This is a genomic window from Rhodoferax sp. (assembly GCF_028714215.1).
Classification (GTDB): domain Bacteria; phylum Pseudomonadota; class Gammaproteobacteria; order Burkholderiales; family Burkholderiaceae_C; genus Rhodoferax.
This window is the reverse complement of the sequence record NZ_JAQTMS010000012.1, coordinates 56,619-99,006: the sequence shown is the minus strand read 5'-3', so window position 1 is coordinate 99,006 and position 42,388 is coordinate 56,619. Positions and strand designations below refer to the sequence as shown.

Annotated in this window: 33 protein-coding genes (1 of these 33 running past the window's edge); 17 read left to right on the top strand and 16 right to left on the bottom strand. The window is 59.0% G+C overall.

Annotation, left to right across the window (positions count from 1 at the left end):
• Positions 1–149: 149 nt before the first annotated feature.
• From PHS32_RS08170 to PHS32_RS08160, 3 genes are read right to left on the bottom strand one after another with little or no spacing between them, the layout of a single operon-like run.
• Positions 150–1,073: an MBL fold metallo-hydrolase gene (locus tag PHS32_RS08170; protein WP_301078425.1), complete on the bottom strand. Its 924-nt coding sequence runs from the start codon at positions 1,071–1,073 to the stop codon at positions 150–152.
• A 20-nt stretch (positions 1,074–1,093) separates the two neighbouring features.
• Complete coding sequence (locus PHS32_RS08165) at positions 1,094–2,779, bottom strand: AMP-binding protein (RefSeq protein WP_301078424.1); 1,686 nt, start codon at positions 2,777–2,779, stop codon at positions 1,094–1,096.
• A gap of 45 nt (positions 2,780–2,824) precedes the next feature.
• Positions 2,825–3,562, bottom strand: coding sequence for a hypothetical protein (locus tag PHS32_RS08160; protein ID WP_301078423.1), 738 nt, complete (start codon positions 3,560–3,562; stop codon positions 2,825–2,827).
• Positions 3,563–3,637: 75 nt separating this feature from the next.
• On the opposite strand from PHS32_RS08160, the gene PHS32_RS08155 reads away from it, so the two are divergent.
• On the top strand, positions 3,638–4,876 hold the full coding sequence (locus tag PHS32_RS08155; protein WP_301078422.1) for a multidrug effflux MFS transporter: 1,239 nt from the start codon (positions 3,638–3,640) through the stop codon (positions 4,874–4,876).
• A 354-nt stretch (positions 4,877–5,230) separates the two neighbouring features.
• Here PHS32_RS08155 and PHS32_RS08150 read toward each other — a convergent pair whose 3' ends face one another.
• From PHS32_RS08150 to PHS32_RS08110, 9 genes are all read right to left on the bottom strand, one after another.
• Entirely contained in the window at positions 5,231–7,228 is a 1,998-nt protein-coding gene (locus PHS32_RS08150; RefSeq protein ID WP_301078421.1) for a GtrA family protein, read from the bottom strand.
• Positions 7,225–8,181, bottom strand: coding sequence for a glycosyltransferase family 2 protein (locus PHS32_RS08145; protein WP_301078420.1), 957 nt, complete (start codon positions 8,179–8,181; stop codon positions 7,225–7,227). The genes PHS32_RS08150 and PHS32_RS08145 overlap by 4 nt, the downstream gene beginning before the upstream one ends.
• A gap of 195 nt (positions 8,182–8,376) precedes the next feature.
• Positions 8,377–9,489 (bottom strand): glycosyl transferase, encoded by a 1,113-nt coding sequence (locus PHS32_RS08140; protein ID WP_301078419.1) that lies wholly within the window; start codon positions 9,487–9,489, stop codon positions 8,377–8,379.
• Positions 9,489–10,589: a UDP-N-acetylglucosamine 2-epimerase (non-hydrolyzing) gene (wecB, locus tag PHS32_RS08135; RefSeq protein WP_301078418.1), complete on the bottom strand. Its 1,101-nt coding sequence runs from the start codon at positions 10,587–10,589 to the stop codon at positions 9,489–9,491. Before wecB ends, PHS32_RS08140 begins: the two co-directional genes overlap by 1 nt.
• Before the next feature lie 167 nt (positions 10,590–10,756).
• Positions 10,757–14,809, bottom strand: a complete 4,053-nt coding sequence (locus PHS32_RS08130) for a glycosyltransferase (protein ID WP_301078417.1) — start codon at positions 14,807–14,809, stop codon at positions 10,757–10,759.
• Positions 14,806–16,227 (bottom strand): ABC transporter ATP-binding protein, encoded by a 1,422-nt coding sequence (locus PHS32_RS08125; RefSeq protein ID WP_301078416.1) that lies wholly within the window; start codon positions 16,225–16,227, stop codon positions 14,806–14,808. The genes PHS32_RS08130 and PHS32_RS08125 overlap by 4 nt, the downstream gene beginning before the upstream one ends.
• A complete protein-coding gene (locus PHS32_RS08120) occupies positions 16,190–17,008 on the bottom strand; it encodes an ABC transporter permease (protein ID WP_301078415.1) in 819 nt (272 codons plus the stop codon). Before PHS32_RS08120 ends, PHS32_RS08125 begins: the two co-directional genes overlap by 38 nt.
• On the bottom strand, positions 17,001–18,680 hold the full coding sequence (locus tag PHS32_RS08115; protein WP_301078414.1) for a GspE/PulE family protein: 1,680 nt from the start codon (positions 18,678–18,680) through the stop codon (positions 17,001–17,003). Before PHS32_RS08115 ends, PHS32_RS08120 begins: the two co-directional genes overlap by 8 nt.
• Positions 18,681–19,288: 608 nt before the next feature.
• Positions 19,289–20,953, bottom strand: coding sequence for a hypothetical protein (locus PHS32_RS08110; RefSeq protein WP_301078413.1), 1,665 nt, complete (start codon positions 20,951–20,953; stop codon positions 19,289–19,291).
• Positions 20,954–21,209: 256 nt separating this feature from the next.
• Between PHS32_RS08110 and PHS32_RS08105 the strand changes: the two genes are divergently transcribed.
• From PHS32_RS08105 to PHS32_RS08045, 13 genes are all read left to right on the top strand, one after another.
• Positions 21,210–22,430 carry a type II secretion system F family protein gene (locus PHS32_RS08105; RefSeq protein ID WP_301078412.1) on the top strand — a complete coding sequence of 407 codons (1,221 nt, stop codon included), beginning with the start codon at positions 21,210–21,212 and terminating at the stop codon, positions 22,428–22,430.
• A 24-nt stretch (positions 22,431–22,454) separates the two neighbouring features.
• Positions 22,455–22,916, top strand: a complete 462-nt coding sequence (gspG, locus tag PHS32_RS08100) for a type II secretion system major pseudopilin GspG (protein ID WP_301078411.1) — start codon at positions 22,455–22,457, stop codon at positions 22,914–22,916.
• Between the two features lie 11 nt (positions 22,917–22,927).
• Positions 22,928–23,365 (top strand): prepilin-type N-terminal cleavage/methylation domain-containing protein, encoded by a 438-nt coding sequence (locus PHS32_RS08095; RefSeq protein ID WP_301078410.1) that lies wholly within the window; start codon positions 22,928–22,930, stop codon positions 23,363–23,365.
• Entirely contained in the window at positions 23,298–23,816 is a 519-nt protein-coding gene (locus tag PHS32_RS08090) for a prepilin-type N-terminal cleavage/methylation domain-containing protein (protein WP_301078409.1), read from the top strand. The genes PHS32_RS08095 and PHS32_RS08090 overlap by 68 nt, the downstream gene beginning before the upstream one ends.
• Positions 23,813–24,499, top strand: coding sequence for a prepilin-type N-terminal cleavage/methylation domain-containing protein (locus PHS32_RS08085; protein WP_301078408.1), 687 nt, complete (start codon positions 23,813–23,815; stop codon positions 24,497–24,499). The genes PHS32_RS08090 and PHS32_RS08085 overlap by 4 nt, the downstream gene beginning before the upstream one ends.
• On the top strand, positions 24,496–25,569 hold the full coding sequence (locus tag PHS32_RS08080; protein ID WP_301078407.1) for a type II secretion system protein GspK: 1,074 nt from the start codon (positions 24,496–24,498) through the stop codon (positions 25,567–25,569). The genes PHS32_RS08085 and PHS32_RS08080 overlap by 4 nt, the downstream gene beginning before the upstream one ends.
• Positions 25,532–26,635 (top strand): hypothetical protein, encoded by a 1,104-nt coding sequence (locus tag PHS32_RS08075; protein ID WP_301078406.1) that lies wholly within the window; start codon positions 25,532–25,534, stop codon positions 26,633–26,635. The genes PHS32_RS08080 and PHS32_RS08075 overlap by 38 nt, the downstream gene beginning before the upstream one ends.
• Positions 26,632–27,225: a hypothetical protein gene (locus PHS32_RS08070; RefSeq protein ID WP_301078405.1), complete on the top strand. Its 594-nt coding sequence runs from the start codon at positions 26,632–26,634 to the stop codon at positions 27,223–27,225. Before PHS32_RS08075 ends, PHS32_RS08070 begins: the two co-directional genes overlap by 4 nt.
• Before the next feature lies 1 nt (position 27,226).
• Entirely contained in the window at positions 27,227–27,757 is a 531-nt protein-coding gene (locus PHS32_RS08065) for a hypothetical protein (RefSeq protein WP_301078404.1), read from the top strand.
• A gap of 34 nt (positions 27,758–27,791) precedes the next feature.
• Positions 27,792–30,146 (top strand): secretin N-terminal domain-containing protein, encoded by a 2,355-nt coding sequence (locus PHS32_RS08060; protein WP_301078403.1) that lies wholly within the window; start codon positions 27,792–27,794, stop codon positions 30,144–30,146.
• A 177-nt stretch (positions 30,147–30,323) separates the two neighbouring features.
• Positions 30,324–31,076 (top strand): translesion DNA synthesis-associated protein ImuA, encoded by a 753-nt coding sequence (gene imuA, locus PHS32_RS08055; RefSeq protein WP_301078402.1) that lies wholly within the window; start codon positions 30,324–30,326, stop codon positions 31,074–31,076.
• The gene (locus tag PHS32_RS08050; RefSeq protein ID WP_301078401.1) at positions 31,045–32,358 is read left to right on the top strand and encodes a DNA polymerase Y family protein; all 1,314 of its coding nucleotides are present in this window, start codon (positions 31,045–31,047) and stop codon (positions 32,356–32,358) included. The genes imuA and PHS32_RS08050 overlap by 32 nt, the downstream gene beginning before the upstream one ends.
• A complete protein-coding gene (locus tag PHS32_RS08045) occupies positions 32,342–35,485 on the top strand; it encodes an error-prone DNA polymerase (protein ID WP_301078400.1) in 3,144 nt (1,047 codons plus the stop codon). Before PHS32_RS08050 ends, PHS32_RS08045 begins: the two co-directional genes overlap by 17 nt.
• A 16-nt stretch (positions 35,486–35,501) precedes the next feature.
• On the opposite strand, the gene PHS32_RS08040 is transcribed toward PHS32_RS08045, so the two are convergent.
• From PHS32_RS08040 to PHS32_RS08025, 4 genes are all read right to left on the bottom strand, one after another.
• Positions 35,502–35,963 (bottom strand): CBS domain-containing protein, encoded by a 462-nt coding sequence (locus PHS32_RS08040; protein ID WP_301078399.1) that lies wholly within the window; start codon positions 35,961–35,963, stop codon positions 35,502–35,504.
• A gap of 104 nt (positions 35,964–36,067) precedes the next feature.
• A complete protein-coding gene (locus PHS32_RS08035; protein ID WP_301078398.1) occupies positions 36,068–36,445 on the bottom strand; it encodes an HPF/RaiA family ribosome-associated protein in 378 nt (125 codons plus the stop codon).
• Between the two features lie 173 nt (positions 36,446–36,618).
• A complete protein-coding gene (locus tag PHS32_RS08030; RefSeq protein ID WP_301078397.1) occupies positions 36,619–36,843 on the bottom strand; it encodes a helix-turn-helix transcriptional regulator in 225 nt (74 codons plus the stop codon).
• A gap of 17 nt (positions 36,844–36,860) precedes the next feature.
• Entirely contained in the window at positions 36,861–37,421 is a 561-nt protein-coding gene (locus tag PHS32_RS08025) for a DUF2975 domain-containing protein (RefSeq protein ID WP_301078396.1), read from the bottom strand.
• Between the two features lie 119 nt (positions 37,422–37,540).
• On the opposite strand from PHS32_RS08025, the gene PHS32_RS08020 reads away from it, so the two are divergent.
• The 3 genes from PHS32_RS08020 to PHS32_RS08010 all read left to right on the top strand — a co-directional run.
• The gene (locus PHS32_RS08020) at positions 37,541–38,119 is read left to right on the top strand and encodes a hypothetical protein (protein ID WP_301078395.1); all 579 of its coding nucleotides are present in this window, start codon (positions 37,541–37,543) and stop codon (positions 38,117–38,119) included.
• A gap of 211 nt (positions 38,120–38,330) precedes the next feature.
• Entirely contained in the window at positions 38,331–42,086 is a 3,756-nt protein-coding gene (locus tag PHS32_RS08015; protein ID WP_301078394.1) for an EAL domain-containing protein, read from the top strand.
• Between the two features lie 83 nt (positions 42,087–42,169).
• On the top strand, positions 42,170–42,388 hold the 5' end (the start) of the coding sequence (locus PHS32_RS08010; RefSeq protein WP_301078393.1) for a sialidase family protein. The gene runs 945 nt beyond the window's last position; 219 of the gene's 1,164 nt are visible here — the first part of the coding sequence; its start codon is at positions 42,170–42,172; the stop codon falls past the right edge of the window.

The window sequence follows — 42,388 nt, the reverse complement described above, 5'->3', positions numbered from 1 at the left end:
CCTTCCCATCCCGAACAGGACAGTGAAACGCTTCTGCGCCGATGATAGTGCGGATTCCCGTGTGAAAGTAGGACATCGTCAGGCTATTAAACCGAAACGCCCAGTCGTAATGATTGGGCGTTTTTTTTGCCTAAAAACTTCTCTCCGTTTTAGGTGTTCCTGACGGTTAACCCGTCGCGTGATGCGGCGCCGGATTTGACCAATTCCAGTGTCAACTGATCGATCCATTGAGGAAAATCAATGTTGAAAACGTGCTGGGCGTGAAGGAGCCTGAAATAGGGCGATGAAAGGGCCCAGGCAGTAAATAGGGGCAGTTCAATAGCCTGAGCTTCAAGCAGCTTAAACTTCAATAGCACTTTGCTCGCATATTTAACATGTCTTGCCGGGTCAGCGACAAAGCCGTCCAAACGTCTACGTGCTGCCGTGATGGCGGTTTTGATGTTCGAAAATGCTGGACCATGACCCGGAATCACTATCTTTGGTGAAAGTGATTCAATCAAGTCAATCGTTTGTCCTACCTCGTCAAATGCATCTGACCCCTCCAGCTCGGGGAACACAACACCGAAACCACTTTCCCATAAAGCATCTGCAGATAGCAAGACACGGGAGCTGGGTTCAAACAGGATGACCGAATGTGGGTCATGGCCAGGTGCGGCGTGAATCTGCCAACTCAGGTCGCCGAGCTTGATCTCAGTTCCTGGCTCCATCACTGAATTGAATTGAAACTGTGGGCAACTTTGCCCGGTTGGGGTGTAAGTAAGGGCTTGCGGGTCCCAACTGCGTACGTGCTCTGACAACCCAGGGGGTATCAGAGTTGTCAGCTCTGGGTAGTGGTCTTGCAGCGCAGCGTTACCACCACAATGATCGCTATGTAAGTGGGTATTTACCAACAGGTTGAGTTGCCGTCCGGCAAGTACTGTTTCGACTAGCGAAATGGTTTGCTTAGCATGCGAAACATAACCGCTGTCAACGAGCGCGCATGAGTCGCGGCCACAGACCAAAATGTTATTCGACGAGAGCCAACCGCGCTCCAAAAGGATGATCCCACCCGGAAGGGTTGGTCGACTAGACATGTGAATTCACAGGCGCAAGGCTATTTCCCAACGCGCAGTTCGCGCCGCAGAACCTTGCCGACGTTGGATTTTGGCAGTTCATCGCGAAACTCAATATATTTCGGTCGCTTGTACCCCGTCAGGTTGTGCTGACAGTACCGGGCGACGTCTTCCTCAGATAAGTGTGGGTTGTCTTTGATCACAAAGACCTTGATGGCTTCGCCCTGTTTCTCATCAGGCACACCGATGACGGCACATTCCACCACGCCATCACACAGTGAAATGATGTTTTCCAACTCGCTTGGAAAAACATTGAAGCCGCTGACCAGAATCATGTCCTTCTTTCGATCGACAATCTTTGTGTAGCCGCGCTCATCCATGATGCCAATGTCTCCCGTGCGCATGAAGCCATCGGGTGTAAATGCATGTTTATTCTCTTCCGGTTGCTTGTAGTAACCCGTCATCACGTTCGGACCTCGAATGCAGATTTCACCGGATTCGCCTTGCGCCAGTGAATTACCTTCGTCATCCTTGATCGCAATGTCGATGCTTGGAAGCGGCAAGCCAATAGTTCCGGAAAATTCCTTCGACAGAACCGGGTTGTTAGTCCCTATTGCGCAGGTTTCGCTCATGCCCCAGCCCTCCACCATTGGGCAGCCGGTAGTTTCCAACCAGTGCTTGGCCGTGCCGGCAGAGGCCGCCATGCCGCCGGCCTGGGACACACAGAGACTGGAAAAATCAACCGACTTGAATTGGGGGTGCTGCAATAATGCGTTGAACAGCGTGTTCACTGCGGGCAGTAAATGAAATGGACGCCGCTTCAACGTGGCGACAAAAGCAGAAAAATCCCGAGGATTGGGAATTAGCGTCAGATGCGAGCCCCAGCGGATCGCCAGAAGAGACAAAGTGAGCGCAAATATGTGATACAGCGGAAGCGCGGCGATGCTATTGCTTTTCCTGATGTCGCCCATGCGTGCAAGCGCGGGTGTAAACCATGCCTCCGCCTGCAAAATGGCTGCAACGATATTACGGTGTGTAAGCACAGCACCTTTGCTCAGCCCGGTCGTGCCACCGGTGTATTGCAAAAATGCAACGGAATCCAGTGTGCTGGCAGCCGACTTGAATGGCATCGACGAACCCTGCGCAATGACCTGCCGGAAAGAAGTTGCGGTTTGCATATCTGACAATATCAGTTTGTAGGCAGGCACCATCTTGGCAAGGTGTCTGACTGCAAACGTGATCCAGCGACCGTACCAAAACCCAAGCAAATCGCCCATCGACGCCACTACAACATGCTTGATCTGCGTGTTCTCAATCACCTCTGCCAGTGTTGCGGCAAAATTTTCAAGAACCACAATGGCGGTTGCGCCGGAGTCCTTGAGTTGGTGCTCCAGTTCGCGGGCAGTGTACAGCGGGTTGACATTGACGCAGGTGAAGCCGGCACGCAAAACGCCTGCCATGGTCACGGGGAACTGGGGAATGTTGGGCAGCATGATCGCCACCCGCGCACCTGGCTCCAATCCTTTACTTTGAAGCCATGCCCCCAGCGCCGCGGAAAGACGGTCAAGCTGCGCATAGCTCATCCAGCTTTCCATACAAACTGAAAAAGGACTGCTTGCATTCTTCTGGAAAGACTCTTCCAGCATGTGGGTTAACGATCGATATTGATCCGGGTTAATGTCATGCGCAACGCCCGCGGGGTAGCTCTTGAGCCAGATTTTTTCCATAGCAATTCCTTTGCGCAGATTTTGAGTCCAGACCAGCTTTTGAGGCTACCGGGGTTGCCCCAGTATCCGGGAGATTTCCGTCTCGCAGGTGACAGTGTCGGCATCAAAAAGCCGGTCAATCAGATCGGTTTCGCGCGTCATGACGGTGGCAAGAAAATGGCGTGCTCCATCGCCTTTGCGACCCATGGCAGCAAAGGTGTCAAAGCCCGCCTCAAGAAACCGCTGCAAAGAACCCATTCCGGCCAGATTTGCCGGTCCACGCATCATCTTCAGCAGCATGCGAAGGCCGTGTGTTCGGGTTAGACGGTCCAGTTCATGACCGATGTTCAACACGGTGCTTAGCTGGGTGTTTCGATCGGAGCGCCGATCGACGGCCCGCCAGGCACGTACGTAGCGCGTTACCTCGGGTGTGTTGTCGTTGCTGATCCAGCTTTGGGCCATTGCCAGGTCCAGATCCTCGGTCAGGCGATGCAATTGCGCCAGCGATACGGCAGTTTCCACCACCTGCTGCGGGAAGAGGCGCTCCAGCGCGGCAGCAATGCGTGCAAATTGAGCATCACGTTCTGCATAGTTCCTCTCACTATAGAGCTCCTCCAAAAAAAATTGAGCGGCAGGCTGGTATTGATCCGAGTGCAGCAGATCGAAGTAGGTGCCTGCAAATCGTCGAGCCTGAAAATTTTTGATGTCGCTAATGGCACGCGCCAGCGCCGGCTTGTCGGCGGCGGTTTGTCGGATCAGCGTTACATGCGTGACCGCGTCGCGAATGATCTGTGTGGCTTCCATATAAACGCCGAGTCTATCTGGGTTATTTGTTTAACATTAGGCTGCCCTGCCCTCGATTTACGCTACCCTTAAGGCATGAATCCGGATGCACAAAAACTCTGGCGCGCACCGCGCTGGGCGCTGGCAGTCTTACTGGCCGTACTGGGCATGCTAGGCCCGTTTTCCATTGACACTTATCTACCTGCTTTTGCGGGTATCGCTGACTCATTGGCAGCGACACCGGTGCAGATGCAGCAGACACTGTCGGCCTATCTGTTTGGTTTTGCTTTCATGAGCCTGTTTCATGGTGCAATCTCTGACAGTCTGGGGCGCCGACCGGTGGTGCTGTGGGGTTTGGCAGCCTTCACGCTGGCGTCGATCGGCTGTGCGGCGTCGCAGAACATTGGTCAGTTGGTATTCTTTCGCGCCATGCAGGGTTTGTCCACTGGCGCGGGTATTGTGGTGGCGCGAGCAGTGGTGCGTGACATGTTTGCGCCGACCCAGGCGCAGAAAGTGATGAGCCAGATCACCATCTATTTTGGTGTTGCTCCGGCTGTAGCCCCCATCATTGGCGGCTGGCTGTTCGTACACTTCAACTGGCATAGCATTTTTTGGTTTTTGACGGCGTTGGGCGTCACCCTCTGGGTGGCCAATTACAAACTGCTGCCTGAGACACTGCACCTCACGCATCGACAGCCGTTCAACGCGCGCAACCTGATGCAGGGCTATTGGCAGCTGGGGTCGGACCCGCGCTTTTTATTGTTGGCGCTGGCCAGCGGGGTGCCATTCAATGGCATGTTCCTTTATGTTTTATCGGCACCAGCTTTTCTGGGTCAACATCTCGGTCTGGCTCCAACCCAGTTTTTCTGGTTTTTTGTGCTCTCGATCGGTGGCATCATGGCCGGCGCCTGGGTCAGTGGTCGGGTGGCTGGTAGGCTGGCACCCAAGCAGCAAATCAAGTATGGATTCTTAATCATGCTGCTGATTGCGATGACCAATCTGGGAGCCAATCTATTGTTCAAGGCCGATGTTTCATGGGCCCTTATTCCGATTGCCATTTTTTCCTTTGGGTGGGCCATGATGGTGCCGGTAGTGACGCTGTTGGTGCTCGATCTTCACCCTGCGCGCCGTGGCATGGCGTCTTCCTTGCAAGCCTTCATCGCCTCAACGGCCAATGGTTTTGTGGCCGGTATCATTGCGCCACTGGTTATGCACTCAACGGTTGCCATGGCAGCGGTTTCGCTGGCCATGATGTGTGTTGGACTGCTCGCCTGGATTTACCTGCGTCGGCGCTGGCCGGACATCGGGCAATACGTTGTCCATCCGTCCCCATGATGGATGGTGCCGGGCTGTCGATTCCTTCCGAACGAGCGGGATTGGCTACTGGAACTTCAGTACCCAACCCCCGATGTGATGACCATCAGGATTGGTTCCCAAGTCAACAATAGTGCGGCTGTCGTCAGATATTCCGGTCGTGCGAGTTAGGAGCCAGCCTCAATCGCAGTTTTGTAACCAAGCAGCGGTCAGCAGATTCTGTTTACCGCCGCTGGAATGCAGTTGCTCAGGAACCAGCCTCCATGAAACCTGGGGCGATTCAACCAAGGAACACTCGCCCTTAGGGGGAGTGTCGTTCACAGTCGAATGGGAGCGGCTCAGCTGGCAACCCTTGTGTAGACCGGAGGGATGCTTTCAAGGGCTTGCCTGGATAACTCTGAAGGCAGGTCGCTGGTCGCGCTGAAGGTAGCTGATGATTCCGGAGATCTGGAAGCCGTTTTCCCGCAGGATTTTTTCGTACCTGGCGTCATCGTCTGCGCTCCAGTAGGCGACACGGATTTCGTGCTTTTGCTGGGCGTGCTTTTGCAGGGTGGCAGATGAAATATCCACCTCATAGAGCCGGAGGTTGGCAGTGAGGAAGCTGAACGGCATGAAGAATCCCCACTCAGGGAAGACGTAGACGATCTTCATTGACGACGTACGCGCATCTTCGGCCATTCGGTTGATGGCATTGGACATCTTGCCGACGCCACCGGTCTGCTCGAGCCGGTGGAAGAAGTCGCTTTGCTGATGTAGGTTGGCCACGGCCATTGCGGCGGTCAGAGCCAGAACGCCATGACCCAGATAGGAGGGACACAGCCAGGATGCTGGTTTTTGCAGCAAGGATTGCAACGTGAGTGCGGCCATGATGTACAAGAGGGGCAGCAACACGGCAAAATGATGTATCCAGATGCGATTGCCCAACAGCAATGAAATGCCGAAATAACAAACAGGCAACCAGACCAATTGCCCAGGCGTGAGTATGCTCAAGCTGTTCGGGCTGGTCGCCTTGGCCGGATCCGGCCGCGATTTGAATCTCCAGGCGGCAACCCACAGCAGACAGGCAGCCAATGCCCAAACCTTGATCTGCGGCCATAGGGCGCCGGGTGATTCGCTGAAGATCATCAGTTCATTGCCCGTGTTTTGCAGGGCGTAGCGGGCATTGCGAAACGAGTTGGAAAGACTCTCCCAGACTGTCAGCTTGGACGACAGTGGGGCAAGGTCGGCGATGGTCTTGGTCAGCCACTGCCACGTGGGTTCAAGGCCGCCCAGAGCGACCATCAGCGACAAATAGCCAGCCACATAGGGCAGCATGCCGATTGCAAAACCCAGCAGCCAGATGGCAACGGTGCGCCAACTGCGGGTGTTGCGCAACCCGCAAGCCAGCACCACGGGAAGGAAGAACAGATACACAAAGTACGCATACACCGCCAGGCCGAAGAACACGCCGGATGCCATCGCGCGCCGCTGCAACGGCGCTGCATTGGGCTTGGGCAGGGCGCAGTAGACCGCACACAAGAGCCAGGCTGTGCCGGCCAGGACGATGTAGAACTGGGTCCGGAACGAGGCAACGAAGGCAACGTCCGTGGCCAGGCCCGCTGCCGCCAGCAAGCCTGGCAGGCGCAAGCCCGTCGCCCGCTTTGTGACGGCATACACCATCCCGACGGTGACCGCGCCAAACAGCGCCTGGGCGATGCGCAGCGCCACAAGGTTCAGGCCAAGGGCGACAAACAGGAGCAAACTGACGTAGAGGTTCTGCACTCCGTGGTACAGATTGCCCAACAAAGGAACGAAGGCGGTGGGCAGCATGGACACGGGGTTGTGCAATGCAGGATTCAGGGCGCGGGCAGCCAGGTATTCCGGGTTGACCGCGTCCATGTACAGGCCAGGCAGGTCGACGTCGTGCAGGATGCCGACCCAGAAGATCAGTTGCAGTAGCGTGAGTGCGAGCAGATCAAGCCAGTCCAGACGCCAGCGCTCAGCCTGCATCGGTGGGCTATAGACCCACCATTTGGCACCGGCAAAATTGGCCACCATACCGATCAGGGAGCCCGCTGCGACGCCCACGACCGGCAACAACGGGTGATAGGGCAACAGCACCATGATCATCGCGTAGGTGCAGAGGTTGAGCAGTCCTCCCAGCGTCATCGCGGCCAGGTAGGCCATGCCCTCGCGGGCAAGCGATGTCTGTTGAGCTGCATCGAAAGTGAAACGCCGGTTCAGCAGCCATGTAACAGCCACCGCGGACAAGAAGGAAAAAATGCGTCCCGAGCCGAAGCCTAGTCCGCATGCCATCAAGGCATAGAGGACGCCGCTGTCCACTAGAAAACCGACTCCGCCGACCACACCGAAGCGCAGCAATTGCGGGGTCATGATTTGGGTTGGAGTGCGTGACTCGCCGCAGGAATGCTGAGATAGGCGAAGCGCTTGGCCTCGATTCGACCGAGCGTCACGGTGTCCAGAACCAGGCCGCAAGTGAGCGACAGGAACCCCAACAATACCAGGGCCGAGCACAGGATGGCGGTCGGCATGCGCGGTACCAGGCCGGTTTCCAGGAAGGTGCTTATGATTGGGATGGCAAGACCCAGCGCGATCAGTTGGCACAGCACAAAACCGATCGAGAAGAAGGCCAAAGGTTTCTCGATCTTGAAAAGTTTCACGATGGCGAGCAAGATTCGCAGCCCGTCGCGGTAGGTGTTGAGCTTGCTGATCGAGCCTTCGGGCCGTGCACCGTAAGCCGTGTTGACTTCGGCGATGGGCATGCGCAGTTCCAGCGCATGGATGGCCAGTTCAGTCTCGGTTTCAAAGCCGCGGGCATGCGCGGGAAACGACTTGACATAACGGCGCGAGAAAACACGGTAGCCAGAAAGCATGTCCTGAAACGCCCGGCCAAAGATCATGGCGACAAAACCTGTCAGCATCCTGTTACCCCAGCGATGGCCCGGCCGGTAGGCGGCAACAGCGTCGGTTACCCGGCTACCGACGACCATGTCCAGGTCACCTTCGATCAGGGTCCGAATCAGTTGCGGGGCTGCAGCGGCGTCATAGGTGGCATCACCGTCCACCATCACGTAGATGTCGGCGTCAATGTCGGCAAACATGCGACGCACCACGTTGCCCTTGCCTTGCAGGTTGACTTGCCAAACTTTTGCACCCGACTCACGCGCCACTTCAACGGTTCGATCTGAAGAATTGTTGTCGAAGACGCAGCACGCGATGTCCGGCAAGGTAGCCTGAAAATCCATGATCACTTTGCGGATCGTTTGCGCTTCGTTATAGCAAGGGACGATCAGCGCGATCCGAAACTTGGTTAGATCAATGGACATATTCGCAGGGAACATGATGAAGGCATGATTTCAACGTGAAAAGTCTCAGTGTAGTCGGTATATTTCACACGTCACCACTGTATACGGCCCGATTGGCGGTGATTTTTGCGCTGAATGGGGTTGACCTAGGGTTTGTTGTTTCATCGGCCTGTAACGCTTGAGCCCCTTGGGGCGTGGACCTTAATCGTCAAATCCCTAAGGCAAAATACCACTGGAGTCAAAGCGCACGTCCCAGGAATTCTTCGTTCGAAAATCCTCCACTTCACTGGCGCTGTAGCGGTGATTGATCGCAGAGTTGGTCAGGTTGGCAAGGTCAGAGAACTCGTCGGCGAGAAAGACACCTGGTTCATCGCCTCTTAGCGCCATTTCACCGAATTGAGTAGAGATAACGGGCAACCCCAATGCACGGTACTCGTAGTATTTGATGGGGTCGACAGACGCTGTTAGCGACGTCCGACAAAAAGGAATAAGGCCCATTGAGAATTCCTGCATTAGTCGCATGGCGTTCGGGTGTGGGCAAGCAGGAAGCAGCTCCACATTGGGCGGCAGCGACTTTGGTGGGGTTTTATAGACCGGCCCGATCAGGCGAACAAGTGTCGACGGACTTGCGGTCGCCAGTGCAGTCACGAATTCCCAATCGAACCAATGCCCGATGGTGCCGACGTAGCCGATAACGCCCGGTCCCGACCTGCCCAAATTGCCAGGAGGTGGAAGGGAATCGGTTGAGCAGGCGTTCAACACGCTAAAAAGCTTTTCTTTATGGACGCGAAAGCGGGCCAACAATGCCGTCGACGATGCCGATATCTTGGTGGCGCGTGCTGCTACCTCCTGCTCTCGGCGCTCCATGGCTCTGCGCGACAACCCATCGTAAAACGCCGGGAAATCATCCATGGCGTCATACAGTGAGGGCACATCCGGATTACGAGCCATGATCTGGAGGGCCAGCTCAGAAGGTTTGCCAATCCCAAGCAGGCAATCCCCTGCCGAAAGGAAACGATCCATGTTTGCCATTGAGTGGCGCCATAGCAAGCGGTTAAGCTTCGCGCCAATGGCCAGCGGCTCGATAGGTACTGTGCGTGGTTTGATGACGGTAAGCCATGCAGGGGGGTGCAGATCGGCTGCCAGACCTGGTTCGCGTTGCGTGTGGCTGGCTCTCCGCCTGAAGTCTGACAGCCTCGGAAATCGTGTTGGATAAGGATCAAACCAGAGCACGTCCCCGCGAAATCTAGTGTGAAACCACTCGACGAACCTGTGGGGACGCTGCGCAAAGCTGGCCCAAGGAATCGGCGACAGGTATATCAGTTTCATCAGCCAAAGTGTTCCCGAAGTACGCGGACGATTCGCTCCGACGCTCGGCCGTCTCCGTAGGGTGAAACTCCGCGGGCCATGGCGCGGTAGGCTGCTGCATCGTCCAGCAGACGTTGCGTTTCCGCCAAAATTCTCTCGAAGTTGGCACCCACCAGTTTTACGACACCTTGGTCGACTGCCTCTGGCCTCTCAGTTTCGTCCCGCAATACTAGCACGGGCTTGCCCAGCGCCGGTGCCTCTTCTTGCACACCACCTGAATCGCTAATGATGAGGTAGGAGCGCTTCATGGCAGTGACAAAGGGGGCGTACTCGAGCGGTGCACAAAGGTGAATATTTGGGAACGGCCCGAGCAGCTCATACGCTACATCCTTCACATTTGGATTCGGATGCACCGGGTAGAGGAACTGAACATTGGGGTTGCGCTCTGCCAGTGCCTGCAACGCGCGGCAGATGTTGCGGAACGGCGTGCCGAAGTTTTCCCGTCGGTGAGAGGTAACCAGAATGAGGCGTTTGTCCGAATCTAGGTCAATTCCCAGCGCGCAATCCTTGGCCGCAGTCATCAAGAGCGCATCAATGACAGTGTTGCCAGTGACAGTAATGTTGGAGTCAGAAATTCCCTCACGAAGCAGGTTCTCCCGTGAACTCTCAGTGGGTGCGAAATGCCAGCGTGCCAACCGACCTGCGATGACGCGATTCGCTTCTTCTGGGAATGGACTTTGCAGATCGCCGGTGCGTAAGCCAGCTTCGATGTGGCCAAAGGGGATGTGGTGATAAAAACAGGCCAGTGCTGCCGCCATGACTGTCGTTGTGTCACCTTGGGCAAGGACAATGTCCGGTTTCTCTGCCTCTAGCACAAGGTCAAGTTCGAGCAAAAGCCTAGCTGTGAGTGTCGTTAGAGCTTGATTGGGCCGCATGATATTCAGATCGATGTCTGGCTCAATGTCGAAAAAGTCGAGCACTTGGTCAAGCATGTGGCGATGTTGCGCAGTAGCCAGTAAGCGCACATTGGCCCAGGGTTCAGCCTTGAGCGCCAGTATCACGGGAGCCATCTTGATTGCTTCAGGTCTTGTTCCGACCACACACAGAATCTTCTTTTTCATGTCATTCAATCTGACTAACGTGCTGGAAGTCGCGCGCATTGAACTCGGCGGTCAGCGCCCATGTGTGCCGGTGCCATCCATCGATTTGTCAGTGGATGACCCGCTGGCATATTCACGAGGTAGGTCGAGTCAGGGTCGAGGAAGTAAGTCATGTGATGTCACGCGGGTTATCTATACGCATGAGGTTCCCACTTACCCCACTTTGACTCGTACAAGGCCTTGTTCTTTGCCATCAGATCCTGGCGCGCCTTTGACGGTAACTTGTCAAAAGAAGCCGAAAGATGGTGATGCACGAAGACGTCCTCGACGCACACTACCCGCAACCCCGCCTTTCTGATGCGCATGCAGTAATCGTCATCCTCAAAGAATCCCAAGCCATATACCTCATCCAGATTTCCCACCTTCTCAAACGTGCTGCGAGTCAGCATGACACAGAAGAATGCCGCCGCCTTCAGGTCCAGTAGTTGCCCAATATGACGCGTCGTGTACTGAAAGGCTTGCTGTGCCATTTCTGCCATGTCTGCGTATTCGATGTCAATGCGGGCTTCATTCCCAATGTTGTTTGTGACAGGTCCTGCCAAACCTACATCGGGGTGTTGTTGCAAGAAGCGTTTCAGCGTACTTGCCCAACCAGAAGTGGTGTAGGTATCGTTATTCAACAGGCAAAGATAATCCCCAGTGCTGAGACTCAGGCCCTGGTTATTCGCTGCCGCAAACCCCCTGTTTTCTGCATTCAAGATGAGCCTGCGCCAACGCCCTTGTGCTTGCCACTCCTGTAGCATGGCCGGTGTGCCGTCGCCTGATGCGTTGTCGACAACAATTATTTCAAGGGCCTCTAGCGGTGAATTCGACTCAAGACTGGCCAGGCAGGCACGTGTCAAGTCGATGTTGTTATACGTCACGACGACGACGCTGATTTGCGGTTTGCGCTCCAACGCAGGCGGCTCGAAGATGCCGAGCAATTGCTCGACGCGACAGTCCCATGTATTGGACAGGGCAAAGTCCTGTCGCGCGCGGATTTTGATCGGATCGATAGTGGCATTCAGCGCAGCGCTGACTGCGGCCACAAAGGCCTCAGAGGTGGCTGCTACCTGTGCGACCTGGGTAAAAGCCAGTGTTTCCGGCAACTCTATGCAAACGACCTCCAGCCCCATACTGAGGTACTCATAGACCTTGACCGGGTTGGTGGCGAGGGTCAGCGGCATGACCTTGAAGGGCAGTAACGCGACGTCAAAGGAATGCGCATAGTAGGGCAACTGCGCATAAGAAATCTCTCCGACCCATTCGATGTTGGGTACATCCGCCAGTTGACTCTGTGCTTCAGTGGTGTCTGCACCAATCATGAGAATGACCGCGTCAGGGTTCGCCAGCGCCACGCAGCGCAGCAGCGTCAAATCCAGCCACGGCGCGATCGCCCCGTAATAGCCGATGATCTTGCGCCCGCGTGGATCGGCGTAAACAATCGCCGGTTTGATCGCAAAGTGATCGTACTCGCAGCCATTACGTACAAGGTGGGTTGGGCGCCGGTACTTGGCAACTTCATCCAGTAACCACTGGGAGGTCACAGTCACGTCATCGCAGCGCCGGATCAGCAACTGCTCCGCGTCCACCATGGTGGGCGCGGTGTTGTCAAAGCCGGCATGGTGGTCCATGCAATCGTAGGCGCAACGGCTGTTTGGAATCACAGTCGCGACTTCGGTCCAGAAGGGGTGTTGCACTACCTGAATGGTGTTTGCCGTTTGTATGTGGCGCATTAACGCTCCAACGCTCAGTCTGAGATCGACTAGCATTTCCGCGCTTGGCAACTGGCTGTAGATTGAAATTGGTTTTCTGACCCGCAGGAATACCTGCAACAAACGCCCCGAAGCATCAAGCGGTTCCAAGTCAAAGCTAGGCTCTTCACCCTTGCGCAACTCCGATGAAATATAAAATACACGCCGCCCGTGCTCGGTAAGGCCTTTAGCTAGGTGCTGCGGCCGCTGGTAACGCAAATGCCAGTCAATGACCCCCCAGAAAAAATAATCGGGTAGCCCTTCGGTGGGGTGGGCTACGAACCAGCCTTGTTCATTAGACGTGTTTGTTACGGCAGGTGCCTGGGACGGCGCAGCCGAGCGTGAATGGGTGCCCAGCCACGACACCGTCGTATTGCGCAATGCATGGCGAACCGACACTGGCACCGGCATTTTGTGAAATACAGCTCTAGCGATCTGCCGCAGCCGCGCCTTGTCTTGTGGCAACCAGCCGTGACGCAGCACGCGCATGATCAGGCGCATGGGTTTGGTTATGCGCCACGAAAGACTACTGCGCATCTGCGCCAGCACGCGGTTCATCTCTATCCGGCGGGCATATTCCGTCTGGGCTTCCTGAGTTTGGGCCTGGACTTGCGCCAAAGCCGCGTCGAGTTCCACCTTCATGCGGTCGGTTGCCAGCTGGGCTTTCGCAGCCTCATCGTGCCGCACCGATTCGATTTGGCGCAGGGCCTCTATCTGGACCGCGTGAGCCCTCTGGTGCGCCTCTTGTACTGCCAGTAGGGCAGCCTGTTGTGCTTCAAAACTGCGCTCATGTGCTTGTGCCACTGCGCGCTCTGCTTCAACGCGGGCTGACGCTTCTCGCTGTTTGGCGTCACCCAAGGCAGCCTCCAGTAGCACCATGTTCTGCTGCCAGAGAGCCCTTTGCTCGGCACTTTCACGGCGAACCAGAGCTACCTCTAGATTCGATCGCCGGAGCTCGGCACTGGCACTGATTACATTGGCGATGGAGTCAGCCAGCAAGGCTGTTTGATCTGCTTGAACCCTCAGTTCGGTCACTCCAGCCCTCGACCAAATATTTGTCGGAGGCAAATGTTCCGTTGCAGTTACCGCGCCCAGCGCCGCCACCAGATAGCCTTCCGTGGGGGAAGGCAGTATCGAACTGCGCTGTGCTTGCAAAATCAGGGCCCGCAACTCGTCGGACAAGCCTTCTAGTCCTTCCACGAACGACTGACTCCAGCGCCGACCTAGGAATGATTGACCCAGATAACACAGCCCAGCTGCTTCAAATATGGCCTGCATGTCCACTAGCGGCACTTCTTTGCCATACGGCCATTGGCCGCTGGATGCCTTCTGCATACGCCAGACCCAGTACCAGTAGCAGGCTCGGTTGGGAATCAGAACCATCACGTAGCGCTTCGAGCGGCTCGCCATACCTTTGAGAAAGCGCACCTGCTCGTCGAAGCTGTAATGCTCAAGCACGCCCGCATTGAATACCAAGTCATATTCTGCTGGGCCAACTGCAAAGGCATCGGCTTCGATGGTGCGAACCCTCTCTCCGTGTTGTGCAAACAGACGGCGCGCGTAGTCCAGCGCGTTCGGTGAAAAATCCAACAAACTCACTTCATACCCGCCGCGCTGCGCCAGCGTCAGGCTCTGTGCACCTCCGCCGCAACCTGCTTCAAGGACTTTGCTTCCTCTGTCCAAGAGGGGTGTCAAGATGTCCAGTAACTCCTCGTTGAAAGCGGTCACCACATCATCCCGACTGATGTCGATCAACGGCATGTCAGCGTAGATCGCGTCCCACTTCGCCTTTTCCTGTGCCGTCGCAGACAGCGCTTGGCGCTGGCTTCGGTACGCCTTGGATCCGTAGACCATGAGCAATTGCTCGCCCGCTGGCCAGATTGTCGGGTCAATCGGAACCAGCTTCCAATAAAGCCGCACAAATTCGCCTACCGCTTCAGGCAGAGTGTGTTCGTCCCAACTGCGCCTATGAGTTTCTGACAAAGGTGTTTCGCGGTAAGGCACCAGCACCACATAAACGTCTCTAACGTGTTGCAGGTGTTCTGCAACCACGCTTCTGGGATCGTCAAAGTGTTCCAGGCAGTTGCTGCACAGCAGGGCATCGAACTTGTCCGACTCGGCAACCAGCTCATCCCAAACTGAGCCAAAGCGCAGGGCCGGGTAGAGCACGCGGGCCGCCAGGATGGCCGTTTGCGCCGCATCCAGGCCACAGACCTCGGCTCTCGGGAACGCCTGCGCCAGCAGGGCCACGCCATCACCCATGGCGCAACCCCAATCGCACATCGTGCGTCCGACTTGTGCCAGCCAGTAGGACTCTTCCACGGCGAGCCCGTCGACGGCCGCTTGGCTGAAGGCACGTGTTTGCGCCCGCCCGCCATGCGCTTCCCACTCGCTCTTGAAGTAGTACTCCCACCAAAGCGGCGAATTGACCTGCGGCTGATCCGTCATCTCATACCCTGTTCTGTGTATTGCTTCCGAACCAGTGATTTGCCATCCACCTCGGCAGGTATCACCATCAGGCCCATGTAAGCTGATTCATGCTGCACTTCTACAAACTGTGCGCCCTCAATGAAGTCATAGTAGTGTGGCGTCGTTTGCTGGCGGTCTTCCAGCGCTGTGACCAGTGTGTATTTTCCCGCATTCAACGGGTTGGCAAAGCTGAAAGTCACGATTTCTTCTTGCCCCACCAACAGCCCTGAAAACCGCCAACCCCGATCCCAGGAGCTCAGCACCAAGAGATCATGACCGCGCACGTCCTTGATCGCCAGTGCTACCGACAGCGTCTCCAGTGGCACCGGCCGTGTCAGTCGAAAACGCACGCTGATGGCAACCGTCTCACAGCCCTGCCATGTTTGAATGGGAAACCCCGCGCTGCCACGGATCAAACAACCAGTCAGCGCGCCAGACATTGAGCCCCAGCGACTCAGCGGTGGCAAGTTGGGCTGCCACGCAGTCACCGGTACCTGATCGAAATCCGGATGGGGGGATGCTGCGTCTGGTGGGCCATCGCCAAGCAAAGCTGGCACCGCACTTGATCTTTCGGCGCTTGATTCTTCACCGGAAAACAAGTGCTGCGTGTAGGCCGAAGTGACCTGGTTCACGTCGCCCTGCATCATCACCGCGCCCTCGTGGAGCCACACCGCCGAATCACAGATCTGGCGCACCATCGCGACGTCGTGGGTCACCAGCACAATCGCAACACCGCCGGCCTTGAGCTGTCTGATCGCATTCAGGCACTTGGCCTGAAAGCGCGCGTCACCAACTGCCAGCGCTTCATCAACGACCAACAGGTCGGGCTTGGTATGAATGACAACGGCAAACGCCAATCGGACAAACATGCCGCTGGAATAAGTCTTGACAGGCTGGTCAATGTAGTGACCGATCTCAGCGAAGGCGCAAATGCTGTCAAACGCCAGTTCAATCTCGCGTCGTGTCATGCCCAGCAAGCTGCCGTTCAGAAAAACGTTGTCGCGTCCTGTGAACTCTGGATTGAAGCCGCTGCCCAGCTCCAGTAACGCGGCAATCTTTCCCTCCACACGGACTTGGCCCGAACTGGGAGTCAAGGTGCCGCACAGGATCTGTAGCAGGGTGGACTTGCCTGAGCCATTGCGTCCCACCAAGCCCAGTGTGTGCGCTGGTGGCAGCTCCAGACTGACGTTCCTGAGCGCAACAAACTGCTCACCTTTGCTGGCGCGGTTCAGAATCAAATCCCAAAAGCGCCAGCCGGGGTGGACCGCGGTGGAATAGGTCTTCGATAGGTTTTGCACCCGTACCCGGGGTCGGTGCGTGTCCGATTCAATAGAATGCATGATCGCCGCCACAAGCCGTTCAGAGCACGTCTGCGAATCCAGGGCGGGTGCGTTCAAACAACCACGCGCCAAACGCCATCGCCAGCATGGCGTACATACTGAAGAGGCCGACATCGAGCCAATTCATGGCTTGGCCGAACAAACTGGCGCGCCATTGCTCGATGATGGGTGCCAGGGGGTTCAGTCGCATCAGATCGGCTAGTTCTGATGGGACCATGCTGGTGCTGTAGAAAACCGGACACAGGTACAACACAATCATCATCACCGGGCCCATGGCCTGCGCCAAGTCACGCACAAAGACGCCAGTTGCAGACAGCGCCAGACTGAGCCCCGTCACCAGCAGCACCAAGGGAAGCGCCAGCAAGGGCAGCCAAAGCCATGACCAATGCGCCTGATGCGTCAGCAGAACATAGAAAATCAGCCACATCGCCAAGTTCACCAGTAACTGAAATGCCGCGGCTCCCACCAGTTGCCAGACCAGCACCTGTAGCGGGAAGGCCACCTTCTTCACGTAGTTCGGATACGCCGCGACAGCCAACGGCGCGCGTGTCAGGGCGTCGGCGACAAAACCGAACACCATCAACCCGGCAAACAACACCAGCGCAAATTCAAACGGGCCACCGCCCTGTGTCCAGCGCACTTTCAGGATCAGGCCAAAAACCACTGTGTAAACCGTCAGGGTCACCAGTGGCTGCACCACCGCCCACACCCAGCCTACCGCGGTGCCCTGGTAGCGACTGGCAATTTCGCGCCGCACCATGGTGCCGATCAGTGCGCGCTGACTCGTCGCCAGACGCACAAAAGCCAGCAGCGGCCCGCCCGCCGCAGCTCTACGCAAGCGCCACCTCGGTCGTGTTGCCGATGATCTCTTCCACCGTGGTCAGCCCGGCCCCCACTTTGCGCCAGCCATCCGCCCAGGCCATGCTTTGTTGGCTTGCGTGAAACGCCTGCTCAATGTCGCGTGCCGTAATGCCCGGCTTGATCTGCGCGGCCAACGCATTGTCGAATGCGATCAAGTCGTAAATCCCGATTCGTCCCAGAAAGCCTGTTTGATTGCAGCGCGGACAGCCCGCTGCCTGCATCACTTTGGGTTGGGTTACACCCGCGCGATGCAGGCGCTGCGACACTGCGTCGGGAATTGGAGTTTGTGGCGCGGCGCAGCTTGGGCACAGGCGTCGCACCAGGCGCTGTGCCATCACACCTTTCAGACTGTCGGCCAGCAAAAATGAATCGACCCCCATGTCCAGCAATCGCGTCACGGCGCCAGCGGCCGTGTTCGTATGCAGGGTTGATAGTACCAAGTGTCCGGTCAATGCCGCCTGGGTGGCAATCTGCGCGGTCGTCCCATCGCGAATTTCGCCGACCAAGATCACGTCCGGGTCGTGCCGCAAGATGGAGCGCAAGGCCTGCGCAAAGTCCAGTCCGATTTCTGCGTTCACCTGAATCTGGCTGATGCCGTTCAGCTTGTACTCAACCGGGTCTTCCACAGTGACGATCTTGTCGGTGCGTCGCCCGAGCAGATCAATCGTGGTGTACAGCGTGGTGCTCTTGCCAGAACCCGTGGGGCCGGTAACCAGCACCAGGCCATTCGGCAAGCGCAGCCAACGTTCCAGCAGGTGCGCGTCAGCGTCAGACATGCCTAGGTCAAGCAAACTTTGAGGCATGCGCTCCTGGCGCAGCAGGCGCAAGACGACAGATTCGCCGCGCGCAGTCGGTATCACCGAAACCCGCACGTCAAAATTGATGCCGTTGACACGGGCATCCAAGCGGCCGTCCTGCGGCAGGCGGCGTTCGGCGATGTCCATCACCGACAAAATCTTGACACGGCACACCACCGCCTCGTAGGGGATGCTGGTGTAATGCTCCAGTTCCACCATACTGCCATCCACGCGCAGGCGAACATCAAAACCCTTTTCTGCTGGTTCCAGGTGCACATCGGAAGCGCGCAGGCTGACCGCCCTGGAGAGTACGGAATTCACCAGCTCGATCACCGGCCCCTCTTCAGCCAGCTCCTTCAAGTGCTGCAAGTCCAGGCTGCCACCAAACTGAGTCTCTGCCTGCGCAGACTGCTCGTGGCAGGCCAGAAAGTCGCTTGTCGCAACCAGCGCGAACTCAAGCACACTGCCATGCCGCATGCGCAATTGGGCCAACAGCTCGCGCGCTACCGGGCTAGGTGCGCCAGCGAGCAAGACCCGCCAGTGACTCTCACCGTTGGGCAGAAACGCAAGGCGTTGGTCTTTGCACCAGGTGGGGCTCAGGCCCATGGCCTGAGCCGCTTGTACACTTTCCGCAAACGATTCCCGGAATACCTCGCGGTTGATCAGGGGCAAGCCAGCAGATTGAGCCAAAGCGACAAAAGCACCCTGCTCCGCAACGGCACCGGTGCGCAGCAGCAAGCTTAGTAAAGAGCTGGTCTGAGCGCTGGTCTGCTGAATGTGAAGCACACTCTGCAAGGCCGAGGCTGAGAGCAGCCCATGCTGTTGAAGGCAGCGCTGCACCCACTCATCCATTAAGCAATCAACGGTCTCGGTTATATGCGGATTTACCATGGCGCTGCGATCACGGTGTGTGCCCCACCTTGAGTTGGCGTTCGACCCTGAGCCAGCCGCCAGGGGTCTGGGCCAATAAAACGACATTGCGAGTTTGGCTGGCCTGATAGTCGAACGATATCTTCGCGGGTGTCTTCGCCGTGACGGAATAGCTGGCCAATTGAGTCATAGCTTCTGGGGCTCCCGGCGGGTAGGCAAAGAGTACCAATTTCTGTGTGAACTGCACCTCACTGCCCAAGCGCATCTTCACTGTGCCGGGTAACACAATCTCATCGAACAAGAGAGCGAGAGAGGGTGACGGCGCGGGCCAGAGATTGATTCCCAAACCTTGCCAAGCCTTTGGTACGGGGGGGGGGTCCACAGTTTGCGTCCAGGCCAAACTGAAGCAGCAAAGTGCTGTTAGGCATCCTATATTGCGCAGCCAAGTGCAACAACACCAAGACAAAAACCTGCTATTCATCCTGCAATACTACCCGGTTTGATAAACGCATCATCATGCCCGTCAGCGAATGTTGTAGCCACCAAGAAAAAAGGCCCCGAAGGGCCTTTTTTCAAATCAGGCAAGTTGATTATTCTTGAGTGCCTGTGAAGGTGACTGCGCCGGAACCGATTTCGTTCTGACCGGCAGATGCTTCAAACCATGCACCATTAGGCTGAACAATGTAGTTCTGCACGCGCAGCGAGCTGGTCGGAGCCTGGATCACCAGACGTGGGTTGGTGGTCACGCCGGCCGGTTGCACCGGTGCGCCCAACAGGGCTTCGATCGCCGTGTTCGACAAGGTGACACTGCCCGCCTTCTTCACCAATGCAGCGATCGACTTCTCGGTCCCCATGCTACCGTCGCCATAGAGATAGAATCCCGTCACACCGGCGTCTTGTGATCCGGAGTTGATCACGCGGGTATACTGGTTCCAGCCGTAGGCATTGGCAGCCGCCGGGCTGTAGTTGCGCACGATCACGCGCGATGCATTGAGGGACGAGGTAAACGTGACTGCTGGGCAAGATGCGCCAACCGCCAGTTTGCCGTAGTTGAAGGCTGCCGGTGTGGCATCAATCAGTTTCACGCTCGCCGTGAAGGCCGCAGGATTCAATGCAACCGTTCCGATAGGCGTGTAGCAAACATAGCTCGCGACGCCAGTACCAGGCAAGCCGGCAGTGTTCATCGGGTAGGTCAGCGTTGCCACGGTCTTGGCGAGATTCAGTGTTGTAGTACCGCCAGCAATGGTAGTACCCACTGCACAGGTTGCAGCCGAGTTCAGCGACAACAAGCCAGCAGCGGTCTGACCAGTGAAGTCACCATTGACAGTCACTTCCAAGGTGTTGGCAGCAATTTGAATTGCTGCCACGTTGTAAGCGCCACCGGTCAGGTTGGTCGTTGCCGGGACGGCATTGGTCATCTTGACGGTGCCCAGGTTTGCAAATTCAACCGTCCCGCCAGCAGCGGTGCGGGTGAAGGTCTTGCTCACATTGGCGATGGCATCAATCTTGGCCGTATCGGCAGAAGCGGTTACGTCCACCGCAATGCCCAGAGCAGACTTGAGCAAGACCTTTTCTGGATCGTTTGGCGCGATGGTGTCGATTTGCGCTCCAGTCGAGTTACCCAGCGTCGCCTTCACCTTGACCTCGCCGCCCGTGAAAGTAGCGCAGTCATCAAAGGCCCCGGTGCCCAGAGCAGCCGACAAACCAGTCAGGAACCCAATGCGGTCAGAGAGGGCGACATCGCCAGCATCCAGCGAGCCGAAATAAATGTTCGAGCCCAAACCGTAAATGGCATTGGTGGGGATAGTGAAGCTGTACACCAGCGTGTTGTTGGCGCCAGCGCCGACACCAGCGGAGGAGGTGTAGGTGACGCCGTTAATCACCACCGGAGCAACTACCAAGGCGCCGTTCAGAGCCACAGCCGCCGCATTCGAACCAGAGGCAGCAGCCAAAAGCTTGACCGTGGGGGCGGCCGGGCCAATGCCAGCGGGAGCGCCGCCAGCAGTTGCCGTAGCGGCACGCCATGTGCCTTGAGTCGCCTTGAACACCACATAAATGGTGTTAGTACCAGCTACCGGGCCATTAATGGGCTCGGAAGTCTGATAGGTGAAGGTAGGAACCGGCACGTTGGCAATATTGGTAACCGCTTCTGCTGCGTAAATGGTGCTGGGGTTACCAGCCAATTGACCCGCTTGCGCAGAAATAGCGCCGATACCCGCCACAATTGCTGCTACGAGTTTCATTTTTTGTTTCATCTCGAATCCTTCATGAAGTTGATGAGAAAGGGGTTGAAAATAAGTAATCGCTTAGGCCAAGCAGCTTCGACATGTCTTTGCAAGACCGCGCGTAGCTCATTTCCTCCGCCAGCGCAGTATATCAGCGCTTTTCCAGAGAGCAACTGTCTTGAATGCAAAAGATCTTGCGAGTTTGTATTTTTTTTGCAACGTTGGTAAAAACCCTTGCGCTTAAACTTCCGCTCAAGACCCGTACCTTGAAAGTAGCCCCGTTGTGTTGAACTTTTTTTACCAGGCTGCCGATGCCACGGGTCAAAGACGCCGTGGCGAGCTGCAGGCCGAGCATGCGCAAGCAGCGGTGGATGCGTTGGCGGCTCAGGGCCTGCGCGTGTTTGATTTGCGGACCGCCAGCCCGGGGGGCACCGCCATGGAGGTCGGCACAGTCGCCAAGGCGGTCAGCGACCGGAAAGTGACGGCGCAACAGCGCGTCTGGCTACTCGATGAGCTTGCCACCCTTCTGGAGGCCGGCGTGGCACTGGCCGATGCCATTGACAGCCTGCAGCAAGGACACGCGCTGACGGCCTTGGGTGCGGCACTGGGCAAGATGAATACCAGTCTGCGCGGCGGTGTGGCATTTTCTGTGGCCCTGGCTGGCAGTGGGCTGGGCTTGCCGCGTTATGTGACAGAACTGGTACGGGCCGGCGAGTCCACGGGGCGCCTGGCGGGTGCGGCGCGCGCCGCTGCCCAGCAACTACTGGCCGACGACAAATTCGCCCGCGAGGTGCGCAACGCCTTGCTTTACCCGGCGGTGCTGATGAGCAGCGGGGCTTTGGCGATGCTGGTGGTGTTTGTTTTTGTGGTGCCCAAGTTTGCGACGATTCTCGCCAATCCGAAAGCTGATTTGCCCTTGATCAGTCTATGGGTACTGCATGCTGGTTTGTGGCTGGCCTCGCATGCCGTGACGCTGATGGTGGCCGTCACTGCTGCGGTGTTGTTGATGGTGTGGGCGGCGCGCCAGTCATCGGTGCGCCAGAGGGCTTGGGAACTGTTGGGGCGCATGCCGGTGCTGGGTTTGTGGGTGGTGGACGCCGAACTTTACCGTTGGAGCGCCATGCTGGCTGTGCTCACACAGCACCGGGTCGGTTTGTTGGAAGCATTGGCGCAGGCCAACAGTACCTTGCGCGCTCGGGTTCTGGCAGCTCAGGGACAGCGCGTTGCCGATTCGGTGCGTCAAGGCAAGTCCTTGGTGGCGGCGCTATCTGAGCAGCGCCTACTCGATGCCCCAGCGCTGGCGCTGGTGCGAGTGGGCGAGCGCTCGGGCGCTCTCGACAAGACGTTGGTGACCTTGGCTGCACGTTACCAAAGCGCCAGCCAGCAACGTATTCAGCGCTTCCTGGTACTGTTGGAGCCGGTTACCATTTTGCTGATTTCGGTGGTGTTGGGGGGGGTCATGATTTCAGTGATCCTGGCTGTAACCAGCCTGACCAACGTGATTTGATGGTTGATTGCTTTAAGGATCTGAATGAAAAAATCCCAAACTTTTCTCCTGCAGTCCCGCGACGGGCGGGTGCGCCAAGCAGGCTTTACCTTGCTGGAGATGCTGGTGGTGATGGTGCTGATCGGTCTGCTGGCAGGTCTGGTCGGGCCACGGCTGTTTGGCAAGGTGGATACATCGAAAGTACAGAGCACGCAGGTGCAGATCAAATTGCTGGAAAACGCGGTGTCCATGATGGCGCTGGATATCAATGCGCCGCCGCCGGCCAGCGCCGGCTTGAACTGGCTGGTGCAAAAACCCGATACCGAGCCGGTTCGCACGCTCTGGAAAGGTCCCTACATTGACGGCGCTTTGCCCAAGGATGGCTGGGGCAACCCTTTTCTGTATGAATTGCCAGGGCGCAATGGGCGCGAGTTTTCTGTCATTTCACTGGGTTCGGACGGGCAGCCCGGTGGTGAGGGAACAGCCGCCGATATTGCGAGCAAATAGGCGCAAAACCGATGCGCGGGCCTGTTGTCGTGCGAGGCTTTACCTTGATTGAGGTAATGGTGACCCTGACTTTGTTGGGCTTGCTGGTGGCTGTGGTGTTTCCGAACATGAGCCGCTGGTATGCTGGTCTGCAAAGACGTCAAGCGTTGGCTCAAGTGCGGGCACAGTTGCAGCAACTGCCAGCGGTGGCGGTGTTTGTGGGACAGGATTTGAGTCTGACCGAGGTCCTGGGGGCACAGGCCACGGTGCCGGCACGCTACCGGGTGGTATTGCCACCGGGCTGGACTCTGGTGGATGCCGGTAATTTGCGTTTTTTGCGCACCGGTTACTGTCGTGCCGGTACGGCGACGTTGACCGTCGTCGCGCAGCAGGTGAACGTTTATGTGCGCTTGCTTTCACCGATGTGTGATCTTTCCCTGGGGGAACAGGCAGTTGCAAGCCGGTCCTAAACGCCGTCCTCAAGACAGCGGTATCAGCCTGCTGGAAATGCTGGTGGCGCTGACTATCTTGGCGCTCAGTGCCACGCTTTTGTTTGACTGGGTATACCAGGTCAATACACGCATGCGTAGCCTTAACGAGCAACAGGCAAAGGCTTTTGCGCAATTGCGCGCCGTGGAGTTTTTGGGGCTTGTCAATCCGGCGATCAGCCCCAGTGGCAAGCAGGCGTTTGCCGAGTTTGTGTTGGAATGGCAATCTCGGCCGCTCACACCCATGCGCACCACGCTGGACGCAAATGACGGTCCCCTGCGCATGGAACTGGCGGTGTTTGCCGTGCATGTGCGGTTGCTGCAGTCCGGCAGCAGCCGGGTCTGGGTTGAGTTCGACACCCGCTTGCCGGGTTGGAACCGGCTGGCCGGCAGTACGCTCAATGGCGTTTCCGGCCTGGTGGTTTCGCCATGATGTTGGCCGGAAAAAGACGAGCCAACGCTGCGCTCGGCGATAGAGCTTGTCGGCAACGTGGCTTGACTTTGTTGGAGCTTTTGCTCACGGTGGTGATTTTTTCACTAGTGATCACGGTTTTTTCGCAAGCGATGTTTCAAATTGGTTTGTTCGAGCGCGCTTCCGCACGTGGCGCGGCAGGCTGGCAACGGCAATGGGTTAGCGGTTTTGGGGTGGACGACTTCTTTCACGGTTTGGTGCTTGCGCCAGAGGCGGCGCAACCGCCGGCCAGCGGCAGTGCTGGCAGTTTTTCGGCTTGGTGGCTGGAGCAGGCGGACGCGGACGTCGGCCGACCAGTGCCGGTGACACTGTCGGTGCATAAACTGGAATCGAAGGATGCGCCAACCACAGCTGCTTGGGGTATGTTCATGGTGTCTCAAGGTGGCGCCGCGATCATGCTGGCACGCTGGGAACAGGAAGTCAGCTTTCAATTCATGAATTCCGCGGGGGAAGTGTTCGACGTGTGGCCACCATTGACCTCGGCTCCAGAAACGGTGACCTATGAGGCGCTGCCGCGCGCAGTACAGGTGGTGGACCGTGTTCGCCGGTCCATTGTGCACCGGTGGGTCTTTGCTGGACTGACGCAAACAGGCTTGGCGCAGGCCAGTCTCAGAGTGCCCTTTGGGCTGGGAGTATCGCAGTGACAGGGCAACGCTTGCCGCGAGATCAGGGTTTTGCGCTGGCTGCAATTCTTTGGCTGCTGGCCGGACTGACGATTCTGATTGCCAGTGTAAGCACATCCATGTTGGCGGTCTCCCGTACCAACCATGACACGCAGGAACGGTTGCGCCTTTTGCTGGCGCAGCAGCGTGCTGTGGCCGAGGTCGCGTATCTGGTATTGACATACAAGACGCTGGGAGCGGGTGCTCAAGTGGGGCCGCGAATATTGCAGCTGGACAGTTCCACACGTTATCAGATGGGCGAGGGGACGAGCGTGCTGTTGCAGGACATGCAAGGCCTGGTCGGATTGAACAGCTCTGGGGCGGATGAAGTGCGGCGCTTGCTTGCGCTATGTGGCGCCAACCCACAGCAGGTCGATGTGATGAGCGATACCTTGCAGGATTACATTGACGCCGATTCACTGAAGCGACTCAATGGCGCGGAGGCATTCGAGTACTCTGCCGCTGGCTTGCCTGCGCCGCGCAACCAGCCTTTGCTGGATGCGCGCGAGCTGTGGCAGGTGTTTGGATGGACGCAGATGAAATCGGAGTGGGTGAAACGGGGCTGCAATGACTGGGTCAGTCTGGCACCCAATTCGCTGCTGAATTTGTGGACCGCACCAGCAGCGGTGTTGCAAGCTGTCGGTCTCTCCGCGGACCAGGCCGCGGCTGCGGTGGCAGATCGCGATCAGTCTCGTGAGCAGCCTTTGCTTTCCCCCTACTTGCTGGCTTATCGCAGTCTAAACGAGGGCGCTGGCTTGGGAGGCAGCCGCTTTGCAGTGCGCAGCCGGGGGCAGGTACGGCTGACTGTGACACTGGAGACGGGCGGATTGGCGCGCCGTCTGGTGCTGGAGCGGGGCAGCAATAACCTTGTGGTGCCGTTCTTGCTGTCCCAGTTCGAGTGGATGCCGACCCCATCTGTCGGGGCCGACGGGCAGTCGATTGGCCCAAGTTACCGGTTCACCGATAATCTGGCAAGTTTTTTCTTGGTGGCCCCTGGTCAAGCAAACGTTTCTGATGCGCAAGTACCCCTGTTACCTTTTTTCCAACCCTGAAGAGTTACCGCTGCCGACCGGCAAGCTGTGGGGGCGTGGGCCGGTGTTGGTGCTGGGGCGGCAGTTTTGCGTGCACTTTGCGCTCGACGCCAGCGGTGTCCCTGGGCATCGAGTGTCCGGTTTTGTCGGTTTGCAGGTGACCCGCCTGGCACCATTTGCCCACTGCGGTGGAATTTTTGTGCGTCAGGGGGCCAAGATTCACGTGTGGGTTTGGTCCCAAGAAATGGTGAGTGCCCTGCAACTCAAGTTGGGCGCGGGGAAGGCGCATTGGCGCGTGTTGCCGGAATCGCTTTGGGGCGAGGTGCCGACACGAGGCACGGTGGTTCAGACCTGCGCGGCGGGGGTTGAAGCTTTGCGTTTTGAGGGTGGACATTTGCAGGACGCAATGTGGTGGCCGGAGATGCCGGGCGAGCCAATATTGAAGGCATTTTCCGGCGACACAGTGGTATCGAAGGCGGCCGATTCGGCACGTGAACGGGTGCTCAGCCGGCGACGCTGGGCCAAAGCGGCACAAGCGGTGCCAGTATTCGGTGCAGAGTCGCCAGTGCATGGTTTGGCAGCCTGGTTCAGGGCGCCGCTGGCGTGGGTCATACTGGGTTGGTTGACGTTGGGGCTGGCGGGGGCCCACGCGGGGTGGACACTGGCCAGCGGGCACCGTGTTGCGCAAGCGAAGTTGGCAGCCCAAGCCGAACTTGATCACTTGCTGGATCAGGGCACACGCGATGCCAAGGGTCGTTCGGGCGGGGCGTCGACGGAGGATGTGCAGTGGGTCAACGAGGTGCGGCAGTTGACGCGTGGCGTGCGATTGGATGACCTGTTACGGCAGTTGGCAGAACCGCTGGCCGCTCGTGGACTGCTGATTCGCGAGTTGGTAATTGACCGGGATGAAGTCAAGCTGGGATTGGTATCGGGTTATGGTGGGGCGGTGGATCTGGATGAGGCGATTGCGGCGATTGAGGCAGTTGGCCTGTGGCAGCGAGTCGAGTTGCTTGACTTTGCGAACCCGCTACTGGCTCGTTTTCGGCTGAAATTGAAAGCGGTGGTCGGGTTGGGAGCGCCCGCATGAGGAATGTTTATTCACGTGTTGTTGCCTGGGTTCTGATGAGTCTGGCGGTGGGGCTGTTGGCCTGGACACTGGATCAACAGGACGAGAACGCGGCCTCTGCGCAGGCGACGCGCGCGCTGGAGCAGCAGGTACGGCGTTTGCGAACGACGGCCCAGCCGGCGCGGCCTTCGATGGCCGATAGCGCCGCCGTGGCGGCATTGGCGCAAGCTTGGCGAACAGCGGCGCAAAGCCACGGCAGTGATGCCCACAACACAGCGGCGATGCTGGAGCGGGTCAAGGCGTTTTGCGAAGCCTCGGGATTGAGCGAATGCCAGATTAGGCGATCCAGTGTGCGCAGCGGCGGCATGGCACAAACGGCGGCGCCGGTCGGGCTGTCCACGCGGCTGGCACCGCATGCCATTAATGTGCTGGCACGGTTTGATGCGCAGGGCGTGAATTCATTCGCCCGGAGCTTGGCGGAGTCGGGGCTGCTGTACCGCATGGAGCGTGTGAATATTGTGCAAAATCGGGCTGAGTGGGACATCGTCTTTTATGTGCTGTCAAGCGAAGCCGCAACATCGGGTTCCACGGTACAGCCGTTCGGCAAATAGCATGAACAAGCTCTGGGTGCAAAAAGCTAGAGAATTCAAGTGGCATGCCGCTGGTTTGCTCTGGCTGCTGTTGGCCACTGCGACGGGTTATGGCGTCGGCTGGGGCGAAGGACGGACGTCGTCAGCGCCAACACCGCCGTCAAAGGAGACGGCGCAGCGAGCACAAGCTCCCGATGTGGCGTTGACCGCCGACCCGATACTCGCAAAGGTTGCCAGTGATGTGCCGGCAAGGTCGAGCCGGGAGTTGCGGATTTGGGAGGCTACACCAGTGCTTGTGGCCACGCCCGATGGCAAAACCAAGCCACTGACGCCCGAGTTCTGGAAGATTTCCGGAGTGTTCGAGACGCCGCAAGGACGCATGGCGATTGTGGAGTATTCAAGTCCACGCGCCAGCGAGTATTTGAAAGTGGGCAAGACTTTGCCCAATGGAGCCAAAATCGTTGCCGTGGATCAGAAGAGCATCACGGTGAAGACGAGGGTGGCAAATCAGTGGAAAATGATTGTTTTGGATTTTGATGTCAATAATTTCTAAGTCCCTAAAATTCTCGCTTGTGACCAGGATCGTCATGCTGCTGCTGCTGGCGGGTTGTACGGTGCCGCCGATGGCCTTGCCGCCGACGTTGAGATTTGGCGCCGAGCCCGCCGCAGAGCAGGCACCGGCCCAGGAACTGACGACGCCCAGGGCGGATCTCCCGCGACTGAGTGTGACAAATGCCCCGACGCCAGAAGTTGCTGGCACCGCAGCGGGCGTGGCGACGACGACGGCGGTTGGCGCCGGTGGTGAAGCAGTCACGGTCAACGTGGACCAAATGTCGATCAAGGCGTTTACCCAGTTCGTATTTGGCAATTTGCTGAAGAAAACAGTGGCGCTGGACGCCAAGCTGGCACAACGCTCTGATCTCATCACGTTGCGCAGCGACAATCCGCAGACTGCTCGGCAGGTGGCGGAAACTGCGAAGCTGCTGTTGCAGGGCTACGGTGTGTCGGTCACCGAATTCGACTCGCTGGTGCGCGTCAATCCGGCGGATGCGAAAGGGGGGGATTTACCACTGTTCCGGCGAGGCCGTGCTTCGGCGGAAACCCCTGCGGCACTCAGGCCTGTGTTTCATTTGGTTGAGTTGGAAGTCACACGCTCAAGCGAAGTCATGGGTTGGATCAAGACCATGTTTGGCAACAAGGTGGAGTTGCAGGACGTGCCCAACCAGAACTCTATTTTGGTATCGGGTGCGCCGGAAAACGTCAGTGCGGCACTGGAGATGGTGCGAGCGTTGGATGCGCCCAGAATGCGCGGACGCATTGCCAAGCGCCTGACGCCGGCATTTCTTAATGCGACAGAACTGGTGACGCGTTTGAGTGAGGTGCTGGGTGCACAGGGCTACGCAGTGACAAGCCAGGCGGCCGGGGGAGCGAGTTCCGCCATTGTGATGGTGCCGGTGGTTTCTTTAAATACTGTGTTTGTATTCACCGCCAGTCAGGCTGTGGCGGAGTTTGTGGTGAAGTGGGCGACTGAGGTTGACCAGGCGCCACCCAAAACGGGCAATGCAGGCTTTCTCAGTTATCCCGTGAAATATTCGGATGTGCAGACACTCGCCAAGACGATGGCGGACCTGATGGCTGCGGGTACGGCTGTGCCCACAGCGGCGGGTGCTGGCAAGATCGCGGGCCGAGTCGTCGTCAATTCTGCAACCAACAGCCTGATCATTCAGGGTGGCACTGCGGATGAACACCGCCAGTGGCGTGCATTGCTACAGGAGTTGGATCGGCCAGTCAAGTCGGCATTGATTGATGTGGTGGTGGCGGAGTTGACGCTGGGCACCAAGGAGCAGCTTGGTGTGGAGTGGCAAATGGCAGATCAGGTCTTGAGTCGGGGCGTGATTACGGGCGGCACCTTGGGCGCTTTGGGTATTGGCTCAGGGGGCTTGGGCCTGTCTTTTCTTGACAATGCGGGACAGGTTCGGGGCTTGCTGAATTTTCTCGGCAGTTCGAGTAATTCGCGGATATTGTCCAGTCCCAAGGTCTTGGCGCGCAACGCCGAAACAGCAACCATCCAGGTCGGTCAGGAAGTGCCTATCGTGACCAGTCAGCAGTCGGGCACGCCGGCGACTGGGGTGACCACTCCGGGTATCTTGCAGACCATTCAGTACCGCTCTACCGGGGTCATACTTCGCGTCAAGCCCATCATTCTGGCCGGTGGCAGACTGGACCTGGAAGTGGCGCAAGAGGTGAGCAGCGCCGCCGAAACCACTACCGGCGTGAGTACCAGCCCCACCATTTCGAGTCGCAGGGTTGAAACCAAACTGTCTTTACGCGATGGCGGTACAGTGATGTTGGCGGGATTGATTTCAAATGACTCGACCAATGGGAATTCCGGTATTCCAGGACTCAAAGATGTGCCGGGGATCGGTAACCTGTTCAAGACGCAGAAAGACAGTTCCAACAAGACAGAGTTGGTGATCCTGATTACAGCGTATATTCTGAATGATGATTTTGAGGGAGAGGCGATCACTGACAGTTTCCGGCGAACACTGAGCCAGTGGTTGGCGTCACCCGACAGGGTTGCGCCGTTGAAGACGGACCCATCACTCAGGTCGGTGCCTGAAGCAGTGCCAGCGATACCAGCATCGCCGACCTCCGAGCCGCAGGTTGGTGATGTCCCTGTGCCACGCCAAACGGATCCAATGGTCATAGAAGTGCCAGCGGTGGCCTCAAGGCGATCTGGTGATGCTGCAACTGGCGGAAAATCGACGATATCGCCGGGGAATGCATCCCCGGTGACTGGCGGTGTGCCTCAAGTGAAAGAGTCCGACAAAGCCAAGATCGCCGCTCCACAACAAGCACCCATGCAGGGCGAGGGAGGCCCCGGAAAACCGGTAACCGATCCGGCCTTGCTTGAGGAGTTGCGGCGCGCAACACGCCAATAGCGACGAAGAAAACAGACGCTGGTCACCTGCTCAGGATTGAGCCGGTACGACAAACTTGTCATTGTTCAAATCGAAAAGGCGCGGTTGCGGCCGATAAATCACTATACTGTTAATTTATACAGTAAACGTCATGAATTGGCGTGATTTGCCATGCTGTCCGGTCTCCGGTCTGATTCTTTGCCTGACTTTGGTGCTGCCGTTTGGCGTGCCACTGAACTGGGTTGCGCCGCCGGGGCCACGCTGGCCACCGGTCATGCCGCACTGGATGCCCAGTTGCCAGGCGCTGGCTGGCCGGTCGGCGCCATCTGCGAAATTTTGCAACCGCCAGGTCAGCGCAACGAGTGGCGCCTGCTAATGCCCGCTTTGAGAGTGAGCGATGGCACACTTGTCGCCGGTCCGGTGGTGTTGGTGGGTCCACCGCATGTCCCGTTTGAGCCCGGCCTGGCGGCCCAGGGACTCGATGCGCGGCGGCTTTTGTGGGTACTCGCCAGCGCGCCGGATGAGCGCCTGTGGGCGGCGGAACAGGCTTTGCGCTGCGCTGGCGTGCTGGCGGTGCTGGTCTGGTTGTCGCAGGTGCGCCCGGAACAATTGCGGCGCTTGCAAATGGCCGCGCAAGGGCACGGCAAGCTCCTATTTGTCATGCGCCCGACCCAGGCGCAGAGCGAGTCCTCGCCGGCCGTGCTGCGGTTGCTGGCATCGACCCAGCCCGACAGTGACGCACTCTTGCTGCACATTCTCAAACGGCGCGGCCCGCCGCTCGATCAGCCCTTGTCGCTACCGGCCCGTCCGGCACGGCTGGCTGCCTTGCTGGCAATGCACCGTGGCGATACGAGTGTTGCTGCGCCAGGGCCGGCCGCCCGAGGGGCGCGCCACAACGGATTTTTGCAGGAGGGGGACGATGCTCTGGGTCGCACTGCAAGCCTTGCCTGAAAGCCAGTCGCCTGAATTGCTCGACCACGGCTCGGCCCTGGGCTGGTGGGCTTTGCAGTTCACACCCAAGGTGGCGCGTGTCGGTGACGCACTGTTGCTGGAGCTGTCTGCCAGCGAGCGCCTGTGGGGTGGCAGAACGCCCTTGCTGCGTCAAATTTATGCATCAGACAAGCCGGTAGCGAATGTCAAATACGCACGTGGTGCGACGTCTTTAATAGCGTTGGCGCGGCTGCAAGCGGTGCAACCTGAAATTAAAACAACGCCCGACGACCTGCCGCTGGCGACACTGGCGGCGGCGCGTCCGCATCTGACCACATTGGCGCAAATTGGTTGCAGCCGCTGGGGCCAATTGCGCGGGTTGCCGCGGGATGGTGTGGCGCGGCGCTTTGGTGCCAGCCTGCTTGACGCACTGGACCGCGCCTACGGGCAGGGGCCCGACCTCTATCCCTGGCTACAGATGCCCGACAGGTTTGAAGCCACGCTGGAGCTTGCCGCGCAGGTGGAGACGGCGGCAGCGTTGCTGTTTGGTGCGCGCCGCTTGCTCAATCAATTGCAACTGTGGCTGCAGTTGCGCCACTGGGGTGTGCTGGCGTTGGAATTGAGCTGGACCATGGACGCCCGGCGCCATACCGCCAGCCACGGCGAACTGGTGTTGCGCAGCGCCGAGCCCAGCGCTGACATGACCCACCTGCAACGTTTGCTGGCCGAACAGCTGGCGCACGTCAGCTTGCCGGCGCCGGTGTTGTACCTGCGCTTGCGTTCCCTGGAGACCGAAAAGCTGCGCGCTGCAACAGGCTGTTTGCTGCCCACCGAACAAGCTGCCGGTGACAGCCTGCAGCAGATGATGGAGCGCCTGAGCGCCCGTTTGGGCGCGCAGCAAGTGTTGCAGGTGCAAGGCCACTGCGAGCACCGGCCGGAGCGGATGCAGGCCTGGCAAGCGCTATTGGATGCCACACAGTTAAGCCCCGCTGCGGCCAGCGGTGCGCGGGCAGGAGATAAAAAAAGCTTCAAACAAGAGGCGCTTTACCCGACTTGGCTGCTGGCCACGCCGCAGCAACTGGTGGTGCGCGGCCAGCGTCCGCACTATCCCGGCCCGTTGACGCTGCTGGCCGGCCCGCAGCGGCTGGAGGCCGATGGCTGGGCTGGCACAGACTGCGCCCTGCGCGACTATTTTCTGGCGCGCAGCGAGCAGGCCGGCCTGTTGTGGATTTATCGCGAGCGTCTGGCCGGGGCGGGCGCCGACGCTGACGCCCATTGGTATTTGCATGGCCTGTTTGCCTGAGACTCTTTTGCCGGCCTACGCCGAGTTGCATTGCCTGAGCAACTTCAGCTTTCAGCGCGGTGCCTCGCACCCCGAGGAACTGGTGGCGCGTGCCGCTGCGCTGGGCTATGCGGCGCTGGCAATCACCGACGAGTGTTCGGTGGCGGGTCTGGTGCGCGCCCACACCGAGGCAAAAAAACTGGGCTTGAAGCTGCTGCCCGGCGCCGAGTTTGTGCTGGCGGGCACTGGCAGCGCGGCCGGTTTCACTGTAATCGCCTTGCCGCGCGATTTGCCGGGTTGGGGCGATTTGTGCGAATTCATCACCCTGGCGCGGTGCTCGGCGCCCAAAGGCCGCTACCACGTGAGCTGGCAAGACGCGCCCTGGGCCATGTTGGGCGGTTGTGAGGTTTTGCTGGCATTCCCGTCGGTGGTCAATTTCGAAACTGCTTGCGCCATCGCCATCCGCTCCAGAAGTCTTTTCGCTTCGCACCTGTGGTTGAGCGTGGAGTTGCTGCTGGGGCTGGACGATGCGCTTTGGCTGCACAAGTTGCAGCAGGTTTCACGGCTCAGCGGCGTGCCGCTGGTGGCGAGCGGCAACGTGCACATGCACTTGCGTTCGCGCAAGCCGCTACAGGACGTGATGACCGCAGTGCGCCTGGGGCAACCGGTGTCGGAATGCGGCTTTGCACTGCAGCCCAACGCCGAAGCGCATCTGCGCTCACGCCAGCGCCTGGCCGCCATCTACCCGCCGGAACTGCTAGCTAACACCTTGCTTGTGGCACAGCGTTGCCACTTCAGCCTCGACCAGTTGCGCTACCAGTACCCGCTGGAGACCATGCTGCCCGGTCTGACAGCGGCGCAAACCCTGCGCCAGTTCACGCTGGAGGGGGCCGTCAAGCGTTATCCGCAGGGCCTAGGCAGCACGGTGCAACAGCAAATCGAGCATGAACTGGCGCTGATTTCCGAGCTTAAGTATGAGATGTATTTTTTGACCGTGCACGACATCGTGGCCTTTGCCCGCAGCCGCGATATCCTGTGCCAGGGGCGTGGCTCGGCCGCCAACTCCGCGGTCTGTTATTGCCTGGGCATCACCGAAGTCGACCCCTCCCGCACGGCCATGCTGTTTGAACGCTTTATCAGCCGTGAGCGCAATGAGCCGCCCGATATCGATGTCGACTTTGAACATGACAGGCGCGAGGAGGTGATCCAGTACATCTATGCCAAATACGGGCGCGAGCGCGCCGCTTTGACGGCGGTGGTGGTCAGCTACCGGCCGCGCAGTGCCTTGCGCGACGTCGGGCGTGCGCTGGCCATCGATGAAGCCCTGATCACGGCGTTGGCCAAGGAGCACCCCGGCATGTACAGCCGCGAGGTGCTGGCCGAGCGCTTGCAGTCGGCGCTGGAGCACTTGGGCCCACGCTATGTGCCGCCGCCCGAGAGTCAGTTGCAACGCTGGCTGCAACTGAGCACCCAGTTACAGCGCTTCCCGCGCCACCTCAGCCAGCATGTGGGTGGCTTTGTGCTGACCCAAGGCAAGCTGACGCGCCTGGTGCCGGTGGAGAACGCGGCCATGCCCGAGCGAAGCATTGTCCAGTGGGACAAGGACGATCTGGATGCCATGGGCCTGCTCAAGGTCGATGTGCTGGCCCTGGGCATGCTCAGCGCCATTCGGCGCTGCCTGGACCTCATCAGTGCGCAGCGCGGCAGCAGGTTCAGGATGCAGGATATTCCCGCAGAAGACACAGCCACCTACGACATGATCTGCAAGGCCGATACGGTGGGCGTGTTCCAGATCGAGAGCCGGGCGCAGATGAGCATGCTGCCGCGCCTCAAACCGCGCTGTTATTACGATCTGGTGATCGAAGTGGCGATCGTGCGCCCGGGCCCGATCCAGGGCGGCATGGTGCACCCCTACCTGAAGGCGCGCGAGCACCGGGATCAAGTGGTGTACCCCAGCCCGGCCCTCGAAGAAGCCCTGAAGCGCACCCTGGGTGTGCCGATTTTTCAGGAGCAGGTGATGCAGATCGCCATGCTGGCGGCCGGTTTCAGTGCCGGTGAATCCGACAGCTTGCGCCGCTCCATGGCGGCCTGGAAGCGCAAGGGCGGCGTGCACCATTTTTATGAGCGCATGGTGGGCGGCATGGTGGCGCGTGGCTACGCGCAGGAATTTGCCGACAACATCTTCAAACAGATCGAGGGCTTTGGCGAATACGGTTTCCCCGAGAGCCATGCCGCCAGTTTTGCGCTGCTGGTCTATGTCAGTTGCTGGCTCAAGCAGCACGAGCCGGCCTGCTACCTGGTGGCTATGCTCAACAGCCAGCCGATGGGCTTCTATGGCCCCGCGCAACTGGTGCAGGACGCGCAGCGCCATGGCGTGCAGGTCAGGGCGGTGGATGTGCGGCACAGTGATTGGGATTGCACACTGGAAGCGTCGGCTGTTCGTTTGGGCCTGCGCCTGGTCAGCGGTCTGGCCGAAGTTGCCGCGCAGCGCATCGTCGCCGCGCGTACTGTGGCAGCTTTTACCAGCACCGAAGACCTGGCTTTGCGCGCTGAACTCGATCAAGGCGATCTCAGGGCGCTGGCCAGTGCCGATGCACTGATCAGCCTGTCGGGCCACCGCCGCCAGCAGGTCTGGCAGGCCGCTGCCTTGAAGCCGGCGCCCGGCCTGTTGCGGGCGGTGCCGGTCGCAGAAGACGCCTTGGTGTTGCCGGCGGCCAGTGAAGGCGAAGAAGTGGTCTTCGATTACGCCGCAGTGGGATTTACTTTAAGGTCCCACCCCATGTCGCTGCTGCGCGCCCAACTGGCCAAAGAGAAGCTGCTGACGGCGGCCCAACTGCGGGATCTGCCCAGCGGACGACTGGTGCGCGCCTGCGGCATTGTCATCATGCGCCAACAACCCCAAACCGCCAAAGGCGTTGTGTTCGTCACGCTAGAGGATGAGACCGGTAGCGTCAATGTGATTGTCTGGAAATCTCTTCGGGACAGACAACGCACCGAGCTGATGCGCTCACGCCTGATGGCGGTTTACGGAGTCTGGCAACGCGATGAGGAGAGTGGGGGTGAGGTGCGCCACCTGATCGCCAAGCGGCTCAAAGACCTGACACCTTTGCTGGGCGGGTTGACGACGGTCAGTCGGGAGTTTCATTGAGCCAGAGTTGCTGCGTTTACCTTCGCACCTGGTGTTCCCGCTTGCCCTCGCTGTCGATGGCGGCGACCAGCAGGCCGAACTCCTGAGACAGGATATCGAGCACATCATCGAGTGTCACCACGCCCACCAACTGGCCTTGTCCATCGACCACCGGAATGCGTCGCACCCCCTTGCGGCGCATGGTGCGCAGCAGATCGATCACAGAATCATCTTCGCGCGCGGTGACCAGGTCGGTGGTCATCACATCTTCCACACGCATGGTGCCCGGGTCGATGTCGGAGGCGACAACGGCGGTCACGATATCGCGGTCGGTCAGCACACCCACCACGAGTCGCTCGCCCTCCAGTTCTTCAACCACAACCAGACAACCGACATGGTTCTCCCGCATCAACCGTGCCGCGCCATTCAAGGTCGTCCCCCTGAAGGCAATGACGACGCTGCGCGTGCATATTTCGCCGGTCGTTAAACGTTCGCTCATATATCCCCCTCTCTTTTTCGTATGACGTTGCGTTGCTCCCTGGGACCTTCCAACCTCCCGTTTCGAGTTGGGGACAGAGCTAAAGATCTGTTCTCCGCAAGCCCTTATTTCGAGGCCGGTTCGCCGGGAGATTCAGTTTCATCGCGCAGAGGTACGGCGTGCTGTTTCACCTGCCCCCTGCGTTTTCGTACAACTTCCTCAAGCTGGCGTTTCATGTTGTCGAAGGCGTCGCGCAGGGCAATGTTCACATCCTCGTTCTGGACCCGGTTCACCACAAGTTCGTGACCTGGAATCGTGAGGTCGATGCGCACGCCGAAGGGGCGACCCTGCTGCTTGTGCTTTTGCTCCAGGTCGATGCTGACATGACAGGCCATGATGTCGGGCGCAAACGATTCAAGCTTGTGGGCGTGCGCACGGGCACTTGTTGCCAGCGCATCGGAAGGCTCCATGCCGTGAAACAGAATCTGAACTGGAAGCTTCATCTTGACCCCTGAGTTGTTATACAAGGCCATTCTGCGTGGCGTCGCGGCAGATGGCTTGCGATTTCTCAAAGGATGGACTGACCCTGATCATTTGCCAGTTGTGGACAGCGGTAATGAACCTGGCGGCGGGCGCCGGAATTTTTACGCCATGATGCTTGTTGGGGGCGTGCCTGCTACTTTTCCTGTGCGTCGGATGGCGGCTGGTACACCAGCAGATCGGCGGGTTGGCAGTGCAGGTAGGCGCAAATCTTCTCCAGGGTGTCGAAGCGCACGCCTTTGACCTTGCCTTGTTTTAGCAGGGACACATTGGCTTCGGTGATGCCCACGTGTTCGGCCAGGTCCTTGGAGCGCACCTTGCGCCGGGCCAGCATGATGTCGAGTTGAACAATGATCGGCATGGCAGGCAGACGCCGGGCTACACAAAGTGCTCGTTTTCTTCCGCCAGCGCCTGGCCCTGGCCGATGACGGCGGCCATCAGCCAGACCACGGCGGCGAAGAACAGGGTGAACAAGTGGTTGCTGTTGATGCTCACCGAAAGCTGGCGTGTACCGGGTGGGTTGTGCAGCGTCAGGAGCACCGAGGTCGCGGCACCCGCCACAATCCCCGCCAGTGCCGCCGCCGCCACCCAGCCGGCAAAGCGGCGCAGGCGGGCGGTCGCTTGTGCCGTGAACACCTGACCCTTGGCGAATTGATCAAAGCACTGCCTGGCGTGCCACAGGCCGGTGAGCAGCAGGATCAAAGGCACTGAAGTGACGGCGGCGCCAGCCAGCCGCTGCCACGGTTGCAGCGGCAGTTGGATGTTGAGATTGCCTTGCGCCGCCAGTTCCGGCGCGCTGGTGGTGGCCCAGTACGCCACCAGGACGCAGGGCAATAGCGCGATCAGCGCCATGCAGGTCCACGCCATGCCGCAGCCGAGGCGTCGGATTCGCTGCAGATGGTCTGCGGGCGGCAGAGATACCGGTGACGACAGCTGCATGACGGCTCCTTGGGTGGCGTGGTTTGGCGAGAGGATGGTCACAGAAAATATTTGTATACTGGTAATTAATTTCTGTGTTGCAATAATTATTTGTCAATTAACAAGGTCTGTCAATCCTCATGAAACGACTTCTCTGTGGTCTTGCCCTCTGTCTTGCTCTGGCGGCCTGCATGGGTGTGCCCTTGCGCTCGCTGCCACGCCTGATGCAATTGCCCAAGGAGTTGCTGGACGCCAACCCGGCCGAACTGATGGTGGCTTTGCAGGTCGATGCGCGCATGACGCCGCCGGTCGGTGCCGTGCCCCTGCTGAACATCAAGTTGGCGCCGCGCGAGCCCGGCCAGTTTGAGGCGATCGACAAGCAACTGCCGATGCAGGTGTCGGTGGCGGCGGCGGCCACTTTGGGGCTGGACGCGCCCGGTGCCGGCCGGCGCTGGTTGCTCTACAGCCTGCCGGCATCAACCCAGCTGGAGCTGGTGCGCATTCAGGGCATCATGCAACGCGCCCGCACCGAGGCCCAAGGCAAGGGTGGCGGAACCATAAGTGTCGGCGTGACTCAGGCCTCGCTGGCGACGACCGACCCGGCTCTGGCCGACACGCGCTGGGAGACCTGGCTGCAAACCAGGCGGCGCGACGGTTTCTTTGAGGTCTGGTCCGGCACTCCCGCGCAACTGCAAAAATCGGCGGGCGGGAAACCTTGAGGCTTTCCTGGCTGTTTTTCGGCAGTTGAAATAGCCGCCCATCAGGGATCGGCACAAGGGCCGCCAGGGGAGGCAATGCCCGGCGCAGTTGAGAGGCGCAAGGGACCGGTCTCATCCCAGGAGTCTGAACCCTTAACCCAAGCCCCTGGCGTGGCCTCCAATGGACACCAGCCCTGTGCGAAAATTGATTCCACGCCCCTTGTGAATCACCGTGACGCTGCGTCTCAAGCTTTCCTTCATCACCATCGTGAGCGCGCTCATCGTCAGTGTGATCGGCGTTGGCTTGCTGTACCGCCTGGCTTCCACCCGCTTCCTGCAAGCCGGCATGGCCCAGCTCAAGCGCGAAACCCGTTGGCAGGTCGATCATCAAATCGGCGTCATGCGGCAGGCCGAGGGAAGTCTGATTGAACTGGGTGATTTGCTGACCAAGGAGCTCGCAGAGCCGCCCCGTGCCGACGAATTGGCCGATTTTGACCGTCTCACCGTGCGCGGCGAGGATGGCGCCATTCGCAGCCGCCAGGAACTGTTCGATGGCCAGCGCGAGGCCGGTTTGTTCATGGCGCCGGGCGTCGCCTTGACGGCTGCGCAGAGGCATGTCCAGATGCGGGTTTTGCACACGCTCACGGAATTTGGTGCCAGCGCGCTGCGCCATTTTGACGGCGTCTGGTTCGATCAACTCAACAAGACTTCGGTCATCTTCCAGCGCCGCGACCCGGACATCATCTACAAGCTGCCAGCCGGGCACGATCACACACAAACCGCCTGGAACCAGTTGGCGTCGCTCCGCCTCAACCCGAAGCGAATCCCCCTGTGGACGCCAGCGGTTCGGGAGTTGCCGCTCGGTGTCTGGGTGGTCAGCGCGGTTTATCCACTGGATATCGCGGGCCGATGGGAAGGTATTCTGGGCCACGATCTGGTGCTGACCGATCTGTTGCAGTCGTTTCGCGATAACGACCCCTACGCCGGCAGCGAGCATTTCCTGATCGACGGCTTTGGCAACTACATCCTGGCCGGGACCTGGCAGCAGACGTTGGAAGCCGGGCCCCACGACTTCAAGCCCGATCTGTCTGCCGAGCCGCAATTGCAGGCCGTGCTGCAAGGCGGACAGACAGTGGCTGACGGCACCCGGATTCGCTCCCGGGGTCGGGACTACGCGGCATTCTCTCTGCCGCTCGAAGGTCTGAACTGGCGTTACTACCGATTGGTTCCGGTCGATAGTGTGCTGGCCCAGATGAATCAGCTTTTCGTGCTGTTGGCCCTGCTCTTCGTTGCCATGGCGTTGGCCGTGGCCACCGTCATCCATGGCGCCGCCGCGCGGATGATCGTCTCGCCGATCCGCAAACTCGCGCAGACGGCGCAACGTTTCGGCGCCGGCGACTTTTCACGGCGTGGGAACAACCGCAGCGACGATGAAGTGGGGCAGTTGGATCGCGCCTTCGACACCATGGCCCTGCAGTTGCAGCAGGACCGGCAACTGTTGCTGGACAACGAAGCCCGTTACCGCAGCGTGGTGGAAGACATCAAGGAAGTGGTCTACCAGGTCGACGCGCAGGGTCGCTTCACCTATTTGAGTCCGAGTTGGGAAGTGGTAACTGGCTATCGTGCACAGGACAGCCTGGGCCAGTTTCTGTGGCACAACCTGGATGCGCGCGATCGCGCGCGCAAGCGAACAGAGTTCCTGCAAATCGTGTCGGGTGAGGGGGGGCCTGCCTGCATGGGCGAGTATCGGCTACGCCGGGCGGATGGTCAGTTGCGCTGGGTGGAAATCAATCTCCAGCCGTCGCAGTTGGGCACTCAGGCCTACACCGGCAGCATGGGCGACATCACGGCACGCACACGGGGGCACATGCTGGACGCCTTGTTTCACGAACTTGGGCAGGAGGTGATAGGGGGCATGGACTCAAGCGCCTTGCTTGCCATCCTGGCGACCCGCCTGGCCGACATCTACGCCTGCATCACGATACTGTCGCGGCGCGAGCACGGGGTACTGCGGGACCTGGCCCTGGGTGGCACAGCAGTCACTCCCAGAGACTTCGCAGCGCATGGCGATATGCCGTATGTGCCGCCCAGTTCCAAACCCTTCTATTTGGAGGATTTTCCCAAGGCCTGGCGCGACGTGATGGACGGCTATGGCATCCGGTCCGGCTTTGGCATGTCTTTTGGTCACACCGGGCAACACATGGGTGGCGCCATTTTTCTCGACACCATCGTTCAGGTGTTCAGCCCGGAAGTCCAGACTTCGATGCTGGCGACCGCCGAGCGTATCCGCTTGCTGATGCGCAACGAAGCCGACCAGCGCTGGCTGCGCCTGATCAACAGCGCACTGGAGACCACCGTCAACGCCGCCCTGATTGCCCGCGCCGATGGCAGCATCAAGTGGGTCAATGCGGCGCTGGTCGAGATGTCCGGCTACGCCCGCGAGGAAATCATCGGACAAACGCCCCGTTTGTTCAACTCGGGCGCGCAGTCCGCCGATTTCTGGCGTCAGTTCTGGCTCACCATCGCGAGCGGCCAGGCCTGGGTGCATGAAGTCATCAACCGACACAAGGATGGCAGCCACTATCCGGTGCGCCAGACTGTGACGCCGATTCGTGACGGCAAGGGCGCCATCACGCACTACATCAGCGTGCAGGAAAACATTCAGCAGGAGAAAGAGGCCCAGGCGCTGTTGCAGCACCTGGCCACGCACGACCTGCTGACCAATCTGCCCAACCGCAACCTCTTGCTGGAGCGTCTGCGCCAGGCCATGAACAGTGCCCAGCGTGCGGATCAACAGGTCGGCATCCTGTTCATCGACCTGGACCGCTTCAAGCTGGTCAACGATTCCCTGGGTCACGTGGTTGGCGACCAGTTGTTGCGCCAGGTCGCCGACCGCTTGCGCACCTGTTTGCGCGTCGGCGACACGCTGGCCCGGCTTGGGGGCGACGAGTTCGTGCTGTTGTTGCCGGGGCTGAACAAGCCCATGGATGCCGCCGCAGTGGCTGAAAAATTGCTCGAGGCGCTGACCACCCCGGTGCAAGTCGGCGGACAAGTCCTGACCACCGGCTGCAGCATAGGCATCAGCCTCTATCCGACCGACAGTGCCGACGAAGGGATCCTGTTACAGCATGCCGATACCGCGATGTACATGGCCAAGGAACGCGGCCGCAGCTGTTTTCAGTTCTATGTCCCGGAAATGAACGCCCGGGTTGTGCAGCGCATGGAAATCGAGAGCGACTTGCGCCGGGCGCTGGCCCATCAGGAATTTGTTCTGCACTACCAGCCACAGATCGACATTCAAACCTTGCGCATCGTTGGCGTCGAAACATTGCTGCGCTGGCGGCATCCGGTGCGGGGACTGATGTCCCATTCGGAGTTCATCTCGGTAGCCGAGGAAACCGGGCTCATCGTACCGATCGGCGAATGGGTGCTGCAAGCCGCCTGCGATCAACTCAAGGCCTGGCAGGCACAAGGTCTGGCCCTCGATTTGACCCTGGCGGTCAACGTCTCGGTGCGCCAGTTCAAGCAGGGTGCCATTGTGCAGGCGGTGCGGGATGCATTGGCCCGGACCGGCATCGCGCCGCAACGCCTGGAACTCGAAATTACCGAGAGTCTGATGCTGGCCAACGAACCGGCCCCAATCGCTGTGCTGCATCAGCTGCACGACCTGGGCGTGCGACTGGCGCTGGACGATTTCGGAACCGGATTTTCCAGCCTGGCCTATCTGAAACGACTGCCGTTCGATGTGCTCAAGATCGACCGCAGTTTTGTCAAGGACATAGGCCTTGACCCCGGCGACGATGCGGTCATCATTTCCATCATTGGATTGGCGCACAACCTGGGCATGACCGCCCTGGCCGAGGGTGTCGAAACCGAGCCGCAACGCGACTTCCTGCGGCGCCATGGATGCGATTTCGAACAAGGCTTTCTGTTCTCGCACTCCTTGCCGGCAGTGGAACTGGCAGCGCTGCTGCGCCAGCCGCGCTGAGTACGCTGTCACGATGACGGCCTGGGCAGGCCTGGCATGCTTGATGGGTATGATCTAGCGCGGTGTTCAAATCATTTTTCCACATGCTGGCTCACTCTCTGGGGCTGCGAATTGCCTGCGCCGGGGTGGCCAGCTGCGTTTTGCTGTCGCTGGACATGCTGTGGCGCGCGCCGGTACCAGCGCCACCCAGCGCGGTCTGGCCAACCGGGGTCAACGTGCCTGCCGACAGTTTGTTGGTGGTCAGGGCGCAGGGAAAAATTCCGGTGCCGGCCAACACGCCGGCCGCCCACGCCAGTTCCCTG

Excerpts from the sequence above, each read along its gene's own strand:
- PHS32_RS08030 (WP_301078397.1), bottom strand. The coding sequence starts at position 36,843 with ATGCCGATCATTGTTCAACTCGACATCATGCTGGCCCGGCGCAAGGTG.
- PHS32_RS08160 (WP_301078423.1), bottom strand. The coding sequence starts at position 3,562 with ATGGAAGCCACACAGATCATTCGCGACGCGGTCACGCATGTAACGCTG.
- PHS32_RS08150 (WP_301078421.1), bottom strand. The coding sequence starts at position 7,228 with ATGACCCCGCAATTGCTGCGCTTCGGTGTGGTCGGCGGAGTCGGTTTT.
- PHS32_RS08045 (WP_301078400.1), top strand. The coding sequence starts at position 32,342 with ATGGCCTGTTTGCCTGAGACTCTTTTGCCGGCCTACGCCGAGTTGCAT.
- PHS32_RS08035 (WP_301078398.1), bottom strand. The coding sequence starts at position 36,445 with ATGAAGCTTCCAGTTCAGATTCTGTTTCACGGCATGGAGCCTTCCGAT.
- PHS32_RS08050 (WP_301078401.1), top strand. The coding sequence starts at position 31,045 with ATGCTCTGGGTCGCACTGCAAGCCTTGCCTGAAAGCCAGTCGCCTGAA.
- PHS32_RS08170 (WP_301078425.1), bottom strand. The coding sequence starts at position 1,073 with ATGTCTAGTCGACCAACCCTTCCGGGTGGGATCATCCTTTTGGAGCGC.
- PHS32_RS08095 (WP_301078410.1), top strand. The coding sequence starts at position 22,928 with ATGCGCGGGCCTGTTGTCGTGCGAGGCTTTACCTTGATTGAGGTAATG.
- PHS32_RS08040 (WP_301078399.1), bottom strand. The coding sequence starts at position 35,963 with ATGAGCGAACGTTTAACGACCGGCGAAATATGCACGCGCAGCGTCGTC.
- PHS32_RS08145 (WP_301078420.1), bottom strand. The coding sequence starts at position 8,181 with ATGTCCATTGATCTAACCAAGTTTCGGATCGCGCTGATCGTCCCTTGC.
- PHS32_RS08065 (WP_301078404.1), top strand. The coding sequence starts at position 27,227 with ATGAACAAGCTCTGGGTGCAAAAAGCTAGAGAATTCAAGTGGCATGCC.
- gspG (WP_301078411.1), top strand. The coding sequence starts at position 22,455 with ATGAAAAAATCCCAAACTTTTCTCCTGCAGTCCCGCGACGGGCGGGTG.
- PHS32_RS08075 (WP_301078406.1), top strand. The coding sequence starts at position 25,532 with ATGCGCAAGTACCCCTGTTACCTTTTTTCCAACCCTGAAGAGTTACCG.
- PHS32_RS08060 (WP_301078403.1), top strand. The coding sequence starts at position 27,792 with ATGCTGCTGCTGCTGGCGGGTTGTACGGTGCCGCCGATGGCCTTGCCG.
- PHS32_RS08090 (WP_301078409.1), top strand. The coding sequence starts at position 23,298 with ATGTGCGCTTGCTTTCACCGATGTGTGATCTTTCCCTGGGGGAACAGG.
- wecB (WP_301078418.1), bottom strand. The coding sequence starts at position 10,589 with ATGAAAAAGAAGATTCTGTGTGTGGTCGGAACAAGACCTGAAGCAATC.
- PHS32_RS08165 (WP_301078424.1), bottom strand. The coding sequence starts at position 2,779 with ATGGAAAAAATCTGGCTCAAGAGCTACCCCGCGGGCGTTGCGCATGAC.
- PHS32_RS08070 (WP_301078405.1), top strand. The coding sequence starts at position 26,632 with ATGAGGAATGTTTATTCACGTGTTGTTGCCTGGGTTCTGATGAGTCTG.
- PHS32_RS08115 (WP_301078414.1), bottom strand. The coding sequence starts at position 18,680 with ATGGATGAGTGGGTGCAGCGCTGCCTTCAACAGCATGGGCTGCTCTCA.
- PHS32_RS08110 (WP_301078413.1), bottom strand. The coding sequence starts at position 20,953 with ATGAAACAAAAAATGAAACTCGTAGCAGCAATTGTGGCGGGTATCGGC.
- PHS32_RS08130 (WP_301078417.1), bottom strand. The coding sequence starts at position 14,809 with ATGACGGATCAGCCGCAGGTCAATTCGCCGCTTTGGTGGGAGTACTAC.
- PHS32_RS08140 (WP_301078419.1), bottom strand. The coding sequence starts at position 9,489 with ATGAAACTGATATACCTGTCGCCGATTCCTTGGGCCAGCTTTGCGCAG.
- PHS32_RS08020 (WP_301078395.1), top strand. The coding sequence starts at position 37,541 with ATGAAACGACTTCTCTGTGGTCTTGCCCTCTGTCTTGCTCTGGCGGCC.
- PHS32_RS08025 (WP_301078396.1), bottom strand. The coding sequence starts at position 37,421 with ATGCAGCTGTCGTCACCGGTATCTCTGCCGCCCGCAGACCATCTGCAG.
- PHS32_RS08155 (WP_301078422.1), top strand. The coding sequence starts at position 3,638 with ATGAATCCGGATGCACAAAAACTCTGGCGCGCACCGCGCTGGGCGCTG.
- PHS32_RS08085 (WP_301078408.1), top strand. The coding sequence starts at position 23,813 with ATGATGTTGGCCGGAAAAAGACGAGCCAACGCTGCGCTCGGCGATAGA.